General features: G+C 67.9%; 53 protein-coding genes and 5 pseudogenes. 27 read left to right on the forward strand and 31 right to left on the reverse strand.

Going from position 1 to position 56,320, the window contains the following annotated elements:
• Nucleotides 1-826 (forward strand): hypothetical protein (locus tag BIV24_RS34825; protein ID WP_218149317.1); only part of this gene is annotated, 826 nt, incomplete at its 5' end.
• Between the two features lie 412 nt (nt 827-1,238).
• Here BIV24_RS34825 and BIV24_RS16120 read toward each other — a convergent pair.
• Genes BIV24_RS16120 through rfbA form a run of 3 tightly spaced genes read right to left on the reverse strand, consistent with a single transcriptional unit; the run spans nt 1,239 to nt 3,705 of the window.
• Nucleotides 1,239-1,838 carry a dTDP-4-dehydrorhamnose 3,5-epimerase family protein gene (locus tag BIV24_RS16120; protein WP_071367005.1) on the reverse strand — a complete coding sequence of 200 codons (600 nt, stop codon included), beginning with the start codon at nt 1,836-1,838 and terminating at the stop codon, nt 1,239-1,241.
• A 53-nt stretch (nt 1,839-1,891) separates the two neighbouring features.
• The gene (locus BIV24_RS16125) at nt 1,892-2,734 is read right to left on the reverse strand and encodes a CgeB family protein (RefSeq protein ID WP_071367006.1); all 843 of its coding nucleotides are present in this window, start codon (nt 2,732-2,734) and stop codon (nt 1,892-1,894) included.
• Nucleotides 2,735-2,766: 32 nt separating this feature from the next.
• A complete protein-coding gene (rfbA, locus tag BIV24_RS16130) occupies nt 2,767-3,705 on the reverse strand; it encodes a glucose-1-phosphate thymidylyltransferase RfbA (RefSeq protein ID WP_071367007.1) in 939 nt (312 codons plus the stop codon).
• A 244-nt stretch (nt 3,706-3,949) separates the two neighbouring features.
• Between rfbA and BIV24_RS16135 the strand changes: the two genes are divergently transcribed.
• The gene (locus BIV24_RS16135) at nt 3,950-5,404 is read left to right on the forward strand and encodes a DUF2079 domain-containing protein (RefSeq protein ID WP_245766834.1); all 1,455 of its coding nucleotides are present in this window, start codon (nt 3,950-3,952) and stop codon (nt 5,402-5,404) included.
• A gap of 535 nt (nt 5,405-5,939) precedes the next feature.
• Here the strand turns inward: BIV24_RS16135 and BIV24_RS16140 are convergent.
• Entirely contained in the window at nt 5,940-7,772 is a 1,833-nt protein-coding gene (locus BIV24_RS16140) for a phosphoenolpyruvate carboxykinase (GTP) (protein ID WP_071367008.1), read from the reverse strand.
• 308 nt (nt 7,773-8,080) lie between these two features.
• On the opposite strand from BIV24_RS16140, the gene trhA reads away from it, so the two are divergent.
• From trhA to BIV24_RS16160, 5 genes are all read left to right on the forward strand, one after another.
• Nucleotides 8,081-8,794: a PAQR family membrane homeostasis protein TrhA gene (gene trhA / locus BIV24_RS16145; RefSeq protein ID WP_071367009.1), complete on the forward strand. Its 714-nt coding sequence runs from the start codon at nt 8,081-8,083 to the stop codon at nt 8,792-8,794.
• Between the two features lie 175 nt (nt 8,795-8,969).
• Nucleotides 8,970-9,149: a hypothetical protein gene (locus BIV24_RS16150; RefSeq protein WP_071367010.1), complete on the forward strand. Its 180-nt coding sequence runs from the start codon at nt 8,970-8,972 to the stop codon at nt 9,147-9,149.
• A complete protein-coding gene (locus tag BIV24_RS34440) occupies nt 9,146-9,292 on the forward strand; it encodes a hypothetical protein (RefSeq protein WP_177198735.1) in 147 nt (48 codons plus the stop codon). The genes BIV24_RS16150 and BIV24_RS34440 overlap by 4 nt, the downstream gene beginning before the upstream one ends.
• Nucleotides 9,289-9,948: a TetR/AcrR family transcriptional regulator gene (locus BIV24_RS16155; RefSeq protein ID WP_071367011.1), complete on the forward strand. Its 660-nt coding sequence runs from the start codon at nt 9,289-9,291 to the stop codon at nt 9,946-9,948. The genes BIV24_RS34440 and BIV24_RS16155 overlap by 4 nt, the downstream gene beginning before the upstream one ends.
• A 25-nt stretch (nt 9,949-9,973) precedes the next feature.
• Nucleotides 9,974-10,705: a Mut7-C RNAse domain-containing protein gene (locus BIV24_RS16160; protein ID WP_071367012.1), complete on the forward strand. Its 732-nt coding sequence runs from the start codon at nt 9,974-9,976 to the stop codon at nt 10,703-10,705.
• 34 nt (nt 10,706-10,739) lie between these two features.
• Here BIV24_RS16160 and BIV24_RS16165 read toward each other — a convergent pair whose 3' ends face one another.
• Together BIV24_RS16165 and BIV24_RS16170 are read right to left on the reverse strand one after the other, a co-directional pair.
• Nucleotides 10,740-12,848 carry a thioredoxin domain-containing protein gene (locus BIV24_RS16165; protein ID WP_071367013.1) on the reverse strand — a complete coding sequence of 703 codons (2,109 nt, stop codon included), beginning with the start codon at nt 12,846-12,848 and terminating at the stop codon, nt 10,740-10,742.
• Nucleotides 12,829-13,413 carry an ArsR/SmtB family transcription factor gene (locus BIV24_RS16170; RefSeq protein ID WP_143064615.1) on the reverse strand — a complete coding sequence of 195 codons (585 nt, stop codon included), beginning with the start codon at nt 13,411-13,413 and terminating at the stop codon, nt 12,829-12,831. Before BIV24_RS16170 ends, BIV24_RS16165 begins: the two co-directional genes overlap by 20 nt.
• Before the next feature lie 92 nt (nt 13,414-13,505).
• On the opposite strand from BIV24_RS16170, the gene BIV24_RS33340 reads away from it, so the two are divergent.
• Complete coding sequence (locus BIV24_RS33340; RefSeq protein WP_107459507.1) at nt 13,506-13,925, forward strand: hypothetical protein; 420 nt, start codon at nt 13,506-13,508, stop codon at nt 13,923-13,925.
• A 95-nt stretch (nt 13,926-14,020) separates the two neighbouring features.
• Entirely contained in the window at nt 14,021-17,221 is a 3,201-nt protein-coding gene (locus BIV24_RS16180; RefSeq protein WP_071367015.1) for a tetratricopeptide repeat protein, read from the forward strand.
• A 144-nt stretch (nt 17,222-17,365) separates the two neighbouring features.
• Here the strand turns inward: BIV24_RS16180 and BIV24_RS16185 are convergent, their stop codons facing one another.
• Both BIV24_RS16185 and mca read right to left on the reverse strand, forming a co-directional pair.
• The gene (locus BIV24_RS16185) at nt 17,366-17,614 is read right to left on the reverse strand and encodes a hypothetical protein (protein ID WP_079168299.1); all 249 of its coding nucleotides are present in this window, start codon (nt 17,612-17,614) and stop codon (nt 17,366-17,368) included.
• Between the two features lie 6 nt (nt 17,615-17,620).
• Nucleotides 17,621-18,499: a mycothiol conjugate amidase Mca gene (gene mca, locus BIV24_RS16190; protein ID WP_071367016.1), complete on the reverse strand. Its 879-nt coding sequence runs from the start codon at nt 18,497-18,499 to the stop codon at nt 17,621-17,623.
• Nucleotides 18,500-18,655: 156 nt separating this feature from the next.
• Between mca and BIV24_RS16195 the strand changes: the two genes are divergently transcribed.
• Entirely contained in the window at nt 18,656-19,054 is a 399-nt protein-coding gene (locus BIV24_RS16195) for a DUF4307 domain-containing protein (protein ID WP_071367017.1), read from the forward strand.
• A 167-nt stretch (nt 19,055-19,221) separates the two neighbouring features.
• Nucleotides 19,222-19,719: a transcription elongation factor GreA gene (greA, locus tag BIV24_RS16200; RefSeq protein WP_071367018.1), complete on the forward strand. Its 498-nt coding sequence runs from the start codon at nt 19,222-19,224 to the stop codon at nt 19,717-19,719.
• Nucleotides 19,720-19,908: 189 nt separating this feature from the next.
• Here the strand turns inward: greA and BIV24_RS16205 are convergent, their stop codons facing one another.
• The 6 genes from BIV24_RS16205 to BIV24_RS16230 form a co-directional block, all read right to left on the reverse strand.
• The gene (locus tag BIV24_RS16205; RefSeq protein ID WP_079168300.1) at nt 19,909-20,646 is read right to left on the reverse strand and encodes an ABC transporter permease; all 738 of its coding nucleotides are present in this window, start codon (nt 20,644-20,646) and stop codon (nt 19,909-19,911) included.
• On the reverse strand, nt 20,640-22,643 hold the full coding sequence (locus tag BIV24_RS16210; protein WP_071367019.1) for a recombinase family protein: 2,004 nt from the start codon (nt 22,641-22,643) through the stop codon (nt 20,640-20,642). Before BIV24_RS16210 ends, BIV24_RS16205 begins: the two co-directional genes overlap by 7 nt.
• A gap of 273 nt (nt 22,644-22,916) precedes the next feature.
• Nucleotides 22,917-24,281 (reverse strand): replication initiator, encoded by a 1,365-nt coding sequence (locus BIV24_RS16215; RefSeq protein WP_079168321.1) that lies wholly within the window; start codon nt 24,279-24,281, stop codon nt 22,917-22,919.
• Nucleotides 24,282-24,578: 297 nt separating this feature from the next.
• On the reverse strand, nt 24,579-24,776 hold the full coding sequence (locus tag BIV24_RS16220) for a hypothetical protein (protein WP_071367020.1): 198 nt from the start codon (nt 24,774-24,776) through the stop codon (nt 24,579-24,581).
• On the reverse strand, nt 24,773-26,074 hold the full coding sequence (locus BIV24_RS16225) for an FtsK/SpoIIIE domain-containing protein (RefSeq protein WP_071367021.1): 1,302 nt from the start codon (nt 26,072-26,074) through the stop codon (nt 24,773-24,775). Before BIV24_RS16225 ends, BIV24_RS16220 begins: the two co-directional genes overlap by 4 nt.
• The gene (locus tag BIV24_RS16230; protein WP_071367022.1) at nt 26,074-26,421 is read right to left on the reverse strand and encodes an SCO3933 family regulatory protein; all 348 of its coding nucleotides are present in this window, start codon (nt 26,419-26,421) and stop codon (nt 26,074-26,076) included. Before BIV24_RS16230 ends, BIV24_RS16225 begins: the two co-directional genes overlap by 1 nt.
• A 165-nt stretch (nt 26,422-26,586) precedes the next feature.
• On the opposite strand from BIV24_RS16230, the gene BIV24_RS16235 reads away from it, so the two are divergent.
• Nucleotides 26,587-27,366 carry a GntR family transcriptional regulator gene (locus tag BIV24_RS16235; RefSeq protein ID WP_071367023.1) on the forward strand — a complete coding sequence of 260 codons (780 nt, stop codon included), beginning with the start codon at nt 26,587-26,589 and terminating at the stop codon, nt 27,364-27,366.
• 410 nt (nt 27,367-27,776) lie between these two features.
• Here BIV24_RS16235 and BIV24_RS16240 read toward each other — a convergent pair whose 3' ends face one another.
• Complete coding sequence (locus BIV24_RS16240) at nt 27,777-28,076, reverse strand: hypothetical protein (protein WP_071367136.1); 300 nt, start codon at nt 28,074-28,076, stop codon at nt 27,777-27,779.
• 348 nt (nt 28,077-28,424) lie between these two features.
• On the reverse strand, nt 28,425-28,994 hold the full coding sequence (locus BIV24_RS16245; protein ID WP_071367024.1) for an ATP-binding protein: 570 nt from the start codon (nt 28,992-28,994) through the stop codon (nt 28,425-28,427).
• Between the two features lie 208 nt (nt 28,995-29,202).
• Here BIV24_RS16245 and BIV24_RS16250 point away from each other — a divergent pair, with 208 nt between their 5' ends.
• Nucleotides 29,203-30,579 (forward strand): NsdA family TPR-like regulatory protein, encoded by a 1,377-nt coding sequence (locus BIV24_RS16250; RefSeq protein WP_071367025.1) that lies wholly within the window; start codon nt 29,203-29,205, stop codon nt 30,577-30,579.
• Nucleotides 30,580-30,582: 3 nt separating this feature from the next.
• Here BIV24_RS16250 and BIV24_RS16255 read toward each other — a convergent pair whose 3' ends face one another.
• Together BIV24_RS16255 and BIV24_RS35430 are read right to left on the reverse strand one after the other, a co-directional pair.
• The gene (locus BIV24_RS16255) at nt 30,583-31,497 is read right to left on the reverse strand and encodes an aminoglycoside phosphotransferase family protein (protein ID WP_071367026.1); all 915 of its coding nucleotides are present in this window, start codon (nt 31,495-31,497) and stop codon (nt 30,583-30,585) included.
• An 883-nt stretch (nt 31,498-32,380) separates the two neighbouring features.
• On the reverse strand, nt 32,381-32,527 hold the full coding sequence (locus tag BIV24_RS35430) for a hypothetical protein (RefSeq protein ID WP_245766835.1): 147 nt from the start codon (nt 32,525-32,527) through the stop codon (nt 32,381-32,383).
• Here BIV24_RS35430 and BIV24_RS36465 point away from each other — a divergent pair.
• Entirely contained in the window at nt 32,510-32,713 is a 204-nt protein-coding gene (locus BIV24_RS36465; protein ID WP_425442570.1) for an HNH endonuclease, read from the forward strand. The genes BIV24_RS35430 and BIV24_RS36465 overlap by 18 nt on opposite strands.
• Before the next feature lie 55 nt (nt 32,714-32,768).
• Here the strand turns inward: BIV24_RS36465 and BIV24_RS33345 are convergent, their stop codons facing one another.
• The 4 genes from BIV24_RS33345 to ilvA all read right to left on the reverse strand — a co-directional run bounded on the left by BIV24_RS33345 (nt 32,769) and on the right by ilvA (nt 37,595).
• Complete coding sequence (locus tag BIV24_RS33345) at nt 32,769-33,911, reverse strand: AlbA family DNA-binding domain-containing protein (protein ID WP_107459509.1); 1,143 nt, start codon at nt 33,909-33,911, stop codon at nt 32,769-32,771.
• Nucleotides 33,912-34,223: 312 nt separating this feature from the next.
• Nucleotides 34,224-35,015 carry an ABC transporter permease gene (locus tag BIV24_RS16260; protein WP_079168322.1) on the reverse strand — a complete coding sequence of 264 codons (792 nt, stop codon included), beginning with the start codon at nt 35,013-35,015 and terminating at the stop codon, nt 34,224-34,226.
• A gap of 214 nt (nt 35,016-35,229) precedes the next feature.
• Nucleotides 35,230-36,240 (reverse strand): ATP-binding cassette domain-containing protein, encoded by a 1,011-nt coding sequence (locus tag BIV24_RS16270; RefSeq protein ID WP_071367029.1) that lies wholly within the window; start codon nt 36,238-36,240, stop codon nt 35,230-35,232.
• 125 nt (nt 36,241-36,365) lie between these two features.
• The gene (ilvA, locus tag BIV24_RS16275) at nt 36,366-37,595 is read right to left on the reverse strand and encodes a threonine ammonia-lyase (RefSeq protein WP_071367030.1); all 1,230 of its coding nucleotides are present in this window, start codon (nt 37,593-37,595) and stop codon (nt 36,366-36,368) included.
• Nucleotides 37,596-37,761: 166 nt separating this feature from the next.
• Here ilvA and BIV24_RS16280 point away from each other — a divergent pair, with 166 nt between their 5' ends.
• The 3 genes from BIV24_RS16280 (at nt 37,762) to BIV24_RS16290 (ending at nt 39,361) form a co-directional block, all read left to right on the forward strand.
• Nucleotides 37,762-38,268 (forward strand): MarR family winged helix-turn-helix transcriptional regulator, encoded by a 507-nt coding sequence (locus tag BIV24_RS16280; RefSeq protein ID WP_177198744.1) that lies wholly within the window; start codon nt 37,762-37,764, stop codon nt 38,266-38,268.
• Between the two features lie 222 nt (nt 38,269-38,490).
• Nucleotides 38,491-38,994: a sigma factor-like helix-turn-helix DNA-binding protein gene (locus tag BIV24_RS16285; RefSeq protein WP_071367031.1), complete on the forward strand. Its 504-nt coding sequence runs from the start codon at nt 38,491-38,493 to the stop codon at nt 38,992-38,994.
• A gap of 118 nt (nt 38,995-39,112) precedes the next feature.
• Nucleotides 39,113-39,361 (forward strand): hypothetical protein, encoded by a 249-nt coding sequence (locus BIV24_RS16290; protein WP_107459512.1) that lies wholly within the window; start codon nt 39,113-39,115, stop codon nt 39,359-39,361.
• Nucleotides 39,362-39,384: 23 nt separating this feature from the next.
• Here BIV24_RS16290 and BIV24_RS16295 read toward each other — a convergent pair whose 3' ends face one another.
• Nucleotides 39,385-40,545, reverse strand: a complete 1,161-nt coding sequence (locus BIV24_RS16295; protein ID WP_071367139.1) for a cystathionine gamma-synthase — start codon at nt 40,543-40,545, stop codon at nt 39,385-39,387.
• 157 nt (nt 40,546-40,702) lie between these two features.
• Between BIV24_RS16295 and BIV24_RS16300 the strand changes: the two genes are divergently transcribed.
• The 9 genes and pseudogenes from BIV24_RS16300 (at nt 40,703) to BIV24_RS16335 (ending at nt 47,496) form a co-directional block, all read left to right on the forward strand.
• Nucleotides 40,703-41,821, forward strand: a complete 1,119-nt coding sequence (locus tag BIV24_RS16300) for a hypothetical protein (RefSeq protein ID WP_071367032.1) — start codon at nt 40,703-40,705, stop codon at nt 41,819-41,821.
• 187 nt (nt 41,822-42,008) lie between these two features.
• A complete protein-coding gene (gene msrA / locus BIV24_RS16305; protein ID WP_071367033.1) occupies nt 42,009-42,722 on the forward strand; it encodes a peptide-methionine (S)-S-oxide reductase MsrA in 714 nt (237 codons plus the stop codon).
• A gap of 242 nt (nt 42,723-42,964) precedes the next feature.
• Nucleotides 42,965-43,104, forward strand: a pseudogene (locus BIV24_RS35440) (DUF4291 family protein); the annotation flags it as partial.
• A gap of 461 nt (nt 43,105-43,565) precedes the next feature.
• A pseudogene (locus tag BIV24_RS16310) lies at nt 43,566-43,856 on the forward strand (alpha/beta fold hydrolase); the annotation flags it as partial.
• A gap of 3 nt (nt 43,857-43,859) precedes the next feature.
• A pseudogene (locus BIV24_RS16315) lies at nt 43,860-44,392 on the forward strand (DUF4291 domain-containing protein).
• 167 nt (nt 44,393-44,559) lie between these two features.
• Nucleotides 44,560-45,717 carry a hypothetical protein gene (locus BIV24_RS16320; protein WP_071367034.1) on the forward strand — a complete coding sequence of 386 codons (1,158 nt, stop codon included), beginning with the start codon at nt 44,560-44,562 and terminating at the stop codon, nt 45,715-45,717.
• A 390-nt stretch (nt 45,718-46,107) separates the two neighbouring features.
• Nucleotides 46,108-46,269: pseudogene (locus BIV24_RS33350) on the forward strand (DUF4291 family protein); the annotation flags it as partial.
• 315 nt (nt 46,270-46,584) lie between these two features.
• Entirely contained in the window at nt 46,585-46,764 is a 180-nt protein-coding gene (locus BIV24_RS16330; RefSeq protein ID WP_071367035.1) for a hypothetical protein, read from the forward strand.
• A gap of 24 nt (nt 46,765-46,788) precedes the next feature.
• Nucleotides 46,789-47,496 carry a DUF2637 domain-containing protein gene (locus BIV24_RS16335; RefSeq protein WP_079168304.1) on the forward strand — a complete coding sequence of 236 codons (708 nt, stop codon included), beginning with the start codon at nt 46,789-46,791 and terminating at the stop codon, nt 47,494-47,496.
• A gap of 246 nt (nt 47,497-47,742) precedes the next feature.
• Here BIV24_RS16335 and BIV24_RS16340 read toward each other — a convergent pair whose 3' ends face one another.
• From BIV24_RS16340 to BIV24_RS16380, 8 genes and pseudogenes are all read right to left on the reverse strand, one after another.
• Complete coding sequence (locus BIV24_RS16340; RefSeq protein WP_245766837.1) at nt 47,743-49,512, reverse strand: S8 family serine peptidase; 1,770 nt, start codon at nt 49,510-49,512, stop codon at nt 47,743-47,745.
• 98 nt (nt 49,513-49,610) lie between these two features.
• Nucleotides 49,611-50,057 carry a hypothetical protein gene (locus BIV24_RS16345; RefSeq protein WP_071367036.1) on the reverse strand — a complete coding sequence of 149 codons (447 nt, stop codon included), beginning with the start codon at nt 50,055-50,057 and terminating at the stop codon, nt 49,611-49,613.
• A gap of 464 nt (nt 50,058-50,521) precedes the next feature.
• Complete coding sequence (locus tag BIV24_RS16355) at nt 50,522-50,908, reverse strand: VOC family protein (protein WP_071367038.1); 387 nt, start codon at nt 50,906-50,908, stop codon at nt 50,522-50,524.
• A gap of 183 nt (nt 50,909-51,091) precedes the next feature.
• Nucleotides 51,092-51,580, reverse strand: a pseudogene (locus BIV24_RS16360) (peptidase S8); the annotation flags it as partial.
• 41 nt (nt 51,581-51,621) lie between these two features.
• Nucleotides 51,622-52,317, reverse strand: coding sequence for an ABC transporter ATP-binding protein (locus BIV24_RS16365; protein WP_071367040.1), 696 nt, complete (start codon nt 52,315-52,317; stop codon nt 51,622-51,624).
• Between the two features lie 83 nt (nt 52,318-52,400).
• On the reverse strand, nt 52,401-53,846 hold the full coding sequence (locus BIV24_RS16370) for an ABC transporter permease (protein ID WP_071367041.1): 1,446 nt from the start codon (nt 53,844-53,846) through the stop codon (nt 52,401-52,403).
• Between the two features lie 170 nt (nt 53,847-54,016).
• A complete protein-coding gene (locus tag BIV24_RS16375) occupies nt 54,017-55,279 on the reverse strand; it encodes a L,D-transpeptidase (RefSeq protein ID WP_177198737.1) in 1,263 nt (420 codons plus the stop codon).
• A gap of 221 nt (nt 55,280-55,500) precedes the next feature.
• Nucleotides 55,501-55,860: a hypothetical protein gene (locus tag BIV24_RS16380; RefSeq protein WP_071367143.1), complete on the reverse strand. Its 360-nt coding sequence runs from the start codon at nt 55,858-55,860 to the stop codon at nt 55,501-55,503.
• 120 nt (nt 55,861-55,980) lie between these two features.
• Between BIV24_RS16380 and BIV24_RS16385 the strand changes: the two genes are divergently transcribed.
• Nucleotides 55,981-56,289: an LAETG motif-containing sortase-dependent surface protein gene (locus BIV24_RS16385; protein WP_079168305.1), complete on the forward strand. Its 309-nt coding sequence runs from the start codon at nt 55,981-55,983 to the stop codon at nt 56,287-56,289.
• Nucleotides 56,290-56,320: the final 31 nt, after the last annotated feature.

Consider the following 56,320-nt stretch of genomic DNA (forward strand, 5'->3'; position numbering starts at 1 on the left):
GGTTGCCCTGGTTGCCCTGGTTGCCCTGGTTGCCCTGCGGGCCCTGCGGACCCTGCGGACCCTGCGGACCCTGCGGACCCTGAGCGCCCTGCCGCCCCTGGTTGCCCTGCGGACCCTGCGGACCCTGCCGCCCCTGGTTGCCCTGCGGGCCCTGCGGACCCTGCCGCCCCTGGTTGCCCTGGTTGCCCTGCGGACCCTGCGGACCCTGCGGACCCTGAGCGCCCTGCGCCCCCTGGTTGCCCTGGTTGCCCTGTTGACCCTGGTTACCCTGCGGACCCTGCGGACCCTGGTTGCCCTGGTTGCCCTGGTTGCCCTGCGGGCCCTGCGGACCCTGAGCGCCCTGCCTCCCCTGGTTGCCCTGCGGACCCTGCGGACCCTGCCTCCCCTGCGGACCCTGCGGACCCTGCGGACCCTGCCTCCCCTGCGGACCCTGCGGACCCTGCCTCCCCTGGTTGCCCTGCGGACCCTGCCTCCCCTGGTTGCCCTGCGGACCCTGCGGACCCTGCGGACCCTGAACGCCCTGCGCACCCTGGTTACCCTGCGGACCCCGCTTACCCTGGGGACCCTGCGGACCCTGCGGACCCTGCGGACCCTGCCTGCCCTGGGGACCCTGGGGACCCTGCGGACCCTGCCTGCCCTTTTCATGCTTCTTGCCATGGTCATGACCATGGCCGCCACTCACGGCGCCTTCCGGACCAGGCAGCGCCACAGCACGGTCACCGCCCGACCTGTGGATCGCGTCGGCGATGGCCGTCGTGCTCGGGGCAATATTGAGCGCTACGGCAAGTGCGCCGACCGACACCAGAGTGGCGGACCTGACGCGTGAACTTCGCATCGTTCTACGGCTCACAGAGAACCTTCCTCACGGACTTTGAGAGATCAGACCGCAGACGCGCGCACTCGGTGCGCATCCCGCACGCATGTCACGTCGCCCTCGGCTACGGACAACGCCAGTCTTAGCTCTCATCGATTGAATGATTACGATTCGGTCCGTGTCATAGGCGAACATCACCCGGGCGGCCTCAGTGCACTTTCTCTGCAGCTTCATCGCTGGTGCCTTTACAAGGCGGACAGGCTTTCATTCTGGCGCAGTAACGACTTTCTTGACGCCATGTCATAGATGTCCGACGTGCCGAAAGAGCACCACTGCCGCTGTCCGGCCGACGGTTCTTCCGCGGTAGCCGCGGACGGCGTGAGGCCGCGTTGCCAGAGCGTGGCTCCGTCGCAGGCCGCCCATCTCAGACGCTACTCACGAGACTTCTGCGATACGCGGCACAGTCCTTGAAGGAAGGCAGCAGGCCCTGCCGCTCGGCTTCCTCCAGCGTGGGCGCCGCCGCGTCCTTGTCGGAAAGGCGCGGCGCGAGATCCCGGGGCCAGGCAATGGCCAGTCCGGGGTCGAGCGGATTGACCCCGAACTCGCGCTGCGGCGCGTATCCCTGCGAACACAGGTAGACAACGGTGGAGTTGTCCTCCAACGCCATGAAGGCGTGACCCAGCCCTTCCGAGAGATAGACGCAGCGATGGGTCCTGTCGTCGAGCTGAACCGCCTCCCATTTCCCGAAGGTTGGGGAGCCGGTGCGGATGTCGACCACCACGTCGAGAACGGCGCCGCTTACGCATGTGACGTATTTGGCCTGGCCCGGCGGTACCGACGCGAAATGAATACCGCGGAGGGTGCCGCGGACGGAGTGGGAGCAGTTCGCCTGCTCGAGCTGGAAGCCCTGGCCGATGGAGTCGTGGAAACTGGCTCCTTTGAACCACTCGTGAAATCTTCCCCTGCCGTCCGTGAACACCTTGGGCGTGTCCACCCAGGCCCCTTCGATGTCAAGTGGTTGCACGTGACTGCTTCCTTCCACCACACGGCTCATTCTGTCGGTCACTATGCGGTCCCTCACCCGCGCAAGGCAGCGACCGCCGAACGCAGGATGCTCGTCGCGCAACGCCCGCGCATGATCGACTGCCCTACTCCGGCTCGAACCCGACGCTCATGGTCACGGTCAACGTAGTACCGGCAGACGTCGGCGATTTCGCCGTATTCACCGAAGATCAGCCCCGGGGCGAACGGGGCTTCCTCTTCGGGACTGCAACCCCGTTCGGACACGACGAACCTGCCGTTGGCCAGAAGGTAGGACACCCTCACGACCTCGAACACCTTCGCCTGGTAGAAGTGGATGTTCAGCACGATCTTCGCCCTGGCGATCAGGGTGTCGCGTTCCTCGCCGTAGACGCCGAAGCGTGCCACAGCATTGAGGCCGATTGAGTCGAGCTGCCGGATCAACTCGAGACGGCGCTCATTCAGTGAGCCGACGAACAGAACGTCGATGTCCTCTTCAGCTGACCGATGAATCCCTTCCAGTTCCGGAACGTAACCGATTGGGACGTGACAGACGCCATCCACGCCCATGCGCCGGAGTTCGAGAATATTGCGAGCGCTGTAGTCCCAAACCGTGTATCTCCGGAACAGGTTCAGCAGATCCCTGCTGAACCATGCTGAATCGTCCGACACTTGCTCGAGGTTGTACAGAATAGCGTCGTCCGGGACGCCGGCCGGGTGCGACGGAAGCAAGTTGCAGCCGAAGATGATGTGCCTGCGTCCGGCCAGTCGGGTTTCATGCGTCAGTACACTGTCATGACCGAGGCGCAGCAGTGCGAGGTGTACGGTCGTGGCGACCTCCCTGAACGCCTCCCAGTGCTGATACCCGGGAGGGCGAAGGATGGTGACCGCGAATCGCATGAAACATCCCTCCAGTACTCGGGTTGATGCCCCTATACACGAGCGCCCGGCGCGGTACGCAACAGTTTTTCGCGACACGGTCCGCTGCCCCTCTGAGGCATGACGAGGGAATCCTCAAGCAGCCCCAGCAGATAGTGGCCGTATCCGCTCTTGATCAGCGGCCGGGCCAGTTCACGGAGATGGTCGTCGTCGATCAGGCCCGCCCGCCACACCGCCTCCTCGATGCAACCCACCTTGAGACCTTGACGCTCCTCGATCACCCGGACGAATTCCGAGGCCTGAACCATGGAGGTGAAGGTTCCGGTGTCCAGCCACGCGGTACCCCGGTCCAGCTGGGTGACGTGCAGCGCTCCGGCGTCCAAATAGACGCGGTTGAGGTCGGTGATCTCCAACTCGCCTCTGACGCTGGGCTGTAGGCCGCTAGCGATATCCACGACGTGGTTGTCGTAGAAGTAAAGTCCGGGCACAGCGTACGGGGACCTGGGGTGGGCCGGTTTCTCCTCGATGGACAGCGCCCGGCCCAGCTCGTCGAACTCCACCACGCCATAGGCCGACGGATTGGCGACCTGGTAGGCGAACACCTCGCCGCCCTTTGGATCTTCGTGAAGGGCCAGCCGTGTCCCCAGGCCGCTTCCGTGGAAGATATTGTCGCCCAGGATCAGGGCAACCGACTCGTCGCCGATGAAGTCGGCCCCCAGCACGAAGGCCTGAGCGATACCCTCCGGTCGCTCTTGTGCCATGTAGTCGAGTCGCAAGCCCAGTTGACTACCGTCACCGAGCAAAAGACGGAACTGGTACTGGTCTTCGGTGGTGGTGATGATCAGAATATCCCGGACACCGGCCATCACCAATGTGGAAAGCGGGTAATAGATCATGGGTTTGTCAAAGACCGGCAGCAGCTGCTTCGACACCGAACGGGTCAACGGCCACAGTCGCGAGCCGGTACCCCCGGCCAACAGGATTCCGCGCATGGCAGCACCATAGGTGGATTGTCCTTGAACGCTGCATTTTCGTGTGCTCACGGCGTGTGCGGAACAGACGTGCGGCCATTCGGTGGAATCTGCCCACACAGGAGTTTGATCGCGGTCGAATACGGCACGTTGCTGGCATCTTTATGGCCGCAAGTCCCGGTTTCCCGAAGGGCTCCCGATGCAAGCACTGCCCACCAAAAGCACAACAGTACCGGCACAACATTCGGTTTCCGAAAAGGAGGCGGTGACGGCACCGCCGCACAAAGGCCGCTTCGAGGGCACATGGTGGATCTGGGCCATGGCGGGAGCGCTGTTCGTGATGTACGCGGTGGTGTCGCTGCGTCTCCACCAACGGATGCTCACGAGCAGCTACGACCTGGGAATCTTCGAACAGGTCGTCCGCTCCTACGCGGAAGGACACCTTCCGGTCTCCGAAGTGAAGGGCCAGGACTTTCCCGTCCTGGGGGATCACTTCTCTCCCATCCTGGCGCTCGTGGCGCCTTTTTACTGGGTGTGGCAAGGAGCGGAAACACTCCTCGTCGTGCAGGCCGCGCTCCTCGCCGTGAGCGTCGTCCCGCTGACTCTCTGGGCGCGCCGAGCCCTGAGCGCTCCGGCCGGTGCGATCATCGGTGCCTGCTACGGGCTCTCCTGGGGAATCGCGAGTGGCGTCGGCTACGACTTCCACGAAGTGGCGTTCGCCGTTCCGCTCCTGGCGTTCTCGCTGGCCGCCCTCGGGAGCGGCCGGCTGGCCGCCGCGGCATGCTGGGCTCTGCCCCTGCTGTGCGTGAAGGAAGACCTCGGACTCACGGTTCTCGTCATCGGTCTCGTCATCGCGTGGCGAGGTGACCGTACGCTCGGAATGCTGACGGCTGCGGCTGGCCTCGTCGGGACCGCGTTGACGGTGTTCATGATTCTGCCGGCCTTCAGCCCGAGTGGGTCCTTCGCCTATTGGTTCCTGGTGGAGAAGGCTTCGGGAGCGCCTCGAGTCCCGGGTGACCCGGGAACGACCGGAGGCAGTGCGGGCAGTCTGCTGGACGTACTCCAACGAGTCACGATCGGTCTTGTCACCCCCCAGACCAAAGTGACGACCTTCGCACTCACGCTGGCCCCCACCGTGTTCCTGGCGCTGCGCTCCCCCCTGCTGTGGGTTGCCCTGCCGACTCTGGTGTGGCGCTTCGCGTCGAACAACGGCCTGCACTGGGGGACCGCCTATCACTACTCGCTCGTCCTGATGCCGATCGTCTTCGCGGCTTTCATCGACGCCCTGGTACGACGTGAGACGAGCGGGCGCAGTCTGCGCCGTTACCTCGCGGGCAGCGCGGCGATCGCCCTCGTGATCCTTCCGAGCTTTCCTTTGTACCAACTGGTCCAGCCGGACACCTGGCAGACCGATCCCCGCGTCACCGTCGCCCGTCGTCTGATGGACAAGATCCCCGACGGCGCCACGGTCCAGGCGTCCAACGCGCTGGTGCCCCAGCTCACCGGCCGTGACAGCGTCAGCCTCTACGGAGCGCCCAGCAGCCGTCCCGACCCCCAGTGGGTCATCGTGGACACGTGGGTGCCGGACAACCAGCGATGGTGGCCGGGCGAGCCGCTGAGCGCCGGCGGGGAACAGCAGCGCTTGACGGAAGACCGCAGCAAGGGGTACGAGCTGGTGGCGGATCAGGACGGCTTCGTGCTGCTGCACCGCCAGAGGTGACGGCGCCCGGGGGCGATCGGAGACAACGAAGAGCCGGGGCCCGCACCGTACGTCCTCGTAACGGTGCGGGCCCCGGCCTGCTTCGACTTCCGAAACTCTGGAACCTTCCATTCCCGTTGCATACCGGGGTGGGTCCGTTGCCCGGTGTTCACCCAGCGCCAGGGGAACATTCGGCGGAGTTGTGACAGCCGTCGTCGCGAGTCGCAGGTCGCCTCGCTGCTCGCCGAACAGCACGGCGTGGACGACCTCGTGGCCCTCTGCCTGGGCACCACAAGTCAACGGCGATCACACAGTCGTACCGCTCTCTGAGAACGGCCGCGCCCTCGGTGAAGTCCTCGCCACGGACTCGACGTTGCACAAGCTCGCCGTCCGGCGAGGACCTCTCGCCGTCCTCTTCGTCGGGGCGGACGGGTGGACGGCGACAGGCCCGCGGCCCCGCAGGCCGTTGTGCGGGGCCGCGCCGGTGTGCACCGCGGCCGGCCGTGACGATCGCAGGTCAGGGCAAGTCGAACCGGCCGCGGAGTTCATAGGGTGCTCAGCCCAGGCGCTGCACCAGCGCGCGGTACTGGTCCCACAGCTCCTTCGGCGTGTGGTCGCCGAAGGTGTTGAGGTGCTCGGGGACCAGCGCGGCCTCCTCGCGCCACACGTCCTTGTCGACGGTGAGCAGGAAGTCCAGGTCCGACTCCGACAGCTCCAGGCCATCGGTGTCCAGGGCCTGCTTGGTCGGCAGGATGCCGATCGGGGACTCGACACCCTCGGCCTTGCCGTCCAGACGCTCGACGATCCACTTCAGGACACGGCTGTTCTCGCCGAAGCCGGGCCAGACGAACTTGCCCTCGTCGTTCTTGCGGAACCAGTTGACGTAGTAGATCTTCGGCAGCTTGGACTGGTCCTTGTCCTTGGCTACCTCGATCCAGTGCGCCATGTAGTCGCCCATGTTGTAGCCGCAGAACGGCAGCATGGCGAACGGGTCGCGGCGCAGCTCGCCGACCTTGCCCTCGGCCGCGGCGGTCTTCTCGCTCGCCACGTTCGCGCCGAGGAAGACACCGTGGTTCCAGTCAAAAGACTCCGTCACCAGCGGGACCGCGCTGGCGCGGCGGCCACCGAAGAGGATCGCCGAGATCGGCACGCCCTTCGGGTCCTCCCATTCGGGGGCGATGATCGGGCACTGCGAGGCCGGGACGGTGAAGCGGGCGTTCGGGTGGGCGGCCGGAGTCGCGGACTCGGGCGTCCAGTCGTTGCCCTTCCAGTCGATGAGGTGGGCCGGGGCCTCCTTGGTCATGCCCTCCCACCAGACGTCGTTGTCGTCGGTGAGCGCGACGTTGGTGAAGACGGAGTTGCCCCACAGCGTCTTCATCGCGTTGGCGTTGGTGTGCTCTCCGGTGCCGGGCGCGACGCCGAAGAAGCCGGCCTCGGGGTTGATCGCGTACAGGCGGCCGTCCTCGCCGAACCGCATCCATGCGATGTCGTCGCCGATCGTCTCGACCGTCCAGCCAGAGATCGTCGGCTCCAGCATGGCGAGGTTGGTCTTGCCGCAGGCGCTCGGGAAGGCCGCGGCGACGTACTTCGCCTCGCCCTGCGGAGGCGTGAGCTTGAGGATCAGCATGTGCTCGGCGAGCCAGCCCTCGTCGCGCGCCATGACGGAGGCGATGCGCAGGGCGTAGCACTTCTTGCCGAGCAGCGCGTTGCCGCCGTAGCCGGAGCCGTACGACCAGATCTCGCGGGCCTCGGGGAAGTGCGAGATGTACTTGGTCTGGCTGCACGGCCAGGGAACGTCCTCCTGGCCCTCCTCCAGCGGGGCACCCACCGTGTGGACGGCCTTCACGAAGAAGCCGTCGTCACCGAGCTCGTCCAGGACGGCCTGACCCATGCGCGTCATCGTGCGCATGGACACCGCGACGTAGGCGGAGTCGGTGATCTCGACGCCGAGCGCGGAGAGCGGCGAACCCAGCGGGCCCATGCAGAACGGGACGACGTACATCGTGCGGCCCTTCATGGAGCCGCGGAAGAGGCCGTCCTGCCCGTCCTTGCCCTGGAAGATCTCCCGCATCTCGGCGGGAGCCTTCCAGTGGTTGGTCGGGCCCGCGTCCTCCTCCTTCTCGGAGCAGATGAACGTCCGGTCCTCGACCCGGGCGACGTCACTCGGGTCGGAGGCGGCGTAGTAGGAGTTGGGGCGCTTGACCGGGTCGAGCTTCTTGAAGGTGCCCTTGCGGACGAGCTCCTCGCACAGGCGCTCGTATTCGGCCTCGGATCCGTCACACCAGACCACGTTGTCCGGCTGCGTCAGTTCTGCGATCTCGTTGACCCACGAGATCAGTTCCTTGTGCTGGGTGAGGACGGTCGAGGGAGCCGCGATGTCGCGCGCCACGATTGCTCCTAGATGAGGGGTCTTTTGACGATTGCCCCGTGGGGGCCGCGACCCGGATGCTTCGTAGCCGCTCATCCGGTGCCGACTGCACTCATTTGATCATCCGCCGTATTTGCCCATCTGTCCAGGGGAGCTCACACCTGAGCGGAGTGAGGATCGCCACGCACTCCCGCTCTTCTTTGCGTACAGGCGGGGTTCGACTGAAGATTCTTTTGCGTTTCCGCCGGCACCGCATACAGGGAGCGTCAGGCCATTACTAGCCGCCCCCCTGATCCGCAACTTACGGTCCCGTAGGTACCATGCCCCGCATGACTGCGTCCGTCCCCGACGCGCCCACGGACTCGCCGGCAGCCGGCCGCGGTCCCGTCGCGCCCTCGCTGCCCCATCCGGTCAAGCCGAAGCTCCGCGGCTGGCTGCACCTCGGGATGTTCCCCGCGGTACTCGTCGCGGGCCTGGTGCTGACCGCCCTCGCCAACTCCACCCGCGGGCGCATCGCCTGCGGCATCTACGTCCTGACGGCCTGTCTTCTCTTCGGCGTCAGTGCGCTCTACCACCGGGGCAACTGGAGCCCGCGCATGGGCGGCCTGCTGCGCCGACTCGACCACGCGAACATCTTCCTCATCATCGCAGGCACCTACACGCCCCTGACACTCCTGCTCCTGCCGAGCGCGAAGGGGCAGTGGCTCCTGTGGGGCATCTGGGGCGCGGCGGCGGCCGGCATCATCTTCCGGGTCTTCTGGGTCGGCGCCCCGCGCTGGCTCTACACGCCCTGCTACATCGCGATGGGCTGGGCGGCCGTCTTCTTCCTCCCCGACTTCATGCGCGCGGGCGGCATCGCCGTCCTCGTGCTCGTCATCGCCGGAGGCCTGCTCTACAGCGCGGGCGGTGTCATCTACGGAATCAAGCGACCCAACCCGTCACCGCGCTGGTTCGGCTTCCACGAGGTCTTCCACTCCTTCACGCTCGCGGCGTTCGTCGTGCACTACGTAGGGATCTTCCTGGTGGCGTACCAGCACGCATAGCCCCGCCCCCACTCCCTCCCGGCCACGGCTGAAGTCGTGGCCATTTTTCTTGCCCGAGAACCACTCGCCATTGACAGTCATATTCTTTTGACAGTTGCTCTCAATTCATGGTCAGTACGGCGATGCGCGGCGGGACCCCCGCCGTTGGTGGGCCTTAGGTGCCCTGGTCGCGAGCATGCTCGTGCTCGGCTTCGACTCGACGATCCTCGACGTGGCACTGCCGACGATGGCCCGGGAGCTGGGCACGTCCACCGGGCAGCAGCAGTGGATGGCGAACGCGTACGTCGTCGTGTTCGCCTCGCTGATGCTTCCGGCCGGGCCTCGTCCGCAGACGCCGCGTTCGTCCACGGTATGAACCTGCTCCTGCTGGTCAGCGGCATCGCGGCGCTGGCCACGGCGCTGCTGGCAGCGGCGCTCCTGCCGGACCGGGACCGCGCACGGACCCGTCTCGAGGAGAATCCCGAGATGGCCGTGGCCCCGGAGAATGTCCGACAATGATGACCATGGCCGCCACCGCACACCGCTCGACGCCCGCCGCCGAACCCCGTCTGGGGCTGCGCGAGCGGAAGAAGATCAAGACTCGTATGGCGATCCGGAAGGCGACGTACCGGCTGATCCGGGAGCAGGGGTACGACGCCACCACCATCGAGCAGATCGCGGAGGCGGCCGAGGTCTCGCCCTCCACGGTGTTCCGGTACTTCCCCACCAAGGAGGACATCGTCGTCACCGACGAGTACGACCCGCTCTTCGAGGAGCTGCTGCGTGGGCGCCCGGCGGACGAGCCCCTGCTGGAGTCGCTGCGGTACGTGCTGCGCACCGCCGTCGAGCAGAGCATGTCGGGCGAGTACGAGACGCCCGAGGAGATGCGGCTGCGCGGCCGCCTGATGGCCGAGGTACCCGCGGTCCGCTCCCGGATGACCGAGAGCATGTCCGTGACCGGCCAGATACTGTGCCGGGTGGCAGCCGAACGCACTGGGCGCGAACCCGACGACCTGGAGGTGCGGGTGTACTGCATGGGCGTCGTCGGCGCCATCCTGGAGGCCTCCCGGTACTGGGCCGAGCACGACCAGCAAGGCGACCTCGGCGAATACACCCGGCGCGCGCTGGATGTACTGGAGCACGGTCTTGAGCGGCGGAATTCCGAGGCCCCCTGAGCCGCCGCCGTGCCATGCTGACCATGTGAACGGACCCGAGATCCACGTCGAATTCGCCCCCGAGCTGGGGCTCTTCGTCCCGCACGGGCGGCGCGGGCACGCCACGAAGGTCGTCACCGACGGGGCCTCCACGCTCGGCCATGTCGTCGAGTCGCTGGGCGTGCCGCTGACCGAGGTGGGCGCGCTCGTCGTGGACGGCCGCGTGTCGGCCTTCTCCCATGTGCCGGCCGAAGGCGAGTCCGTCGAGGTGCGCGCCGTCGAGCGCCCCCAGCGGGTGCCCGGCGCCCCGCTCCGTTTCCTGCTGGACGTCCACCTCGGCACCCTGGCCCGGCGGCTGCGACTGCTCGGTGTGGACACGTCGTACGAGTCCATGGACATCGGCGACGCGGCGCTCGCCACCCGCTCGGCGGCCGAGCAGCGCGTGATGCTCAGCCGCGACCGCGGACTGCTGCGCCGCCGGGAGCTGTGGGCGGGCGCGTTCGTGTACAGCACCCGGCCGGAGGACCAGCTCCGCGACGTGCTCGACCGGTTCGCGCCCGAGCTGAAGCCGTGGACACGGTGCACCGCCTGCAACGGGCTGCTTCGCGACGCGACCAAGGACGAGGTCGCCGACCAGCTCGAAGGCGGCACGCGCCGCTCCTACGACGTCTTCGCACAGTGCCGTGGGTGCGGTCGCGCGTACTGGAAGGGCGCGCACCACGAAAAGCTGGTGGCGATCGTGGAGCGTGCCCTCGCACGGGGGTCGGGCAGCAGCTGACACTTCTTCACATGCCCTCCCCCGGCACGGCGTCTCAGCCGCTCAACGCCCTGCGGAGCCGCTCCGGATCCGTGGTCGGGGCGTCACAGGTGAAGTGACGGCAGACGTACGCGGCCGGTCCGCCGTCGACCAGCGACCGGTCGGCGAGGAGCGGAAGTTCGCCGCCCTCCGGAGTGCCCACGGCCACGACCGCTCCCGGGGCGGTACCCAGAAGTGCCGTCCGGTGCAGGGCTCGTGTGGAGGGATCGTCCAGGGCCGGTCCGACGATCGCCACCTCGCGCGGCCCGTCGAGGAGCGCCTCGGCGACGGCGAGACCCCAGCCGACGAAGCGTGGCGCGCGCGGCCCGAGCGCTGCGACGACGCCCAACGCCCGCTCTGCGGCGGTGCGATGGGGCTCGGAGCCGGTCTGGGCGGCATACGACAGGAGGGCGCCGGCGGCGGCGGTCCAGCCGGAGGGGGTGGCGTTGTCCGTGGGGTCCTGGGGGCGGCGGATGAGCTTCTCCGCGTCGGCGGCGGTGTCGTACAGCGCCCCACTGCCATCGGTGAACTGCGCGAGCACATGGTCGAGCAGCAATCCGGCGAACTCCAGCCAGACGCCCTCGCCGGTGACCGAGGCGAGCGCGAGGAAGCCCTCGGCCACATCGGCGTAGTCCTCCAGCACGCCCGCGTTGGCGCCCACCCGGCCGTCCTTCGACGTACGGGCGAGGCGGGCGTGCTCGTCCATGTGCAGCCGCACGAGGAGGTCGGCGGCACCGATCGCGGCGTCCACGAGATCGGGGCGGTCGAAGTACGCGCCGGTCTCGGCGAGGGCGGCGATCGCGAGGCCGTTCCAGGCGGCGATCACCTTGTCGTCACGGCCGGGGGCAGGGCGGCGGGAGCGTGCCCCGATCAGGCGGTGCCTGATCGACTCGATCTTCTGCGCGTCGAACATGCCCTCCTGCTGCGGGAGTTGGAGGACGGAGCTGCCGTGCTCGAAGGTGCCTTCTTCGGTGACGCCGAAGTAGCGGGCGGCGAGTTCGGCGTCCTGGTCTCCGAGGACCTCCGTCAGCTGACGGGGCGTCCACACGTAGTAGGCACCCTCGACCTGCCTGCCGGTTCCGCCCTCGGGCCGCCCGTCAACGCCGCCCTGCGGACGCTCCCCCGGACTCCGCCCGGAGGGATCCCCATCACGCGGCGCCTCCTCTTCGCTGTCGGCATCGAGCGCGGAGGCGAACCCGCCTTCGTTCGTGCACAGTTCGCGCACCATGAAGTCGGCGGTTTCGAGCGCCACACGACGGGCGAGTTCGGAGCCGGTGGCCCGCCAGAGGTGGGCGTACACCCGGCACAGCAGCGCGTTGTCGTACAGCATCTTCTCGAAGTGCGGCACAACCCAGTCACGATCGACGGAGTAGCGGGCGAAACCGCCGCCGAGCTGGTCGTAGATGCCGCCGCGCGCCATGCGCTCACAGGTGTCCCGCACCATCTGGAGGGCGCCCTCGGAGCCGGTGCGGGCGTGGTGGCGCAGCAGGAATTCCAGGACCATGGACGGCGGGAACTTGGGGGCTCTGCCGAAGCCGCCGCGCTGCGGGTCGTACTCGCGGGTGAGGCCGAGGAGGGCCTGGGCGAGTTCCTCCTCGCCGGGGGGCCGTGTGCCACCGTCCGTGAGTTCGCGCCCCGTCAGATCGCGGACGATCTTCCCGGCGACCTCCGTCACCTCGTCCCGGCGCTCGGCCCAGGCGCGGTGGACACCTTCGAGCACCTGACGGAAGGAGGGCATGCCGTGCCGGGGGGCAGGGGGGAAGTACGTCCCGAAGTAGAACGGCTCGGCGTCCGGGGTGAGGAACACCGTCATGGGCCAGCCGCCCTGGCCGGTGGCCGCCTGGACGGCCTCCATGTAGACGGCGTCGACGTCGGGGCGCTCCTCGCGGTCGACCTTGACGCTGACGAAGTGCTCATTGAGATAGGTGGCGGTCGCCCCATCCTCGAAGGATTCGTGCGCCATGACATGGCACCAGTGGCAACTGCTGTAGCCGACGCTCAGCAGGACGGGCACGTTCCGCCTGCGCGCCTCGTCGAAGGCCTCGGCCGACCAGGGCCACCAGTCGACGGGGTTGTCGGCGTGCTGGAGCAGGTACGGAGAGGTCTCATGGGCCAGTCGGTTCACCGTTCCACTCTTTCACGGTGTCGGGGACCGCGTAGAACCGGAGTTTGACCGGGCGCGCCCCTTCGGGGGCACCCTCGCGCGGATGGCCGTACCGCTCGAGAAGCGCGCGGTACTCGCGCACGAAGTCCAGCAGCTCCTCCCTGGTCATCCAGGCGCCGGCCCGCATGACCTGGGCCCAGCCGTCGGGGCCCCGGTACTCCTTGTGGGCGCGGCGGAAGAGGTCGGTGTCCACGTCGATCTTGAGGATCGCCAGCTGTTCGGCGGCGGCGTACTCCTCGGGAGCCATCGTCGCCGGGTCCGGAGCCGTGTGCTGGAAAGGCAGCACCCGCCACCAGCGCTCCCGGCCGCCCGACTTCTCGGGGATCTCCTCGATGAGGCGCTGCTCGGCGAGCTTGCGCAGGTGGTAGCTGGTCGTGCCGGAGCTCTCGCCGAGCTCCCGGGCGAGAACGGTCGAGTTCGCCTCGCCGCGCCGGCCCAGGTACTCGAGGATCCGGCGGCGCAACGGATTGCCGAGGGACTTGTAGAGCGCGGTGCGCTCCAGGCTGGTCAGTTCTTGCTCCGGCATGACCACCACGGTACTCGCCACTCATCGGAATCGCAGAGATATTTCTGCAGAATTTACTTTGCAGAAATTCCTCTGCAGTCTAGGGTGGGGTCATGCGAACGATCGAGACTCATGAACGGTCGGGCGCCGCCGCCGCGCGACGCTGGACCCTGGTGATGCTGGGCACGGCGGCCCTGGGCCTCGTGCCCTGGATGGTCCTGCTGGCCCGCACGCTCCCGGCCAGCCCGGAGGTGCGGAACTGGCAGGTGGCGTGGGTGGGCGTGGACATCCTGCTGGCGGCGGGCTGCGCGGCCACCGCCGTACTGGGATCACGCGGCCACGGGTACGCGCGACTGACGGCCTCGGCGACGGCCGCGGTCGCAGTCCTGGACGCCTGGTTCGACATAACCACCTCCCTGCCGGGGGCGGACCTTCTCCAGGCCTACGTCTGCGCGGCAGCGGAAGCGGCAGTGGCAGGGGCCTGCGTCTTCCTGGCGGTGTCGAAAAGGGCGGGGAGCATGCGGCCCGGGTGACATCGGCAGCTGCGTGATCGGCGGCCCCCTCGCGCTCACGCAGCCCTCGAAGGACACTGAAAGGCAACGAAGTTGACGCCGGAGGGGGACGCGACATGCGCGACGGCCATCGGGTGGAGGCCGAGCAGCTGCTGGCACGGGCCGTGGAGGAGGAGGTGCGCCGCTCGGGCGGCCGCACCGACGGGACCGCGCTCCTTTCGCGGGCACGCGGAGCGCTCGACGCCATGGCGCAGACAGCCGCGGAGGAGTACGAGGCATACACCCGCGCCCTCGACGAGACGGAGGCCGGCCGGCTGACCTTCGGGCAGCGGTATGCGCGGGAGGGGGCCGGAACTCCCTTGTTGGTGGCGGTCGTTGCCGCCGCCACCACCTGCGTGGCGGACCTCGCGCTGGGCACGGGCACGGGGACGGCACTCGGCGCGGGCGCCACAGTCGGGGTCGTGGGCGCCGCGGCCACGGTGGCGAAGGTGACCGCCTCCCATCTGCCGGCGGCCAGCCGGCGGGCCGGCGCCCTCGGCCAGCCCGGCGGCCCCGAGCAACTGCGCCTGCAGTGGCTGACCGCCCTGGAAGTACGCGGCATCCGGCCCTTCCTCGACCAGCAGCGAGTGATCGTCTCCTCCACGGCTCAGAAGAGGACTCCGCCCCGGCTGCGCCGCACCGACAAGAGCGCGGCGGCCCGCAGGCGCACCGTGCTCGAGCAGTCGTTCGATCAACTTCCCGATCCCGCCGGCCCGTTCGCGGGAAGGCGGCAGGAGCTGGGGCGGATCCGGCAGTGGGTCCAGGCGGCCCGCGCGAGCACGGAGACCGAACCGACCGTGGTCGTCCTCCACGGCGCACCGGGCTCGGGGCGCACGGCACTCGCAATCCGGGCCGCACACGAACTCAAGGACCAGTTCCGCGGGGCGTGCGTCGTGGACCTGCGCGGCAGCAGCGCCGGAGAGCCTCCGCTGTCCACGCGTGACGCCCTGCTCCATCTACTCAACCGGCTCGGCGCGCCCCGCGAGCAGCTCCTGTTCCGCGAGCGCTCGGCACCGGACCAGCAGGTCAAGCGGCTGAGCGAGCTGTACCACCAGCATCTGACGGGCCTGCCCGTCACGATCGTGCTCGATGACGCCTCGGACCCCGAGCAGGTCCGCAGCCTTGTGCCCGAGCGCTCCGAGAGCCTCGTCCTCGTGACCACCCGGGAGCCCCTCGACCTGCCCCAGGGCCTGCCGGCGCGGGTGCACCAGCTTCCGGTCGACGCACTGGACGCGGCGGGCGCGGAGGACGTACTCAGGGCGGCGGCCCAGGACGACTCCGGACCGTACGACGGGGATTCCGCCGACCGCACCCGCCAGTTGTGCGGCGGCCTGCCGCTGGCCCTGCGCGTGGCCGGCTCGTCCCTCGGTCCGCGCACCCCGCTCCAACTGGCCACGGACCTCGGTGCGTACGGCCCGGTGGAGCCGGTGGAGCGCGCCCTGTGGCTGCGCTACACGGACATGCCCGAAGCAGCCCGGCGCCTGCTGCGCCGGCTCGCGCTGGCTGGGCGGGCGTCACTGGGCGCGGCCGCGGCGGCAGCCCTGCTGGCCACCGGCGAACAGGAAGCGACCCAGCATCTGCAGACGCTGGCCCGCGCGGGCCTGATCGACCATGTGCGCGGCAGCCGCTACCGTCTGCACGATCTCGTCCGTGCCTTCGCCCAGGCCCGGCTGGCGGACGAGGAGGACCCGGCCGCACGTACGGCAGCGCAGGAACGCCTGATCGTGAACTACGCGGAACTGGCGGACTCGGTACTGCGCCTGGTGGACGGCAACGTGTCGACGCGCTCGGACCGCTTCGGCTCGCACGGCTTCACCTCGCTGGATGCGGCGCTGCGCTGGCTGGACGACGAGTCCAGTTTCATCACCGCCGCGCTGCGGCACACGGAGGGCGTCGACCAGTCCGCGGTGCTGAACCTCCTGGGCGCCCTGTGCGACTACTGCCTCCTGCGCGGCGACCTCTACCGCCTGGGCGAGATCAGCGAGCTGACTCAGGCCGTCGACCAGGGCCTGCTGATGCGGTCGGTGCAGTGGCGCACGGGCATCGCGGCCCGCCAGCTGGGCGAGCTGGACAAGGCGCGGACGACCCTGGCCTCGGTGGTGGACCTCTACCTCGAGGCGCACCAGGACGCGGGCGCGGCCAGAGCGCTGTGTTCCCTCGGCATCACCCTGCACCACCAGGGCAACCTCACCGAGGCGGCGGCCAGGCTCCAGGAGGCGATGGACCTCCAGGCCTCCCCCGAACTAGCGGCGGACCGCGCCTGGACGATGCACGCACTGGCGGCGGTGGAACGCGACCGTGCACGGCTGACCCAGGCGCTGGACCTGCTCACCCGCGCCCTGGCCGTGCACCGGGAGAACGAGTCGGTGCACGGCGAGGCCTGGGCACATTTCCAGCTGGGCCAGCTGGCCCTGCGCATGGGCGACGTACCCCGGGCGGAGACCGATCTGCGTACGGCACTGGACCTGTACACCCGCACTCGCGACGCCCGTGGCGAAGCCTGGGCGCTGACCCAGCTTGCGCGCACCCGCCTGGTCGCCGGTGACGCGCCCGCGGCGGTCGACGCCCTGCGCCAGGCGGCCGGGCGCCACCGCGACAACGAGGACGCACGGGGCGAGGGCTGGACGGTCTACTACCTGGGCCAGGCTCTGGAGGACACCGGCGACCTGGATCAGGCGGTACGCGAACTGGAACGCTCACGCACGATGTTCTCCCGGATGCGGGACGTCTACGGCCTGGCCTGCGCCCGCCATCACGCGGGGCGTGTGACCCGGGACCAACGAGCCGCCCGTACGGGCTCGTTACGCAACTCCGGTTTCGCCCGCCAGCTCCTGGCGGACGCGAAGACGGACTTCCAGCGGATCGGCGTGGCACACGGCGAGGCGTGGACGTGCCTGGAGCTGGCGGTGGTGGACGCGGGAAACGCCCGCACCCAGCAGGCGCTGGCCCTGTGCGACGAGGCGGTGGGCCTGTTCACGTCCTACGGCGACCGCAGGGGCGAGGAGTGGGCCCGCTTCCTGCGCTGCACCCTCCTCCCCTACGCCTCCCCGGGCGGCACGGAGGTGGGCATGGCGGTGGCCCAGGAGGAACTGGCCCAGCTGTCCCGCACGAGCCATCCGGTGAGGGACGAGAAGCTGGACGACTACGTGCGGGCGTACCGGCTACTGCTGGAGCGGGGCGTGAGCCTGGAAGGCGGCTGGCAGGCCTGGCAGCTGGGGATGGTGCCGGGACGGCACGCCCGGGAGGTGATGGGGGTGACGGTGGCAGCCGCGAGCTGACGGTCGCCACCGCCCAGGGCGCCCGGCGTGCCCGCACACCCGGGCCGCGACCCATCACGGGTCGGCGTCGCTCCATGCGCCGCGGGGGCGGTACGCCACAGTGGGACTGCACCCGTCATGGGTCGCAGCCCCGCGGGGCGGCCCTCAGCCGCGCTGGGGCCTGGGCGCGCCCGACCCCTTCTTGCCGGCCTCCTCGTCGGAGCCGGCGTCCTCCTGGAAGTCGACCTTCCGCATGTGCTTGCTCATGGACTTCATCAGGCCCCACACCGCCAGGGCCATCACCGCGAAGATGATGAAGCCGAGGACACCGGGGGTGACCTTGTCCTGGTCCACCTCGGCGAGGGGGACCAGATGCGTCACTGCCAGGCTCATGCTTGCGCTCATGTCAGGCATTGTCCCTCAGGAGTGGTGGATGCCTGCAAACAGGTCGTCCTCCGGCAGCGAGGTGGCCACGAGCGACTTCGCCAGCTCGTACTCCTCGGTCGGCCAGACCTCCTTCTGCAGCTCCATCGGGACGCGGAACCAGCCGCCGTCGGGGTCGATCTGCGTGGCATGCGCGATCAGCGCCTTGTCACGGATCTCGAAGAAGTCAGCGCACGGGACGTGGGTGGTCAGCGTGCGCTCGACACGCTCGAACTCGTCCCACCGCTTCAGCCAGTCCCCGTACGGCGACTCCAGACCGCGCTCGAGCATCGCGTTGTGCAGCGCCTCGGTGCGCGGCCGGTTGAAGCCCTGGTTGTAGTAGAGCTTCATCGGCTGCCACGCCGGGCCGAACTCCGCCTCCGGGTACTTCTCCGTGTCCGCCGCACCCTCGAACGCCACCATCGAGATCTTGTGGGTCATGATGTGGTCGGGGTGCGGATAGCCGCCGTTCTCGTCGTAGGTGGTGATCGCCTGGGGGCGGAACGCGCGGATCTTGCGGACCAGCTCGCCGGCCGCCTTGTCGACGTCCTCCAGCGCGAAGCAGCCCTCAGGGAGCGGGGGCAGCGGATCGCCCTCCGGCAGACCCGAGTCGACGAAGCCCAGCCACTCCTGCTTGACGCCCAGGATCTCCCGGGCCTCGTCCATCTCCTTCTTGCGCACCTCGTGGATGTGTTCCTCGACGTACTTGTCGCCCTGAAGCTTGGGATTGAGGATGGAGCCGCGTTCTCCGCCCGTGCAGGTCACCACCAGCACGTCCACCCCCTCGGAAACGTACTTCGCCATGGTGGCCGCGCCCTTGCTCGACTCATCGTCGGGGTGAGCGTGCACGGCCATCAGTCGCAGTTGGTCAGTCAAGACTCGATCCTCAGTAAGTCGGCAAGTCGGCGCCCGGTGTGATTCGGCACGATGGGCGGCTTCTATAGTGACCGAATCGGGGGGCGAAAAATTCCGGGTCCGGCCCGTGGACGCCCCTTTCGGGACATCCGCCCCGCCCCTGCCGAGAGGACGATCATGACGACGGCGAGCACGCAGCTGCCCGAGGGTCGCTACGGGCGCTCCGCGGACGCGCGCGCCGACCGCAAGCTCAAGATCGTCGGCGGTGTGCTGGGGGCGGCCCTGATCGCCCTCGTCGGCTGGTTCGCATACCACTATGTCGGGCAGAGCAAGATCAGCGCCGAGGTCATCGCCTTCGAGACCTCGCCCACCGCGGTCAAGGCCCATCTGGAGGTACGCAAGGACGCGGACACCTCCGGCTACTGCACCCTGCGCTCCCAGGCGGCGGACGGCGCCGAGGTGGGCCGCGCGGACTTCCGGTTCGGCGGGAACACCACGCGCATCGACAAGGTCGTCACACTGCGCACGACGGCCCCGGGCACGACGGCAGAGCTGCTCGGCTGCCACGCGGACTGACGTCGCTCTTGTCACACAGTCAGTGACCTGCGTTGACGTAATTCTCGTGGCTTATGTCCTCCCCCTTCTGCGTCTGAATTGTTAGGCTCGTGGTTTCGCCCACCCATGAAGGAACATTCTTCTGGGTAGGGCGATGCTTTGTATCCAAGTACCGACGAGGAGCACCTGTGACCCAGACCAGCGAGAACGTCACCTGGCTGACCCAGGAGGCGTACAACCAGCTCAAGGCCGAGCTGGAGTACCTTTCTGGTCCTGCGCGCACGGAGATCGCCGCCAAGATCGCGGCTGCGCGCGAGGAGGGCGACCTGCGTGAGAACGGCGGGTACCACGCGGCCAAGGAGGAGCAGGGCAAGCAGGAGCTCCGTGTGCGCCAGCTGACCCAGCTCTTGGAGAACGCCAAGGTGGGCGAAGCTCCGGCGGCCGACGGCGCGGTGGCGCCCGGCATGATCGTCACCATCGCCTTCGACGGTGACGAGGACGACACCCTGTCCTTCCTGCTCGCGTCCCGCGAGTACGCGAGCTCGGACATCGAGACCTACTCGCCGCAGTCCCCCCTGGGCACGGGCGTGAACGGCAAGAAGGTCGGCGAGGACGCCGAGTACGAGCTGCCGAACGGCAAGACGGCCATGGTGAGGGTCCTGAAGGCCGAGCCCTACCAGGGCTGAGCCGCCACAACGCCTTCGACGAGCCCTCGGCGCCCTCACCACGCCGAGGGTTTCGTCATGCCCGGGCCGGCATCGCTACTACAGGCCGACGGATGACCCGGGCGACCGGCTCGATCGACGGCTCGACGGGCGGCGGCCCGGAAGGCCGCCGCCCGTCGGAGCGTCACACCGACACATCACACCGACGCGTCACGCAGTCGCCGAGCGGTACTTGCGCACCGCCAGCGTCCGGAATACCGCGATGACCAGGATCGAGTAGAGCAGCGAGGCCCAGACCGGGTGGGCCATCGGCCAGGCGTCCGACCGCGACACCCCGGGATTGCCGAACAGAGTGCGGCAGGCCTGCACGGTGGCGCTGAACGGGTTCCACTCGGCGATATGTCGCAGCCAGGGCGTCATCTTGCTGGAGTCGACGAACGCGTTCGATACGAACGTGACCGGGAACAGCCAGATCAGCCCGCCGGAGGTGGCCGCCTCCGGTGTACGCACCGAGAGGCCGATCAGCGCGCCGATCCAGGTGAACGCGTACCCGCACAGCAGGAGCAGACCGAAGGCGGCGAGCACCTTGCCGACGTTGGTGTCCGCGTTCGAGCCCACGCGCCAGCCGACCAGCAGGGCCACGATCGCGAGGACCAGCACGGTCAGCGCAGTCTGCACGAGGTCCGCGAGCGTACGCCCGGTGAGCACCGCGCCCCGGGCCATGGGCAGGGAGCGAAAGCGGTCGATAAGACCTTTGTGCATGTCGTCGGCGATGCCCGCGCCGGCGCCCGCCGTGGCGAACGTGACGGTCTGGGCGAAGATGCCGGCCATCAGGAAGTTGCGGTAGTCGGCCGGGCTGGTGCTGCCGCCGATCTTCATGGAGCCGCCGAAGACATAGCTGAACAGCACGACGAACATGATCGGCTGGATCAGCCCGAAGATCACCATCTCCGGGAAGCCTGTGCGTGGGTGTGATTCTGATTGCAGCACTCCCCACCTCCCTCGCAGATCTCCAGGGTCTCCAGCTTCAGCGCCGCGAACTTCGGATCGATACTGCCCGTGACCTCCATGGGTGGCAGGACCATGAGCGGGGGAACAGGTACCCCGCCAGCGCCCTTCAGAGCCTCCATTGCGGCCTCCCAAGCGCCCGAGGTGCGCCAGGCATCCGCACGCCGCCTCACGGCGCCCCAGGAGTTCCCGGAGACCGTCACGTCAGTCCACCGGGCAGCGGTACGTAGCTTCCACGTGATCGCGTCGAACATCTCGCGCTTCGGCGTCCTTTTCTGGCGAGAAGCGGGAAGGAGGACATCAACCGTCTCCCACCCCTCATCGCTGATCTTCAGCGGCACCAGCGTGCCCGTCACCCTGTGCCACTCTGCAAGGGGATCGGCAATCCCCTTCCTGTGCGGCTGCCCCTTGCCGACCACCTGTACGCGGATGTCCAACAGCTCAAGCAGGTCCCGACGCTGCACGAGGGTGAAAGAGTCCATCTCGGTCGCCTGCTCTTCCACCAGGGCGATGATCTCGTCCGCCCGTTGCTGCTGGTCTTCAGCTTCTCGGAGCCAGCGAGCCACACGGTCACGCTCGGCGGTCAGCTCGTCTTCCTTCGCCTGGAGGGCTTGTTTCACCTCCCGGATCGTGTCCTCGTCTATCCCGTCTCCAGAACCCTCACCCAACTCATCCTCAAAGAGTTGAGTGAGCTTCTGGAGGAGCTGCCCCTTGCGGCTGGCCTTCTTCTTCTCGATCTGCACGTCCAGCTCAGCGAGACGCACCCGATACGTCTCGGCACGTGCCGGGATCGCCCCCAGCCACTTGGCGGCGAGCTCCCTGAATTTGTCCGCATCCGAGAGGAGGGTCCGAATCTCAGCCCAGATGGCCCTTTCAACGTCGGGTGCGGGAAGATCCGCGCACTCGCAATTCAGTCCCAGCCGCTTGCCCATACAGCGGTAGTAGCCGATGGGAGATTGAGCCGCCTTTCCGCCCGTGTAGTAGCCGCCACACAGCGCGTGAAGTCGACCCGTGAAAAGGTAGTGGTTGAGGTTCTTCTTCTTGAACGACCGCCGGTTGAGAGCCTTCCGGAGAGCCTCCACGCGCTTCGGATCACTGATCGGCCGGGGAACCTCGATCCGGAAGACCTCAAAGGTCTCCTCTTCGTCGTCATCAGTGGTGCGCTCGATGCGGAACTCTACGTATCCGTCAAGGGCTGTGGAGTTGACCCGCCCAGCCAGGTTCGCACCGGTCCACAGCAAGCCCTTACGGGTGCGGATACCGAGGTCGTTCAGGTGCTCGGCAGCCTCATCCCGCGAGTAACCGAGATCCACGATCAGATTCGCGGCGAGGTCGATCACCCGTACCTCGTCCTCACAGAGGACCGGAACCGCCTTGCCACCCTTGCCACTGAGGGTCACACCGTACGGGGGCTGTCCAAGAGGCCAACCGCCAGCAGCCAACTTCTGATCCCGACCGCCCGTAGTTCGCTCGAGGATCAAGGTATGTTCCAGCTCCGCCATGTACGACAGCAGGCTGAGCATGATGCCGAACAGTTCGTCGTCACTGTCCAGTCGGCCATCCGCCGTAGCGACCCTGATCTTGTGGTGCTTGGTAGCGTTGAACACCCAGAGGTGGATGTCCTCCATGGTCCGTCCGATGCGGTCCAACTTGCCGAAGACAACGAGGTCGATGAGACCTCTTTCAATTGCTTCGGTCATCTCGTCGAGGCCAGGCCGTGAGTCCTTCTTTCCGGACTCTCCACCGTCGACGTAAACCTTGTGAATCTCGTACTTGCCGGGGCCGAGCTTGTAGTTCAGCCATGCCTTGCACTGCTTCTCCTGAGTGTCGAGGCCGTACCCCTCGACCTGCTTCGCGGTTGATACGCGAAGGTAGATGGCTACCCGAATCACGCCCCGAGCAGTCCGGCGCCCGCGCATGACGGTACCCTTCCCCATGTCAGTCCCTCCGTGACTGGCAGGCCGGTCCTTGACTGGCCTGGTCCCAGGGGGCGGCAACCCCCTGGGACCTCCATGTGATGTCCCATCAGGGTAGCGGCCCAACTTGCTACTAGGCAGGCGTTCTCCGGTAAGTTCCGGGCCGCTTAGTCCTGTTGGAGAGGCTTCCGAACAAAAGAGCAGCCAAACGCCGCTCTTCACTCTCCCCCCACTCAACAGCGCGCCAGCGAGAAACAACTTCGCCAGGCTGCGGCTGCTTCCTCTTCGGACAGCTCATTCGCCCCACCACTGTTCGTGCTTTGCTTCGCGAGCGAACTCACGGTTTTGGGCGAGGTCTTCCGCAATTCCGGCAGCGAGTTGGGCGGCACCAGGGGTGTAGCCCGAGCCGATATAGCGCCAAGTGGCTTCTGTGACTGTTCCTTCTCCCAACTGCTCACCGTTCGCTCGGTGTGCAGCGCGGTCGGCACGCAAGGCCGCATAGGTGGTGGAGTAGGCACGGGATTTGGTGAGGATGTGGCCGCGATAGCCGAGTGTGTGAGTCCATGTGCGTAGGTGCAGTGGCTCGTACTCGGGGAGTTTGCCAAGGCGCCAGCAGGTACGCATGAGGGTGCGAACGTGCGCATTGACGGGTACGGACTCGATGTCGTCCCGGGTGGTGAGTGGGTGGTCGGTGCCGGCGCCGGTCTCGCTCGCTCCCTTGGTGACGTACTTGGCGACGTACGCGGCGACCGCGTCATCGTCGGGTCCGTCACCGTTGGCGTGCAGGGGCCGGGCGTCGACCTGGGCGCCCCAGCGCAAGGCCAGCTCACCCACGGCCAAGCTGTAGGGCGTGTGAACCAGGACCCGCCGGGCGGAGGCGCGCACGGCGTCGATGAGTAGGTCTGGAGTGCCCCAGGCGGGGGGTTCGTCGTCGGGTCCAGTCGGGCCGTCGAGGCGTACGACGGCGTGGACGTGGACTGCGGCGCGTTTCTGGTATTCGGCGACGCGGGCGAAGGACAGCCGGGCGTGCAGTGCGAAGCGGGACTGTACGAGGCCGACTGAGGAGGCGAGGCGCCGCCGGACGTCGATGACGAAGCGGTCCCACAGTTTGGAGGCGTGTGCGTGCCAGAGCACGTGGCTCGTGTAGTCGTAGCAGTCGGGGCAGAGCGGTTGGCCGACAACCGGCGCATCCGACGCGTGGATGGCGCCGCAGCCAAGGGGCCGTCCGTGTTCGCAGGTTCCGCCGTCGCGGCGGGGGCGGCATCGGTCTCCCGCGCGGTGCACGGGTCCGAAGGAGGGCGCGGTGAGGGTAATGAAGAGCCGGGGCCGGTTGCGAATGGTGCCGGGGACGTTCTTGCCGCCGAGGAGGCCCGCGCGGACGAGGTGGTAGGTGTCCCCGGCGTGTAGGCGAGAGCAGGCGGGGCAGACGGTTACGCGGCGGTTGCGGCAGCGGACGAGGAGGCGTTCGCCGGGTTCGTCGCGGGTGTCGTAGTGACGGATGATCTCGCCGGTCGACGCGTCCAGGGTGGTGGTCGAGCCGGAGAGGTGGATGGGGTGGGAGCAGCCACCGGTTGCGGTGATCTGCTCCAGCCAGCGGGGAAACTTGGGGTCTTGGGCGAGGCGGATGGCGTCGCGGTCTGCTTCGGTGAGCTGACGCAGGCGCGCCGCACGGTCTAGGGCGGCGCGCCGGTCAGCCGGGGTGTACTCCGGGGTGATGGTGGTGCCCTTTCGGGGTGGGCCGCCGGAGCGGCACGGATGAGGGTGGGTGGCGCGGTGTCGTCCATGGGTGGTACTCCTTGCGTGTGTGGCCGGGCGGTGCGGGTTCAGTGGATGGTTCCGGTGCCGCGGCAGATGCGGCAGCGGTGCAGGCGTCCGGTCCAGGTCTTGCGGGCCCCGTCGCCTTTGCAGTGGGGGCACCTCACGCGGCGCATGGTCATGGCCGTGCGTCCTTTCTGTTCAGGTGTGGGAGAAGCCGTTGATGAGCCAGGTGAGGAGTTCGTGGACGGTGAGGAACACGGGGGTCTGGCCGAGGTAGATGCCGAAGAGGCCGACGCAGACCGCTTCCCAGGCGCGCACGTCGCGGGAGCGGACGAGGAGGACGGTGATGATCCCGAAGATCACCGAGAACGTGAACGCCGTACCTTCGCTGATCACTTGTCGTCTCCTTCCAGTGCCGCGAGTGCGCGGTCTATGGCGGGCAGTTGGGGGGTCATGCCGGAGTGCTTCAGCGCCGTCGACACGGCCTCTTCCGTGGGGGTGAGGTGTGAGCGGGCGCGGCTCCAGCCGCCATCCGGGCTGGTGCAGACCGCGACGCCCTGTTCCTCGGCTGTGATCGACTGAGCGACGGTCACGGCGTCCTTGTTGAGGTCTCCGAGAGTCATCTCTGCCGTGCCGGGGTCGTTGACCCGGTGGCAGATCCGGCCGCCCAGTTGGGCACGTAAGGCGGTGACGCCGGGGCCGAGATCGGAGCCGACGCGCTGACCGGCGACCACCAGATGGATGCCGAGCGCCGCACCGAGCTGGGCCAGGCGCAGCAGCAGCGTGGAGCACTGCTCTGCCTCCGCCTTGCTCTCCCGCGTGCCGTCGGACAGGTACAGTTCCGCGATCTCGTCGACGATCACGACTACCGGCACTGGCCGCAACTTCTCGGGCAGCTCCCAGATCGAGCGAACCCCGGCCGACCGGCACGCACTCATCCGGTCCTGCATGTCGACCACGAGGGCGGAGAGCACGGCCACCGCTTCTCTGCGGCAGGTGGCCAGCGCGCTCAACCGCCCGGCGAACAGGCCAAGTTCCATACCGCCCTTGCAGTCGATACCGACCAGGGCAACCGGCTGAGTCGCCAACTGCGTGATCAGCCGGGCCAGCAGAGTGGACTTGCCCGACCGTGTTGCCCCCACGATGAGCCAGTGCGGAACGAGCCGCAGGTTCATCACCCAGGCGCCGCCGGTCTCCAAGGCACCGATGAGAGCGGAGAGCAATGCGGCGGGGGCTGTCGCGAAACCAGGACGCTCCAGCGGGTCCGTGGCCGTCGCCGACAGGAGCACGAGCCCGCGTTCTGGCGAGGTGACCCGCACTGCGTGGACCTTCCACGCATGCACCAGCGCATCCGCCGCCTTCATGTACGTCGCGGGGGTCTGGCCCGCGTGCAGCCGCACGATCACGGTCAGCCCCAGACGCGTGGCGCGCGGGAACGAGACCCGGGGAGCCACCGGGCGCAGCGGATCGCCTTTCACGACCAGGTCGCCGAGCAGGCCGCGCGGGGGCCGGCGGGAGACGGCGAGGTCGTTGAGCATGGCGACCTTGCGCCAGGTGAACACCACCCGGCACGCGGTGACCGGGTAGCCGACGAGGTACCAGTGCCAGGCCGGACGGTGCCGACGCACCAGGTCCCCGACGACCAGCACCCAGGCCAGCGCCGCCAGGGCGAAGGCTAGGAGGATCGGGCTCATCAGGCGTCACCGCCCTTGGTGTTCGCCGGACCGGCGTGCACGGGCGTGATCGCGTCGGCGCGGAAGCTGACGCCGTGCCGGTCACCCATCGACCACATGAACGCCGTCAGCCCGGTGACCTTGACGACCTGCCCTTCCTCGATGCCTTTCGGCTGACCACTGACGGCGATCTCGATGACGGAGATACGTCGCCGGTCCTGCCGCACGGTAACGGCCACGGTCCAGACCGGGTTGCCGTCCCGGTCCCTCTTCACCTCCTGCGTCTCGGGGTTGCTGAACTTCGCTTCAGGCGCGATGGCGCACCGCAGTACGCCCAGTCGCGTCGTGTCCACAGGAATGGACTGCATCTTGTTTGGCCTCCCTGGCCAGTCGAGACGCCAGTGATGTACTGACGTCACTTGTCCTTACGAGTGATGACTATGAGGCTCTGTACGGCGAGAGTGCAAGTACTTATGCTGACGAGTGATGTCGCGCGTGCGACGTGACTACGACACGAACCCGGAGATACCGAGATGTCGGAGATCCAGCGCCCCGGAGCCCTCTACCAGCAAGTGGCCGCAGCGATCCGAGAAGCGATCCTGTCCGGCGAGTTCGCACCCGACTCCCTGCTTCCGTCCGAAGCACAGCTCATGGCCCGCTACGGCGTCTCGCGGCCGACCGTCCGCAACGCGATCGCGGCTCTGCGCGCGGAAGGCCTGATCGACGTCCGCCACGGCAAGGGCAGCTTCGTGCGCTCCAGCGGACAGCCCGTCCTCACCATCGAGCGCCGCATCAGCCGCACCACCGACGGCGCGTTCGTCATGCCGGGTGGCGACATCTGGCAGGAATCCGAGGAGCCGAGCGCCTACCGCACTCGCACCACGAAGATCACCGGCCGGCTGCTCGGACTCGGCGAGGAAGAGGCCCTGTTCGGGTGTGACCGCTTGCTCGTGGACCCCGGAACCGGCACGCGTGCGATGCACCGAACCTTGATCCCCTTCGAGGTGGCCGAAGCCGTACCGCTGCTCGCCGAGGAGCCGTGCTCGCACCCGGCCGAGATCTACCGGCTGCTCACCCAGGACGGCCACAAGCTGACCTGGACCGAGACGGTACGCGCGCACATGCCGCTGCCCGACGAGCGGACCACGCTCCAGCTCCCGGACGCCACCCCGATCCTGCACATTGCCCGCGTCGCGCACGGCACCGACGACCGCCCACTGTTCCTCGAAGAACTGCGCTTTGGCGCGGACCGTGCCGAACTCGCCTACCGGATCACCGCCGACAAGCAGCCCGCACGACGCACCCGCACCTGACCTGCAAAGAGCATCGGTCGAAACAGCCCTTACTTCCTCAAGGGCGCGCCTGCGGCGCGCCGGGGCGCCCGGCCGCCCCGGCCGGGCGTGCGGCGTGGCCGCCGGTCCCGTCCGGGCGCCGAGCGCCCCAGACCGCAGCACGCCCAAGGAGTCGAGGCGTCGACCAGCCGTCGCAGGCCGGGGCAACCGGGGCTGGGGGTCGACGGCCTCCGAGACTTTAGGCAGCCACCATGGGGCGAGCCTCGAAGAACAGGGGGCCCATCGGGCACAAACGCGGGCAGGACCAGTGCCTGCCCGATTCGCCGGGCCAGCGTAAGGCCCCCTGTTCACTCGCCCCATGGCAGCTCCAGCCCAAAGTCTCTCCGGCCGGCGACGTGCCCACCCGCACCGCTCACCAGCGAAAAGACCCCTCACGCTGCACCACCATGGCCGTCCGCGCACACCTCCAGGAGCTGAGCAAGCCGGTCCACGGCACCCGGCCACCCCGCCAGGCGCACGACCCCACTCCCGTCCCCGTTCGTCGAGGCGACGGCCCGCACGGCGGACAACTCGAAGCCCACACTCAAGAGCGCGCGGTTCAGTCGGTCCGCAACCTCCCGCGCTTCCCTCCAGCCCGCCATGTAGTCGACGCCAGGCACCCACAGGCCAGAATCCGCGCCCGCGATGTCGTCCAGGCCCTCGCTGAGCCAGTTCTCACCCTCGCCAGTCACCTTGTCCACCTCAGCCCTGCTCCAGATATCGGACCATCAACTTCCTTGGATCCAGAGCCAGATGCGACGCAGCGCAACGACCCCGGTACCATCAGGCACCGGGGACCGCTGCGTCCCCTGCCGGGCCACCCTTCGCTTTCCAGGGCTGATGGGGTGGCCCGGTCTCGGTATTCGGTTGTGGAGCGCGGCTCCCCTTACGGGCGGGGAGCCCCGGGTGCGAGCAGAGAGCCCCTGCCGGTCACAGAGGAGCCGCGCCCCGTTGGCCAGAGAGGTCAGACTCCGGCCCAGGCCCGGCCCATCGCCCTCTCCCGATCGCGAGGGAGCAGCACAGGGGCGACGGCCCGGAGATCAGGAGAGCAGTTCGCCCTCGCTTCCGCCGTCGAAGTCGAAGCGGCACCACACCGTTTTTCCGCCCTTGTCTTCCGGGGTCCACCAGACCGAAGTGGCGAGCCGCTGAACGATCAGCAGTCCGCGACCACTGTCGGGCAACACTGCCTCCGACAGCTCTCCCACTAGCTGCGGGGCGAAGGGCTCGCCGACCGGGAGCATGGGAGGCGTCGAGTCCTCATCAGCAACGCCGATGAACAGCCACTTCGGCCACAGCTTGAACGTCACATCGATGCGCCGACCGCCACCAGGAAGCGCCAAGCAGCGGTCCGGCACAACGTGATTCACCACGTTGCCGACAAGCTCCGACACTACGAGCCGGGCGTCATCGACGATCTGGTCAGCACCTGCGCTCCGCAGGAAGGCGGCCGTCATGTCTCGTGCCGTACGCACGGTGTCGGAGAACTCGGCGAAGAGGGTGAGCGCCAGGAAGCACCCGCCCGAGGACGGGTCCGGCGCGGTGAACCAGTGCGCGTACGCATCCAGTTCGCTCGCCAAGTACTTGCGCTGCTCGACATTCCTCGCACCCATCACGTCCCCTTTCGAACCTCAGATGGCCTCTGCACACGGCTTGCCGTGGCCAAGCCAGTACACGGCGCGGGGCGCGTCGCCGGGAGCGTTCACCGGAGGGTTCACGTGAACACTGGCAAACGCGAGGGGGGTTCACGAATGAACCCCCAAGCCGGTATCCCTGTGACAGGATGGATACTCGCCGTAATTCTCGGGTTGGCAGGGGAGCATGAGCCGAGAGCCAAATGTGCAGCTGATCGCTGTCATGGACGAAGCGACGGTCTCGAACAAGGGCCTTGCGAAACGCATGACGGACGAGGCCGCCCGGCGTGGCATGGACCTGGGTACAACGCACATCGCGGTGAAGCGGTGGCGAGACGGCGCGGGCATCAGGCCACAGACAGCGGCGATCATGGCAGACGTGCTCTCGGCCAAGCTCGGGCGCCGCATCACGCCGGGTGATCTCGGCTTCTTCGACCACACCAAGGCGACGGCTCCTGAGCCCATCGGCTACCCGAGCACTGTCCCCGAGGTCCTGTCCATGCTTGACGGGCTCGCCCAGGAGCGCGCCGGCACCCCCGCTTCGGATCAACTGATCATCGCCGAGGGCGATCTCAGCGCCGCCGTCCTGTCATGGATGATCGCGCGCCCCGACGGCATCCAAGCCGACAAACCCGCTCACCAACGAGTCGGCATGCGCGACGTCCGCGCGATCAGGGATGCCGCCGGGACATTCATGGCGCTCGACTTCAAGTACGGCGGAGGTCACGGCCACAAGGCTCTACGCCACTACTTCCGGCACGAGGTGCTACCCCTGCTGGACGCGAGCTACAGCGAGAAGGTGGGGACCGCCTTATTCGGCGCCGCCGCTGAGGTCTCCCAGTTACTCGCGTGGACCGCGTACGACGCCGGAAATCACCGCCTGGCCCACCGCTACCTCACATCCACGCTGCGCCTGTCCCAGGTCATCGACGACCGCATGTTCGGCGCCCGCATCCTCGGCAACCTCAGCCACCAGGCCAACTACCTCGGCAACCACGCCCAGGCCATCCAGCTAGCCCGCGCCGCCGTCGAAGGCGCCAAGGGACAAGCCACACCGCGCGCTATGGCGAACTACGCGGCGATGGAGGCCCGCGCCTTGTCCAACGCAGGCGACGGCATCGCGGCGAGCCGAGCCATGATGGAGGCGGAACACCACTTCCAGCGTGCCGATACCGCCGAAGACCCGGCGTGGCTGAGCTACTTCGACGAAGCGGAACTCATGGGCGAACTCTGCCACTGCTTCCGCGACCTCAAGATGCGCCGCGAAGCCGTCGAACAGGCCCAACGCGCCGTGGACAGCACCGACCTGAAGTACGCCCGCACCCTCGGCTTCTGCCGCATGGTGCTCGCCCAGAGCCAGCTACTGAACGGCGAACTGGAAGCCGCCGTCACCGCTGCAAGCCTCGCAGTCGACGGCGGCGACTCCCTCCAGTCCACCCGCTTCCAGCGCTACGTAACCGACTTCCAGAGCGAAGTCAGCGTGCACGCGACGAACCCCACCGTGGCCGCCTTCAACGAGAAGGTGCACGACGCGCTAGCCCGCCTGGACGAGGACGACGAGTAGCAGCTACCAGGGCCGCCAGTCCCGAGGCGCATCGTCATCGCGCAGGCCAGCGATGCGCCGGCGGTACTCAGCCGCGGTTTCCTCGTCTTCCTGCACGTTCTGCATGAGCCACGTCGTCATGCCGAACTCTTGGATACCGCGCAGTGTCTCGTACCCGTGCCAGTCGTACAGATCGCGCCCGTACGCGGCCACGAAGTCGGCATACTGCTCGTCGGTCTGCCACCCAAGGCTGTGGTGCTCGACCGATGTAACCATGAGATCCCACTCAGGGTGGTCGTAGCAGAAGCACTCGAAGTCGATCAGGACCACGCGCCCCTGATCGTCCACCATGAGGTTCTGCACGTGGGCATCCCCATGTACCGGCCCCTTCGGCGACTCGAACCTCAAGTCGGCGTACTTGTCTTGCAGTTCACGCCAGCGCTTTTGCAAGAAGACCTTGTCGTCGTCCGGGATCACCGCACGGTCGAGCCGTAGCTGTTGCTTGCCGAAGGGCTCGAACGACGGCAGCACAAGATTGTCCGGCACGGTCAGCGAGTGCAGGTCCCGCAGAACCCCACCCAGCTCCCCATACGTCGCCTTACGGCCGCCCTCGACGATCAGATGCCAGAAGGTCACCGGGTGGTCATCGATCAAGAACGGCTGCTCCATGTCCTCAACGATCCGAGCCGCCGGGAACCCTTCCTCCGCCAGCCACCGCGATACGGCCACTTCGGTGCGGGCTTTGGATAGCCACTCTTCCCCCCGAGCCACGCGCACGATCACTGGCACGGATGCCAGCCGAAACAACGCGTTTTCCCCGAGACGGATCAACTCCGCGCCTCTGCCGTCGAGCCCTGCAGCCCGGCACGCGGCGGCCATCACCCGCGCAGCCCCCGCCGACGTGAACCCTTCTTGCGTTCGAGCAGCGTCAACCGCCATGCCCGCACCAGCTCCCCTAATCGCGCGCGATCAACCAGCGCACGCCTACGGGTGACCAACCCGACGTGCGCCGGACTCGACGTCGACGGTACCGAGGTCTCTCGCGGAGGCGCGAGACCACCCCGACAGCCAACCCAATAGCAGCATCTCCATCCAGCACCCAATTGCCGTTGCTCCACAGTAATATTGACGAATGATCAAGGTGGGAGATGAGTTCGGCTTCTGGGCAGTCCAGGCACACAGCGGGGGAGCTCGCTACCGAGTGCAGTGCCGGTGCGGAACCGAGCGCGAGGTATACGCCTCTTCACTACTCCACGGAAAGACAATCTCCTGCGGATGCATGCGCAGAATGCACAGAACGAAGGTCGGCGACAAAGTAGGGGAATGGGAGATTGTCTCTTATGAAGGTCCTCCCAGCCGTCGAGCAGTGGCCAAGTGTTCCTGTGGCAGCATCAAAGAGATAGACGTCTACTCGGCCGGTCGCTCTAGTAGCTCCTGTGGCCACGACCGACGCAAGACTGCCACACCGGAAGCTGGTACTAAGCGGTGTACCGTCTGCGGCGAGGTGAAATCTTTAGACGATTTCCACAAGGACAGCGGATCATCGGACGGTCGGCGTCCCCGTTGCAAGCCGTGTGTGAAGGAATACGACGACACTCGCCGGGATGAGCGGAATCGGCGCGGGCGCGAGGCGTATCTGAAGAATCCATCGGCAAAGATCGAAAAGACGAGAGCATACCACCTTACCCACCCTGATTGGAGCAGCCAAAAGGCCCGCGAGAGTCATCTGAGACATGCCGAGGAAAGAGCACAAAGGCATCGCGAGCGAGGCAAGGACCCAGCAGTGCGTGAATCTCGGCGCGCGGCTGGCAGACGGGCCGAGTCACGCCGTCGCGCTATCAAACGGCTCGCCGAGGCTGAGCACATAACGCAAGATCAGCTTCAGAATCTCGTGGACCAGTTCGGCGGCGCCTGCTGGATTTGTGGTCACCTGTTTGACGAAGAGACAGTCGTGCTTCAGATCGATCACTACAAGCCTTTGTCCAAGGGTGGGGCACACACTCTGGCCAACCTTCGTCCCGCGTGCGCCGACTGCAATCTCCGCAAAAGCGGAAGATGGCCGTTTACCGCCCAAATGAGGGTCGAGGTCGCCGAGGCTGTACGACAGATGAGGCGGCTAGTTAAGGGCAACCCTGGAGGAGAAATGAAGGAGTGAGTGTTCTGCCAGGGTTCCATCACCGGAGCACCGGAGCAGTAATTAGATGACGCCCTCACGATCCCTTAGCATTATCGCCGTTGTCGACATTCCCCCGCCGCAAGAGAGCTCTTCCTGCGGCCAGCGTGGCATGGATCGCAGGTGCCGTGATAGGGATCGAACTCTCGCCGCGCCGTCGGATAATGCTAATGAAAGCCCCCTCGACTGATCCTTCAACTATGGCCCCATGCACCAAGAATGGCTTCAATTCTTCTGGCTGCGGAGGTACATGGATGAGAACGAGCATGCCACCGTCGATCTCAACTGATTCAATATCTAGGTAATCAGGCGGCGGGTAGAGGTGATGCTCGACGGCATACTGATATGCACGGAGAACTCCCTTATCCAAGGGCACAGGACAAATGCCTCTGATCTCCTCTCCGCCCGGCACTTTTTTGCCCCTCATGCCAACGACTACGATTCCGCCATGTTCCGCGTTCGCGAAACGAGCAACAGCCTGGGCAAGCGAGATCTTCCCCGATGCGGATTTAAGATTATAGTGATCCGACTTGACATCCAACCACGGACCCTCAGGCTGTCCAATCAGGACGCTTGCGTTTCCCGCACGCAGCAAATTGAGGGTCGTTTCACGAGTCAGAGTGGCACCTTGAAGCGCAGCAAGAAGAGCAATAGCGCCCTCTCCGATGCCGTAGATCTCCTTGAGCGTCTTCCCGCGAGTCGGTGGACGGAGATTGATCTTGATCAGGAATGGGGATGCCGGGTAGTCATGACTGCGCTCCCAACCCAAAAATTCCGTCTTGGCACGCTTCAGGTAAGGCCCTAATGCACGAATATAAGCGTCCACAACTTCAGGCTCTTCGTCCTCATCAAGGTACTCCATGGACCAGAATTCTAACTCTAGGATGAGATCGTCTTGTCTGAGACTGAAGCGGATGCCTCCGGGAGGGGCTTCGTCGTCGAAATACTCGTCATTAATATTCGTTACTGCAAGATCCATACTCCCTTCAGCATCTTCACCCCACATATATTTCCTGTATGACCGCAGGGCAGCTTTAAGGTCTACAGCTTTGACGTGGACTAGGTCTCTCTCATGCCCGATGAAGCCATCCACCGTTTCCATGATCGGCCAGTCGCGAACTGTTGTAGCCAGGAATTCGCCTTGAGGTCGAAAGACTACTGTCTTCTTCTTAGTCGACATGCGTACCTCGTGGATTATCGACGTGCAATGTTGTGGTACATGGAATTAGCAGGCAGTCTGGGTGTGCTGCGACCTCCAAAACGGGCCCGCCCTTACAAGAAGGAGCTAAGCACCAAACATCGAAGTCAAACCAGCGGTTTCGCCAAGGGTACCGACATCCCGTAGCGGAGGAACGCAGTTTTAAACACAAGAAAGTCCCCTCCTTCTCGCTTGGAGGGGACTTCGCGCATATCGTTGTCTCTGGTCAGAGGCCTACTCAGACCACCTGCAACCCAGCCAACTTGGGCGAACAGCATCGGGAAGGCGGGGCCGTCAACCGTGTGCCCGGCGGTACTTGCGGACCGCGAGCGTGCGGAAGAGCAGGATGATCACGGCCGACCAGATCAGCGAGGCCCACACGGGGTGCTGCATGGGCCAGGCATCGGGCGTCCGGAAGCCCGGGGGAAGGTTGCCGAACAGCTCACGGCACGCCTGCACGGTGGCACTGAACGGGTTCCACTCCGCGATGTGCCGCAGGAAGGCCGGCATCTGGTTCGCGTCCACGAACGCGTTCGAGATGAAGGTCAGCGGAAACAGCCAGATCAGACCGCCCGAGGTCGCCGCTTCAGGAGTGCGCACGGACAGGCCGATGAGCGCGCCGATCCACGAGAACGCGTAACCGAAGAGCAGGAGCAGGCCGAATCCGGCGAGCACCTTGCCGAAATTCTCGTGCGTGCGCCAGCCGACGATCACAGCGACTATCGCCAGGACGATCAGGGTGAGCGCCGTCTGCACCAGGTCGGCGAGGGTACGCCCGGTCAGCACCGCACCACGTGCCATCGGCAGGGAGCGGAAGCGGTCGATGAGGCCCTTGTGCATGTCGTCGGCGATGCCCGCACCCGCGCCCGCCGTGGCGAACGTGACGGTCTGGGCGAAGATGCCGGCCATCAGGAACTCGCGGTAGGCCTGGGGAGAGATGGACGAGCCGACCCGGATCGAGCCGCCGAACACATAGGTGAACAGCACCACGAACATGATCGGCTGAAGAAGCCCAAAAACGAGCATTTCGGGAATCCGGCCCATGCGGATCAAGTTCCTGTGGGCGATGACCAGGGAGTCGTTCATGGCGCTCACTTCGCCTGCTCCTTCCAAGCTTCAAGCCCGCTCACGTCCAGGTCTCGGGTGCGCGGCGAGATGAAACCTGGCCGACACGAGCGAACAAGATCCGGAATCCGGGTCATGCGAATCAGGTTCCGCTTGGCGACGACCAGGGAGTCATGGACGAGCTGACTGACGGGGTTCGTGCGTGCCGCGACGGGCACGGCGTCGTGGACGGCACTCACTGGGCTGGCTCCTTCGTGTGCTTGCGGGCCTTGGGACCCTCGGCCTCGCTGCTCTCTCCGGGCTTCTCCTCGGCGAGATGACCGGTCAGGGACAGGAAGACGTCGTCCAGAGTGGGGCGGCGCAGTCCGACGTCGTCCATCTCGATGTCGCGGCTGTCCAGCTCGCGGATGACCTCGGCGAGGAGCTTGGCACCGCCGCTGACGGGGACGGTGAGCTTGCGGGTGTGCTCCTCGACAGTTGTCTCGCCCTTGCCGAAGCCGCTCAGGACCTCGACGGCGGCCGTGATGTGCCCGCGATCCCGCACCACGACCTCGACGCGCTCTCCGCCCGTCTGCGCCTTGAGCTGGTCGGAGGTGCCGCGGGCGATGACCCGGCCGTGGTCGACGACGCAGATGTCGTGCGCCAGGTGGTCGGCCTCTTCGAGGTACTGGGTGGTCAGCAGCAGCGTCGTACCGCCGGAGACCAGCTGTTTGATGACGTCCCACAACTGCTGGCGGTTGCGAGGGTCGAGGCCGGTCGTCGGCTCGTCCATGAACATCACAGGGGGCCGGACCACCAGAGCGGCCGCGAGGTCGAGCCGGCGGCGCATACCGCCGGAGTACGTCTTCGTGGGGCGGTCGGCGGCGTCCGTGAGGTGGAACTGCTCCAGCAGCTCGGCCGCCCGCTGCTTCGCCGCCTTCGCCCTCATCTGGTAGAGCTGCCCCACCATCTGGAGGTTCTCGCGGCCGGTCAGATACTCGTCGACCGCGGCGAACTGCCCGGACAGGCCGACCGAGCGGCGCACCGCGTCAGGGTGCTTGAGGACGTCGATCCCGGCCACGATCGCCGTGCCGCGGTCGGGGCGCAGCAGGGTCGTAAGACAGCGGACCGTCGTGGTCTTGCCCGCGCCGTTCGGCCCGAGGAGGCCCAGCACGGTGCCCTCGGGGACATCGAGGTCGACGCCGTCCAGGGCTTTTACGTCACCGAAGTGCTTCACCAGGCCTTCGGCGTAGATGGCGCCCGGCATATGAGTTCTCCACGTCTTTGGGGATCGGGCAGAGCAGGTTCTTCTTCGTGGCGCAACAACACCATAACGCGATGTATCGCGTCTCTCAATGGATTTCCCAAACGGCTACGCGCCCGGCTCCGGACTCAGTCGATGACCGTGTAGCCCGCCTCCCGCAGCACCTGCCCGACCTCCGCGCAGTGCTCCGGGCCCTTCGTTTCCAGGTGCAGTTCGACCTCCGCCTCCGTGAGCCCCAGCCGCGGATCCGTCCGCACGTGGCTCACATCGAGGACGTTAGCGTCGGCCACCGACAACGCCCCGAGAAGCGTCGCGAGGGCGCCCGGGCGGTCGGTGAGCCTCAGCCGGACCGCGAGATAGCGGCCCGCCGCGGCCATGCCGTGCCGCAGTACGCGCTGCAGCAGCACGGGGTCCACGTTGCCGCCGGACAGCACCGCCACGACCGGGCCCTCGAAGGCGTCCGGCTCGCGCAACAGCGCCGCGACGGAACTCGCGCCCGCCGGCTCGACCACCAGTTTGGCTCGCTCCAGGCAGAGCAGCAGCGCGCTGGAGAGGTTGTCCTCGGAGACCGTTCGGACCTCGTCGACCAGGTCGCGGACGATCCCGAACGGCACATCGCCGGGCTGCCCCACCCTGATGCCGTCGGCCATGGTCGCCGGATGCCTGACCGGCACCGGGCGCCCGGCCGCCAGCGAGGGCGGATACGCGGCCGCGCCCTCCGCCTGCACGCCCACCACCCGTACGTCCGGGCGCAGCGCCTTCACCGCGGTGGCGATGCCGGCGACCAGTCCGCCGCCGCCGACGCCGACGATGATCGTCCGCACCTCGGGGCACTGCTCCAGGATCTCCAGGCCGACCGTGCCCTGGCCCGCAATGATGTCCGGGTGGTCGAACGGGTGGATGAACACCGCGCCCGTCCCGGCCGCGTACTCCTGCGCGGCGGCCAGCGTCTCGTCCACCACCTGGCCGTGCAGCCGCACCTCGGCGCCGTACTCGCGGGTAGCGCTGATCTTCGGCAGCGGGGCGCTCGTCGGCATGAAGACCGTCGCGTGCACGCCGAGCAGGGAGGAGGCCAGGGCCACGCCCTGCGCATGGTTGCCCGCACTCGCCGCGACGACGCCCGCGGCGCGCTCCTCGGGCAGCAGCCCCGCGATGCGCACGTATGCGCCGCGCAGCTTGAACGACCCGGTCCGCTGGAGGTTCTCGCACTTGAAGTGCACCGGCGCGCCGACCAGCCGGGACAGGTACCTGCTGCCCTCCATGGCGGTGACCCGCGCGACCCCTGACAGCATCTTCTGGGCGCCTCGTACGTCGTCCAGTGTCACTGCCGCCACGGAGTCGGCCGTGCTGTAGCTCATGACCACCAGTTTCGCAGGTCACGCCCGTCCGCATCAGGTATGACCCAAGGCCTGGTACGGGTTTTGCGCAGCACCGGTACGACCTGTGCCCCGGCCGCGTACTCTGTCCCCCACACTCAGCTCCCACGCATGAAGTGAGCCCCCGGCCATGCCCACAACACCTGACATGTCGATGGACATGACGATCGCCGGTGACACCGGTCTCCTGGACGTGCTGCAACACGAGGTCGCGGTGTTCGCGCGGCGCGCTGAACAGACGCGGCTCGGCGGGGTCGGGCAGGTGCGCAACTCCATGGACCGCGCCGCATACCTGCTGCTCAACCGCCTCGACCTGGAGGGGCCGATGGGCGTCAAGGCGCTCGCTGCGAGCATGGGCATCGACTCGTCGACGGTCACCCGGCAGGTGGCCCCGCTGGTCGACACCGGTCTCGTCAAGCGCACCTCCCACCCGGAGGACGGACGCGCGGTGGTGCTCCAGCTCTCCCCCCGCGGGCTGTCGCGCCTGGGCGAAGTGCGCTGCTCCAGGCGGCAGCTCGTGGCCGAACTGACGACCGATTGGACACCGGAGGAGCGGCAGGCGTTCTGCACCCTGCTCACGCGGTTCAATGTCGCGCTGTCCGCCCGGCAGAACACCCAGGGGGTTCCGGCGTCGGAGGCACGGCCGGAGTCCTGAGCCCCAGGCCCGTCGTCCGTCGTCATCCCCGCACGCGCGCGTGCGGACACTGCCCGGCTCTTGACCGGGAGGGTACGACCGGTCTCATATGAATCATATGAATCCGGGATCCCTGTCGTCGGCGGTCCGGCATGCCGTGGGTGCTCCCACCGTGCGCACGCGGCCGTCACCGCACGAGGCAGGGTCTTGTCCTTTCAGGATCGCCCTCAGGCGGGAGGAGCGGTGCGAGAACGGCATGCGTCCCAAGTCGGCCGTCGGGCCCGGGAGTTCGAGGCGTTCGTCGCGGGCGCGGCCGGGCGGCTGCTGCACGCCGCCACGCTGCTCACCGCAGAGGCCCCCGCCGACAACCCGCGTGCGCGGCGTCTGCTGACGCTGGCCCTCGCCCAGACGTACGCGTCCTGGGACAGGCTGCGCGGTGAGGATCCGTACGCCCGCGCACGCCAGCATCTGGCCGCCCGCTTCGCGCACGGGGCGTGGCACCGGTACGGGCTGCTCGGCCGGCACCACCCGGACTCGGGCAGCGTTCTCGCGCGCCTGTCGCCCCAGGAGCGGCTGATCCTGGTCCTCAGGCTGTACGAGGGCGTCGCGGAGGAACAGACAGCGGCGCTACTGGGTCTGCCCTCCGAGCGGGTACAGGGGATCTACGCGCGCGCGATGGCGACGCTGCTGCATCCGCCACGGAGTGCGGCACCGGCAGTGCCCGGAGCCAGAACGGTGCCGTCGTGAACGGGCCGTACAGGTGGGCGAGAGGCACCCCCGCCAAACCCTGCCCGAGAGCGAGCAGCGCCCTCCCGAAGCCCTGCCCGGGCGCGCTCCCGAAGCCGTACAGGAACGGAGGCGCCCGGTGAAACCGCACGAGCGGGAGGCGGCCGTGCGCCGGATGCTGGAGCGGACACCACCCCAGGTGCCCCCGGGCCTCCACACGGAGGTGGTGCGGCGCGGCGGCCGTATGCTGCGCCGCCGCACGGTGGCGCGCCGCCTGATGTGGCTGGCGCTGCTCGCCGCGACCCTCGCCTTCGTGATCTGGGCGTGGACGGCACGCCCCTGGGTGGAGCCGCCGTCGACGACGACTCCACCGGTCAGCAAGTGGTGACCGAACGCAGCGCGACCGGGCACTCAGGCCCAGGCCAGGGCCTGCTGCAGGTCCTCCAGAAGGTCGTCGACGTTCTCGATGCCCACGGAGAGGCGGACGAGGTCGGAGGGGACCTCCAGGGCGGACCCGGCCGCGGACGCGTGCGTCATGCGCCCGGGGTGCTCGATCAGGGACTCCACACCCCCCAGGGACTCGCCGAGCGTGAACACCTTGGCGCGGTTGCAGACCTCGACGGCCGCCTCCTCGCCGCCCTCGACCCGGAAGGACACCATGCCGCCGAACGTCTTCATCTGCTTGGCGGCGATCTCGTGACCGGGGTGCTCCGGCAGGCCCGGGTACAGAACGCGCGTCACGCGCGCGTGCCGGGTGAGCATGTCGGCGACCTTGGCGGCGTTCTCGCTGTGCCGGTCCATACGGACGGACAGCGTCTTGGTGCCGCGCAGCACCAGCCATGAGTCGAAGGGGCCGGCGACCGCACCCATCGCGTTCTGGTGGTACGCCAGCTGCTCGCCCAGCTCCTGGTCGTTCACGATCAGCGCGCCGCCGACGACGTCCGAGTGGCCGCCCATGTACTTGGTCAGGGAGTGCACGACGACGTCGGCGCCCAGGGCGAGCGGCTGCTGGAGGTAGGGGGTCGCGAAGGTGTTGTCGACGACGAGCCTGATGCCCGCGTCCCGGGCGATCTGGGCGACGACAGCGATGTCGGTGATGCCGAGCAGGGGGTTGGAGGGGGTCTCCACCCACACGGCCTTGGTCTTCGGGGTGAGCGCGGCTTGTACGGAGGAGGGGTCGCTGGTGTCGGCGACCGACCATTCCACGCCCCACCGCGAGACGACCTTGGCGAAGAGGCGGAACGTACCGCCGTACGCGTCGTTCGGGATGACCACGTGGTCGCCGGGGCTGAGCAGCGTACGCAACAGGCAGTCCTCGGCCGCCAGTCCGGATGCGAACGCGAGGCCGCGGCGGCCGCCCTCCAGGGCGGCGAGGTTCTCCTCCAGCGCGGTCCTGGTGGGGTTGGCGCTGCGGCTGTACTCATAGCCGCCACGCAGCCCGCCGACACCGTCCTGCTTGTAGGTGGAGACCTGGTAGATCGGCGGGACGACCGCGCCGGTGAGGGGGTCGGCGGTGTTGCCCGCGTGAATCGCGAGGGTCTCGAAGTGCTGACTGATATGCCTGTCACTCATGAGCACTGAGGGTAGTGCGCTCGCGGCGCCGATGACGGCGCGCGATGCCGGGCGCCGGGCGGAGCGAGCAGATGGGCGAAGTGCGGCGGTGGGGGGTTTTCCACAGGCTCGCGGACCGGGTTGGCCAAGTGTCGGATCCGTCTGGTTCGCTTGAGGCATGGAGATTCTCTGGGTCCTGACGGCGCTGGCCCTGCTCAGCATGATTCTGCTTCCTGTCCTCTTGCGCAGGCGCGCGGGCATCCAGCGGGTCGCGCCGGGCACCCCGGACGCCGCGGACCCGGCGAACTACGGCTTCGTGCGCCAGGAGGAGCTGGACATCCGGATGCCCGGCCCCGACCAGGACCTGCTGGACGTCCTGAACCTGGTGCAGCGCACGCAGGACTACCGCGCGGCGGCGCAGCTCCTGGCCGGGACGGAGAAGGAGAGCGAGGAGCGCTGGCAGCGCGTGCAGGCCTTCGCGGGTGCCGCTTCCCTGGAGCTCCAGCAGCGGCCGGGCGGGGTGAGCGAGACGCCGGGCGGCCAGTGGCTGCGGGTGTGGCGGGCCGAGGCCCCCAAGGACCCGGGCGGCGCGGCCGTGCAGGCGGAGTTCCTGGTGCAGCAGGCGTGGCGCACCTCGACGCCGGGAACGGACGACTTCCGGATCATCATGGAGGAGGCGAAGGCGGCGTGCGCGCAGGCGGCGCTGCTGGCCCCCGGCGACCCGATCCCCTACATCATCGAGCTCTCGGTGGCCCGCGGACTCGCCTACCCGCAGCCGGAGTTCGAACAGCTGTGGCTGAAGATCCTGGACCGCGCACCGGCCCACATGGGGGCGCACCTGGCGGCGCTGCACTACTGGTGCGAGAAGTGGCACGGCTCGCGGGTGCTGGCGTATTCCTTCGCGGAAGCCGCCGCGGCCCGCGCCCCGCAGGGCTCGCTGCTGGCCGCGATGCCCCTGTTCGCGGTCTTCGAGCACCTCCCCGAGGTGAATCTGGTCAGGAGCTTCTACCAGAGCGAGGTCGTGACGAAGGCGGTCCACGGCGCGCTCTTCGCGGTCCAGGCAGCCCGCCCCGACGACCCGATGCTGGCGCATGTCCGCCACCTCCTGGTGTTCTTCCTCGTCCGCAGCGAGCGCTGGGCGGAGGCGATGGCCCAGCTGATCCACATCGACGGCCATGTGGGCGCGCTGCCGTGGACCCTGTCCCCGGACCCGGCGGCGGAGTTCGCCGTCTACCGGGCTCTGGCCGTGGCGGGCTACGAGGCGAACGGCGGAAGCCCGGCGACACTGCTCCACTGAGGAGCCCCACGCGTCCGGCCCCGGCCCGGGGCCGGAATTGCCCCTCGGCACACACCGGTGCACCGGAATGCGGGCGGCACCAGGATCGTTGTCCTTGATGCCGTCGCCCGCATACCGCAAGAGCGGCGGAACCGACGGGCCCGTTGTGACGGGCGGGCCCGCCCCTCAGATCGACAGGGAGACCCCCATGCTCTTCGGCCGGACGCCGCAGCTGCCCACGCCCGAGCAGGCGCTCAAGGGCCGGGACACACCCGCGTTCGAGGTCCCCGACCGCCACACCGTCCTCGGCAACCCGCTCATCGGCCCGTACCCCGACGGCCTGGAGATCGCCGACTTCGGCCTGGGCTGCTTCTGGGGCGCCGAGCGCAAGTTCTGGCAGCTCCAGACGGGTGTGTGGACGACCCTCGTGGGCTACCAGGGCGGCCACACCGAGAACCCCACCTACGAGGAGGTCTGCTCGGGCCTGACAGGCCACACGGAGGCGGTCCGCGTGGTCTACGACCCGAAGAAGCTCTCGTACGAGCGCCTCCTCCAGGTCTTCTGGGAGTCCCACGACCCCACACAGGGCTTCCGCCAGGGCAACGACGTCGGCACCCAGTACCGCTCGGCGATCTACACCCACTCCCCTGCCCAGGCGACCGCCGCGGAAGCCTCCCGTGAGGCGTACCAGAAGGTCCTCACGGCGTCGGGCCACGGCCGGATCACCACGGAACTACTCCCTGCCGAGGGCCGCGAGTTCTATCCGGCGGAGGCATATCACCAGCAGTACCTCGACAAGAATCCGGCGGGCTACTGCGGCCTGGGCGGGACGGGGGTCAAGCTGAGTACCCCGTTCGAAACGAACTGGGGAGCGTCTTGCCCGACTGGCATCGCTCCGGCGCCGGAGGTATCCGAGAAGTAGCCGAACCAGCCTGAGTCCGGCCCGACTGGCCGTGGCATCGATCGCCGTTGGCGCGGTGCCACGGCGGAGTCGTCTTGCTGAGGCGCTGAGCCACCTACGCGGGACAGCGGCCGCAAAGACTATGGCCGTGCTGTCAGTGACATGCCTGCCCGGTGTCGCGGTCGCGGAGATGTGAGGGCGCGGCCTTGGAGCGTTCGAAAATCGATGGCAGGCGGGAAACGACCGGCACCACCCTGTACGCCATGGAAGAACCGCAACGCAGGATCCGCGCGCTCCACACAACATCCACCATCACCGTCTACCAGGCGTACCCCCGGAGATCGGCACGCCTGCGGTTCGCGAGGGCCGCTTCCCCGCCGCGTGGAAACGGGATCGAATGACGTGAGTCATCATGCCGGGTTTACAACTTCAAGCTGTGTGGTGACGCCCGAGGATGTTTCCAGCGCCAGCGAAGTTGGACTCTACGACCGTACGGGGCCGGCGTGGCCTCATCCGGGGTCTACTACGGACTGCAACCTGCCGACGCGAGCCTCGATGAGGTTCGCGGGCTGCTCACCGTTCACGTAGCAGGGGCCTCGGCGCGACCAGCACCCCGGTTGCGCTCGCGTCGACTCGTCAAGACAGTTCGCGGGCCAGTCGTCTGAGCGCAACGATCTGACTGCCCGCAAAGCCAGCGACATCTATCGCGACTGCCGCAAGAGTGAGCAGCACAAGCGCACTTGCCGCAGTCATAGACACCGCAGCAAGCACGCATGCCGCAAGTAGATTCGCCACAAGTACGAGACGTAGGCTCCCGGACGAAGGACGAAAACTGAGCCGCCACACGACGCCGGCCCACAGCACGTGCCGCAGCTGCGCGCGATGATCAGAGCGGGCGTCCGCGCCTACCGCATTCGCCGCCCGGCTCCGCTGCCCCTGTCCGAAGAGGAACTGTCGACCATCCGCACCCCGCTCTATCTGGTGCTCGGCAAGCGAAGCCTCCTTGTGCATCCGGCGCGGCAAGTGGAGCGCGTTCCGCGGCTGATACGGGGCGCCCGGGCCGAGATTGTCTCGAACACCGGTCACGGACCGCAGATCGACCATGCGGACGAGGTCAACCGCCGGATGTTGGATTTCATGGACTCGATCGGCTGACGGGTGCGGACCCGGGCGGGTCTCAGCCGCGATCTCCGGTCCAGTGACCGTCTCCCGTCAAAGGGTTGTGAACGCGGCTTGACATGGATCAAGCCGTCGTTCCTGTGGATGATGTACCGCTGCGGCTGGGGCACGAAGACAGGACAAGAGACCGTTCTCGCTGTCGAGATCGCTCGCGACGGCTTCGAGTGGGCGCTGCGCAACGCATGCCTGTCCAGTTACGTGCAGGGGCTGCACCCCGACCGCAGCGCCTGGCAACGCCAGTTGAAGCGTGCACCGGCCCGCGTCCAGTGGGGCCCCGAGCGTGATCTGCACCTCCAGCCGCTGCCGTACCGCTCGCTGCAACTCGGCCTCTCCGGTGAGGCCGTACGACGCTACGCGGACGAGTGGACGGTCTCCATCAGCGACGTGACGCCGCTCGCCCACGAGATCCACGCACTCGTCAGCAGCGGGACTTGGACTCCGCGACCCGGCTGCTGCCCGAGGAGCGGCCCTATCCGGCCGAAGGTGAACTCGTGGCGCACCTGAGCTCGTGATCGAGCACGCTCTCCGACGGCCGGTGGAGCGGTGGCGTCGAGCCTGGCGGAGCGCCGCAGTGGGAGCGGCTGGAGCGGGGGTTGCGGCTCGGGCCGCTCGCGCACGGCTGGGACAGGGAGTTTTCAGACCTCGCCCAGGCTTACGATCACCCAAAGGGGGTGGTCGCATGGCCGAGGGCAGGCGCTCCTGGGCGCGGCTCGGGGGATGGTTCGGAGGGGCGGCGCGGCGGCGGGCGGAGGAGGAGCTCGCCGAGGTCGAGGCGCGGATCACCGCGTTCGGGGGCGCGCTCGACGAGCACGACTTCTCGCCGGGGGAGCCGGGGGCCACCGACGCGATGCGCGCCGACCTGGGGCGGGCCCTCGACGCATACGAGGAGGCCAAGCGGGCCTTCGTCGGGGACCGGGACCGGGAGGATGCCCTCGACGTACTGCGGGCGCTGGACGACGGGTGGCACGCGCTGGCCTGTCTCGACGCCCGGCGGGCGGGCCTGCCGCTGCCCCGTCGGCTGCCGCTGTGCTTCTTCGACGCCCGGCACGGGCGGGCCGTGCGCGAACTGCCCTGGGCTCCGGCGGACGGAACCACCCGCAATGTCGCGGTGTGCGCGGCGTGCGGGGTGCGGCTGGAGGAGCGGCGCGGCGTGGGCGGAGGGGGGCTTCCCGTTCCCCGGCGGGTGGGGTCCGAGGCCGCGCTCCGGCAGCCAGGGCCTGTGCGGGCCGCCGCCCATCCTGAGGCGCACGACGGGGCGAACGAGCGGGCGTACGGGCAGGGCCCTGGATCCGCGCGGGTGCGGTTGCCGGCCGTGGGGCGGCCCGCCGTGCTGGTGGTGCGGAGCGACAGCGCCGAGCAGCTGACCGTCGTGCTACTGCTGCGTGGCAACCAGCGCAAGGGCTACTCGCTGGGCGACGGCTTCGAGCCGGTGCACGCCCGGGTGCCGATGCGGCGCTCGGGCAACCGCGAAGTGGCTCGGTTCCTGGTGGAGTTCCGGGGCGCGGCCCGGGCCGGCTGGGAGGCGTGGGCCGAACCCGTCGACGTCGTACCGAAGTTCACCGAGCGAATCCACGGGAGCGGTGGGGACCTCGTACAGTACGCAGGCCCGGGCGGCCCGGCCGTGCTGCGGCACCGCGGACGCGGCGACGTACGGCTGCTGGCCCTGGACGACAACCTCGCCGAGTGGGCCGAGGCGAGGCGCGGCAAGGGCGACGCCGACCTGCCGTTCCGCCTGCCGGGGCCCGGCGCCTACCAGGTGCAGGCCCGAGGCAGCTGGGTCATCGAGACCGAGGCGGCGGACGGGGACTCGGAGGCGGGAGAGGGGCGCGGGGCGTGAGGGAGGGTGCGCCCCTGTCTCCCAGTCCAGGGCCCCGTGGAACCCGTGTCGCGTCCTGCGTGTATACGCCCTGACACAGAAAGCCGGTCCTCCAGGAGTCGCAGGCCGACGAGCGACTTCCGACGCCATTCCGCCGGAGGAGCGCCGTCGAAAGGTCTGTGAACACGGCTTGACGTGTGTGACCGAGCCGCCTTCACAGTCCTATGGCATGTGGTCCCGACCGGTCCCCTGGCCCCTGCCCGTGGCGGGAAAACATGGTGATGGACGAAGACGAGAGCCTTCGCCGCTACGGACTGTGTCCTGCCGAGGCGAGCCTCGACGAGATTCGCGGGTTGCTCGCCACGCGAACCCGGCTGGAGAAGGGGACTCAGGGTGACGGTGACACGGAGCCGCGTCCAGTGGGACCCGGAGCGCGATCTGCACCTCCAGCCGCTGCCGTACCGCTCGCTGCAACTCGGCCTCTGTGGTGAGGCCGTACGACGCCACGCGGACGAGTGGACGGTCTTCATCAACGACGTGACCCCGCTCGCCCACCAGGTCCACGCACGCGTCGGCTGCCCGGCAGGCCCCTCTGGGCTGGTCCACGGCCTTGCCGGTACGGCCCGGTCCGGTCGGTGTCCGGCGGACGAGGTGGTCTTCTTCTGCGGTTTCCCGCGCAGGCCTGCGGTCTCCCGCACAGGCCGCGTTCTCCGTTATCGCGAAGGCTTCCGCCTCGCATCACAGAGAGTGAAATGCTACTGATCTGAAAAGATTTGCAAGCATATTCCAAATCAGCCATTCAAGTACGGTCATCCAACCGAAGAAACGATTCTTCATTGAATTATTCCCCCGAATGCCGGATACCCCTCACCCCATGATGCTCGTTAGGTGATCGTGACTTGGAACGAACCAGAAGATCAGATCCCCGCCGGTGGCGGCACCCTTTGGTGCGACCCGGTCGGCGGCGACACGCGCCTCAAGGGCTGTTCGGATCTTCTTGACGATTTCTTCAAGAAGATCGGCGAGATGGAAAGCGAATACCTGCGCACTCTGGACGGAGCGCCCTGAGCAAGGGCACGGAGGGGCTGGAGAATGGACAGGAATCAAGGTGAACCAAGTCTCTACGACTTTCAGTTTGCCCTGAGAACCGACTACGACACACTGGGGCAGCAGTCTTACAACGCGGGCCCCTTCGAGACACAGCACGTCTGGGGGACGCCTGGACCGGACATCGCGCCGAACGGCTGGGACCCGGACGAGGAACTGGCTCAGATGCTGTCCAGCGTGACCAGCGCGGATCCCGCTCCGGTCACCGTGGACGGACAGCATCGCCGCAGGGTCGACCGGCGGCGCCCCCGGCCGGGATCCCACACCCTCGACGCTGGTCAGAAAGTCACCCCTGCCACGATCCTGATCGCGACCATCGCCGCGTGCGCGGTGGCCATGCTGGGTTGGTCCATCGCCTATTCGTACAACCAGTTGTGCACCATCGCCTCGACCGTACTGCCCGCGCCACTGGCGCAGTGGTGGCCGCTGACCGTGTACGGACCGTGGTTCGTCGCCGCGCTGTCCATCCTGCGCGCGTCCTTTCAGCACCGGACCGCCCGGCGCTCCTGGAGCGTCATCCTGGTCGCCTCCGCCACGGCGGTGGCCCTCTGCGTCAGCCACTCGTCACATTCCATGCTTTCGATGGTGATCGTCGGCATTCCGCCGATCACCGCCCTGGTCTGCTTCCGGGAGCTCGTCGGCCAGGTCTCGTACAAGCACCGCCCTCGGCATGCCGCGCCCAGCAAGGAGTAGTCCGGCGGCTGAAACGTCTTGGCACCCCCGACCGAGCGCGCAGACCGAACGGCACCCGCCCTCAAGGCGGGTGCCGTTTCGTGAATTCGCCGCGGGGACGGCCTCGCACAAAACGTACGTGGGGTACCAGTGCCGCGGCAGGCGACGTTCGCCCCGTCGCGACGCCCGCCACGCTCCCCCAAGCTCTTCGAGCAGGGGGAGCACCGGACGCCGCTCCTTGACGGGCAAACGTTGCCTGCCATGGCACTAGCCGACCCCGGAGGAGGCGTAGAGCGACAGCGACGGGGTGAGCTGGACTGCGGGGGCCAGGCTGAGGGCGACAAGGGCGTCGGGCAGGCCGCGCCCCACCCGGGCCGCTTCCACGGTGCCCGGGGCGGTCAGTTGGCGACAACTGGCCGCGATGATCTCGAACAGGCGCCGTACCCGGCCAGGTCCGCGGGGCAGCAACTGACCATGGAAGTCGTCGTGGTGGGCGAGGACGAGGGCGGCGAGGCCCGCGATGTGCGCCGAGGCCGCGCCGGTGCCGTCCAAGACCATGTACCCGCCCTGCGGCGCGCACGACAGGACCGCCACGCCGGGAGCAGCCGCGTCGACCCCGGGGCCGTAGCAGCCGAACGGCGCGGCGAACAGCCCGTCCGGCGTCAACTGCCGCCCCACGTGGGTGCCTTGGGAGGTGCCCTGCGGGTACGAGCCCGAGACTCCCAGCGCGCCCACGGTGAACACGGTGGGCAGCGAGCCGGGGAAGGCGACCGGCCCGCCCGTGTCGCCCGCCGGCGCGATGCAGGCGATGCCCATCGCGTGGACATCGGCGAGTTTGCGTGCGACCAGCGACGACGGGTAGGGCGTCGCCACCGCGATGTGGGCGATGTCGACCTCGCGCTCGATGCAGTGGTCCAGGGCGTCGATCAGATCACTGAAATGCCCGTCGGGCATGACCTGGCAGACCTCGATCTCGGCGTCGACCGCGATACCGATGATGCCCTTGCCGGTGTCCGCCCCGGCGACGATGCCCGCCGTGTGCGTACCGGTGCCCGTCGGGTCGTGACCCCAGCCGTCGTCCGTGCCGTGCACGAGGTCCGCCCCGGAGCGCACCCGCTGCTTCAGATCGGCGTGGTCGGTGCTGACGCCCGAGCCGATAAGGGCGATCTTGACACCGAATGCGCGGAACGTGGGGGGCAACCGGTCCAGCCGCATGGCCTGCTGGCCCCAGCCGTACTGCTGCCGCTCCTCCAGTTCGGGGTACACCTTGGCCAGCGGAGTGAGGGTGACGAGGTTCTCCCGGGTCGCCGACAGGTCGGGGCCGTGGATCCAGCGGTCCAGGTAGTCGGCCGCGGGCCGGACGTACAGCGACCGAACGGTCTTCGCGGTCTCCGTCGACAGCGTGACGGTGACCGTCCCGTCGGCCCCGGTGACGCCCTGGCTCGGCCAGGTGGACCCGATCAGGAACACCCCCGCACCGGCCAGCGGTTCACCGTCCGGGCCGCAGACGCGCAACGAGATGTCCACCGATTGCTGCAGCGGCGCGATCAGCCCCGGATCGGGGAGCGGCAGACCCCCCGGGACCGGCATGGCGGCGGGTCCGGTGCCGGACAGCGGCAGGTCCGGCTCGATGTGCACGTGCAGCGCCCGCATCGCCGGTACCTGGGACTCGGCCGCCTCGACGACCGCGACTTCCGGGCAGGAGGGCGACAGCCCCGCCGATTGCAGCTTCTGCGACGGCTGAAGCCTGCGCCGCACCCTGACCTCGGGCATCCGCGCGAGCCGGTCGCACACCGCGTCCATGCTCGGTTCGGGCACTCCCAAGGGGAGCAGATGCCGCGGCAGCGGTGTCACCAGGTACCGCCCCCGGCGCGGCTGCACCGCGACCGGTGAGTGCGCGCCCTTCTCGCGTGGGCCCGCCTGCGCACCCTTGGGTGCCGGCCCACCCTCCACCTCGCCCTCGGAACCGCTCTCGCGGTTGTTCACGGGCCCGTCCTTGACCATTACGTCCACCTTCACCACGCCTACGTCGTCCAAGTGCTCGTGATCCGGCGATCGGCGGCTCGCACTTCCACGGTGATGCGGTGTGCCCGGGAACCGCTCCCGGGCACACCGCATCGCGCGCCGCCCTGGGGTCAGCCGATACCGAAGGGCTGGCCCATCTGGCCGTAACCGAAGCCCGGCTGCTGGTACTGCGGGAACTGCTGGACCTGCGGGAACTGCTGGACCTGCGGGATCTGCTGGCTCTGCTGGAGCAGCGTCACGACCGCGACCGGCAGCGCCTGCTGCACGGACTGCTCCACCGCGCTCCGGATGCCCTCGTGCAGCGTGTGGTGCAGCGCGACAGCGAGGTACGGGTGCGCCTGCTGGGCCACACCCTGCTGCTGGAGCTGCTGCTGGACCTGCTGGATCTGCTGCAGCGTGTGCTGCATGCGCTGCGCGACCTGCTGGCCGGCCTGCTGACACGCCTGCTGGATCGCCTGCTGGACCACTTGCGCGATCTGCTGCTGCGACCCGCCGATCTGCTGGCCGAACTGCTGGCCGAACTGCTGCATGGGCTGGGTACCGGTCATCACCGACATGAATGCTCCATTCGATGCCACCATGAGAAAGCCGACATAACTGTCTATGTGGGCTTTGTCGGGAGAATCCGACGCCCTGAAGCTAAGGTGGCGCCGCGTCGGCCGCAATCGGATGACCGCCTCCGGCGAGCGGCGATCACGGTCGGATCGGCGACTCGGGCGGCACACCGGCGCACCGGACAGGACCGCTGTCGGGCCAGGTGACAGCCCGAAAACCGGGGGTCGCACCTACGAGGGCGGCCCCGCCGACCGAGTGAATGTCCTCGGCAGCCGCCGTCAGCGGGATCTGCCGGGCCGCGGCGGCGGCCTCCGCGGCGCGAAGGCGGGACTCCGGGGAGAACTCCGCGACCGGTGGGCAGAGTTCGGTTCCGCGGAAGCACAGCCACACGGGGCACGCACCCCTGGCAGGGCGGCGCGATCGGGGCGCGCCGCCCCGGCTGGTCGGGCCCCGCTGTTCCGGACGGTCAGTCCGTGCCGCTCCCGTACGGCCTTGTCAGGATCTCCAGCTGGTGGCCGTTCGGGTCCTCGAAGTACGTTCCGCGACCCCCGTCCCTGTGGTTGATCTCGCCCGGGCGGCCGTGGTGCGGGTCTGCCCAGTACGTCAGGCCTGCCGAGCGAATACGGCCGAAAATCGCGTCGAAGTCGTCCTCGGAGACCAGGAACGCGTAGTGCTGCGGGGTGATCGTGTCGGCGGTCTCCATGTAGTCCAGCGTCACGCCGTTCGGGACCTGCACCGGAATGAACGGGCCGTACTCGGGTTCCACCTCCAGCCCCAGCACAGTCGCGAGGAACTGCGCCGATGCCTGCTTGTCGTGCGCGGCGACGATCGTGTGGTTGAGTTCGACGGACATGGGTCGGGCCTCCTGTCCCCTGGGTGCCAGAACCACTTTCCACGCTAGGACAGCCGTGCCGGACCGGCACCAGCACAGGTAAGACAAGCCTTACCTCACCGGTTGCGCCCCTCACTGTCACCGAGACCCCGGCACGCGGCGGCCCGCCGGAAGCCGTGCTTCCGGCGGGCCGCCGCCATCGGATCACTTGCCGTAGATCGCGTTGCAGATCGGGATCGCCGACGTGTTGCCCTTCTTGTCGGTGATCTTGGCGCAACAGGAGAGGCTCTGGCCCTTCTTCGGGTCCTGGTAGGCGATCTTGCCGTTCTTGACCGCCGGCTTGGCCCAGGTCCTGCCGTTGTTGTACGACACGTACACCGTCAGGGATTTGAGGCCCTTGCCCGCAGCCGAGCCCTGGACCGTGACCTTCTTGCCGGCCGTGACACGGCTGTCCAGGCCGGTGGTCGCGCCGAAGTGGACCGTCGAGGCGGGCAGCATCGCCCCCTCGACCTCCTTGGACTTGAACGTCCAGGCCGCGTCGACACGGGTGGACGTCGCGGCGACCTTGGCGCTGCGGGTGACCGAGGTCGTCAGCTTGTACGAGGCCTCTCCGGACGGAACCGTGAAGCTCCGACGACCGAACAACGGGTCGTCGCCCGAAGCGATCTTCGTGCCGTTGCGGTACAGCGTCGTCTCATACAGTCGGGAATACCGAGTTGGTACGATCCGCTTGTTCATGGGGAGTTGGGGGACACCGCGTTCTCCTTGACCGTGATCTTTCCCTTCCGGATGGTCGCGAGCCGCGGCGCCTTCTTCGCGATCGCGGAGTCGTGGGTGACCATCACGAAGGTGAGCCCGTGCTCCTTCCACAGGGTCTCCAGTACGTCCATGATCTCGTCACGCGTGGACTCGTCGAGGTTTCCGGTGGGTTCGTCGGCGAGCAGCACCTTCGGTCGCTTCACCAGAGCACGGGCAATGGCGACGCGCTGCTGCTGACCACCCGACAGTTCGGCGGGCAGATGCCAGAGTCGCTCGCCGAGACCGACCGACTCCATGGCCTCGGCAGCCCGTTCGCGGCGCTCCTTCGCCTTCACCCCGAGAGGTACGAGGGCGGTCTCGACGTTCTCCTGGGCGGTGAGCGTCGGGATGAGGTTGAAGCTCTGGAAGACGAAGCCGATGTTCTCGCTGCGCACCTTGGTGAGCCGGGCCTCGGAGAGCCGGGCAAGGTCGGTGCCGTCGAGTTCGACGCTGCCCGAGGTGGGCTTGTCGAGCCCGCCGAGCATCTGCAGCAGCGTGGACTTGCCGCCGCCGGTGGGGCCCTGGATGACGAGCCGGTCGCCGTCGCCGATCGTGAGGTCGACTCCGTCCAGGGCTTGTACGGTCTCCTTGCCCCGGGTGTAACGCTTGGTGACGCCTCTGAGTTCGTACATGGTCCAACTCCTGATGGTGGAACGAGGGTGGGGCGGCCGTCAGGGGCAGGCCCCGTGCCGCGCAAGCTGTGGCGAGACGGGTACTACTCGACGCGGCGGAGGGCGTCCGCGGGCCGCAGACGGGAGGCGCGCCAGCCACCGAAGGCACCGGCGACCAGACCGCCTGCCACCGCGAGGGCGACGGCCAGGCCGACGGTGGTGAGGCTCACCGGCGCGGTGAGCGCGACCTCCAGGGTCTTCGCGGCCTGTCGGCCCGGGCCGTCGAAGCCGCCACCGCCGCCGGGACCACCACCGAAGCCGCCGCCACCACCGCCGAGCTCGGCCTGCAGCGTGGGGCTGATCGCGGTCACGGTGTAGGCCCCCGCGAGGCCGAGCAGGATGCCGAGGGCGCCGCCCACCAGGCCGTTGACCACCGCCTCGCCTATCACCTGCCGGGTCACCCGGCCCGACCTCCAGCCCAGGGCCTTGAGCGTGCCGAACTCGCGCACCCGGCGGGAGACCGCGGAGGAGGTGAGGAGTCCGGCGACCAGGAACGCGGCCACGAGCACCACGACGGACAGCCACTTGCCCACGTTGGTGGCGAGGCCGGCCGCGGTGGACAGGGAGCCGGAAACGGTGCTCGCGAGGTCCGCGGAGGTGGTGACCGTCGTCCCCGGGATGTTCTTCTGGACGGCCTTCTTGACGCTGTCGATCCGCTGCGAGTCCGTCGCCTTGACGTAGATCGTGGTGACCTTGTCCTTGGAGTCGGCGAGCGTCTGGGCCTGCTCGAGCGGCACGTACAGGTTGGCCGCGGAGTCGCCGCTGTCGGCTGTCGCGATGCCGATGACCGTGAACGTGACGCCCTTGATGGTGACGGTGCCGCCGACCTTGAGCTTCTTCTCCTTGGCGTACGCCGAGTCGGCGACGACGACCTTGGCGTCCGTCTCCGACGTCTTGAACGTACGACCGCTGGTGATCTTCGAGGAGGTCAGGGGACCGAGGGCGGACTTGGTAACGTCGGTGCCGTAGACGGAGTAGTTGTTGACGTCGAAGTCGGCGCCGCCGCCCTCGACACGGCCCTGCGGCTCACCGGTGGGCACGCCCGGCCGCCCGCCGTCCGGGTTCTGCCGGAACTGGCCCTGCCGGAACTGGCCGCTGACCTTGATGACCCGCAGGCTCAGCCCGCCGACGGCGTCCGACACACCCTTCTGGGCACGAACCTTGGTGACCGTGCTGCTCGCCAGGGTCTGGAAGCCCTGCACCATCACGCGGTCGCTGTTCTGCGTCTCCGTGGAGTCGTTGCCGCGGGCGCCGAAGCTGAAGCGCGGCCGCTGCGAGTCGCCCGCCGCGGGATCGGCCGCCTTGGTGACGGTCATGTCGGTGCCGAGTCCGTACAGCGACTGCAGAACCTTGTCCTGCGCCTTCCCCATACCGGAGGACACGGAGTTGACCACGATGACCAGAGCGATGCCCAGGGCGAGCCCGGAGGCGACGACGAGGGCCGCCTTTCTCCGGCGGCGCAGTTCGCGCCTCAGGTAGGTGAAAAACATGGCCGCACGCTATGAAGGCACTCTGATGACCCCATAAGCCCGCACTGACAGAACGATGAGAAGCCTGCGTCGCGCCTCGACGTGGCGGTGCGGACACCAAGGCGCCCGCCACCCCTGAGCGGGACGGCGGGCGCCTGGTGAAGTGATCGGGTACCGCGTGGCGTTCGGCGTCAGACGGCCGAACCCGCCTTCCACTGGGCCCAGTCCATGTTCCAGCCGTTGAGGCCGTTGTCCGGGGCGACCGTCTTGTCGCCGGTGTGCTGGACGACCACCACGTCACCGATGAGCGAGTGGTTGAAGAACCATGCACCCGAGGTGTTCGGGTCGCCCGCGCCCTTGGCGTCCGACAGGCCGACGCAGCCGTGGCTGGTGTTCGCCACGCCGAAGATGCCCCTGCCCCAGTAGTTGCCGTGGATGAAGGTGCCGGAGGTGGTCAGGCGCATGGCGTGCGGCACGTCCTTGATGTCGTACTCGCCCTTGCCGTCGCCGTCCTTGAAGCCGACGGTCGCGCCGTTCATCCGGGTCTCCGTGAACTTCTGGGAGATCACCATCTGGCCTTCGTACGTCTTGTTCTGCGGCGAACCCGCGGATATCGGGATGGTCTTGACGACCTTGCCGTCCTGCGTGACCTTCATCTGCTTGGTCCGCGCGTCGACGTACGAGACCTGGTTGCGGCCGATCTTGAAGCTGACCGTCTTCTGCTGCACGCCGTACACACCGCTCGCACCCTCGACGCCGTCGAGGTCGAGCTTGAGCGTGACGGTGGAGCCTTCCTTCCAGTACTGCTCGGGGCGGAAGTCGAGCCGGTTGGGGCTGAACCAGTGCCCGACGACTTCCTGACCGCTGCTGGACGTCACAGTGATCTTCTTCTGGACGGCGGCCTTGTTGGTGATCGCCTTGTCGAAGTTGATCGAGACCGGCATGCCCACACCGACGGTGGAGCCGCCCTCCGGCGTGAAGTTGCCTATGAAGGAGTGGGCCGGGGCGACGGTCGTGAAGGAGGCGTTCTCATGGGCTTCGCGGCCCGCGGAGTCCTGAGCCGTCACGGCAACCTTGTATGTCGTCGCCCGCTCCAGCCGGCCGCTGGGCGCCCAGCTCTTCTTGTCGGCGGATATCTGCCCGGCAACAGGCGTGCCGGAGGCGGTGGTCATGGTGACGTCGGTCAGCGTCCCCTTGGCGACCGTGACCTTGGCGGCGTTGTTGATGGAGGCGTTGTCGGAACCGTCCGCCGGCGTGATCTTGACTTGCGCCTCGGATGCCTTCTGAGCCGCCGCCTCATCGACGTTGGCCTGCGCGGTGGCCCCGCCACCGCTGCCACCGGCCTCTTTACTGCCTCCACTGCACGCGGTGAGCACGAGCATCCCGCCGAGCAGAGCGGACGCGGCCGTCAGGCACTTACGCCGCTTACTGTCCGTCATCACACGCTTCTCCATTGTTGCCGAATTCCCCAAAATGCCATGGGTCCCCCGTAGAACCCTCAACGCCCCGACCGGTTCGCCCCGTTCCACATCCCATGGATATGTGGGGCATACCACGTCGACCCGATGGGTGCGCAAGGGCCTCCGCGTCACGCGGAGCGACAGGGGACACACCGTGAAACGACGGAGCCCCGGGCTCCGATGGCCACCCGGGGGCACCGCATCCCTACGGCACGTCAGCCGAGCCCGACCTCCTCGTCGTTCTCGTCCCCCTCATCATCGACCTCATCATCCTCACCGAAGGTCCATTCCGGCGAATCAGGGTCGTAGTCGATCTGCTCACTGCTCCAGGAGGCCTGGACGAGTTCGACCCCCGGCACCTCGCTGACCAGGTCGGCCGGATCGACGATATAGGCGAGGGCCTCCGCAGTGTCTTCCGTCACGGCGCTCTCGGTGTACGTGCGCTCGCCCTCGGGCATGTCCGGGTCGCCCGCGACACGGCGCAGGGCGGCCTTGGTGAGAGTGTCCGCGTCGTCGACCCGAACGACCAATTCAACGCAAAGTCGGACATACTGTGATGTCTCAGGAGTGCTCATGGCGGGCAGCGTACGGCCCGGAGCGGATATGAAGAGGGGCGACTTCCCCGCGACCCGCACCTTTCACTAACATCGACCTATTCGGCCAATTCACAAGCGCCACAGGGGGATCGGTATTTCGTGTCCGCCGCACGTCGATCATCGTCCACCGCACGCCGGACGTTGCTGACCGCCACCGTCGCGGGAACCCTGCTGGGTGCCCTGTGGTTCGTCCCGTCCGCGGGCGCGGCACCGGACACGTCCGGGCTGCGGACACAGGCGTCCACGGACGCGAACGCCACCGCGGACCCGGCGGCCACAGACACCCAACTCGCCGACACGGGAGCCGTGGACACAACACCGTACGTGGTGGGCGGCGCCCTCTTCCTGTGCGTGGGCGCGGGCTTCGTGACGTACTCGGTGCGCAGGGAGCGCGCAGAAGCGTACTGAGGGCCGCCGTCGCGCCGGCGACAGCGGCCCC

It is taken from the genome of Streptomyces colonosanans, from assembly GCF_001866645.1.
GTDB classification, from domain to species: domain Bacteria; phylum Actinomycetota; class Actinomycetes; order Streptomycetales; family Streptomycetaceae; genus Streptomyces; species Streptomyces colonosanans.

Excerpts from the sequence above, each read along its gene's own strand:
- BIV24_RS16345 (WP_071367036.1), bottom strand. The coding sequence starts at position 50,057 with ATGTCGGTGATGACCGGTACCCAGCCCATGCAGCAGTTCGGCCAGCAG.
- BIV24_RS16150 (WP_071367010.1), top strand. The coding sequence starts at position 8,970 with ATGCTCGTGCTCGGCTTCGACTCGACGATCCTCGACGTGGCACTGCCG.
- BIV24_RS16300 (WP_071367032.1), top strand. The coding sequence starts at position 40,703 with ATGGAGATTCTCTGGGTCCTGACGGCGCTGGCCCTGCTCAGCATGATT.
- BIV24_RS16205 (WP_079168300.1), bottom strand. The coding sequence starts at position 20,646 with ATGGTGATCTTCGGGCTGATCCAGCCGATCATGTTCGTCGTGCTGTTC.
- BIV24_RS16375 (WP_177198737.1), bottom strand. The coding sequence starts at position 55,279 with ATGGAGAAGCGTGTGATGACGGACAGTAAGCGGCGTAAGTGCCTGACG.
- BIV24_RS16365 (WP_071367040.1), bottom strand. The coding sequence starts at position 52,317 with ATGTACGAACTCAGAGGCGTCACCAAGCGTTACACCCGGGGCAAGGAG.
- BIV24_RS16255 (WP_071367026.1), bottom strand. The coding sequence starts at position 31,497 with ATGGCGGTTGACGCTGCTCGAACGCAAGAAGGGTTCACGTCGGCGGGG.
- BIV24_RS16155 (WP_071367011.1), top strand. The coding sequence starts at position 9,289 with ATGATGACCATGGCCGCCACCGCACACCGCTCGACGCCCGCCGCCGAA.
- ilvA (WP_071367030.1), bottom strand. The coding sequence starts at position 37,595 with ATGAGCTACAGCACGGCCGACTCCGTGGCGGCAGTGACACTGGACGAC.
- BIV24_RS16335 (WP_079168304.1), top strand. The coding sequence starts at position 46,789 with ATGGACAGGAATCAAGGTGAACCAAGTCTCTACGACTTTCAGTTTGCC.
- BIV24_RS16280 (WP_177198744.1), top strand. The coding sequence starts at position 37,762 with ATGTCGATGGACATGACGATCGCCGGTGACACCGGTCTCCTGGACGTG.
- BIV24_RS16170 (WP_143064615.1), bottom strand. The coding sequence starts at position 13,413 with ATGCCGGAGCAAGAACTGACCAGCCTGGAGCGCACCGCGCTCTACAAG.
- BIV24_RS16125 (WP_071367006.1), bottom strand. The coding sequence starts at position 2,734 with ATGCGATTCGCGGTCACCATCCTTCGCCCTCCCGGGTATCAGCACTGG.
- trhA (WP_071367009.1), top strand. The coding sequence starts at position 8,081 with ATGACTGCGTCCGTCCCCGACGCGCCCACGGACTCGCCGGCAGCCGGC.
- BIV24_RS16320 (WP_071367034.1), top strand. The coding sequence starts at position 44,560 with ATGGCCGAGGGCAGGCGCTCCTGGGCGCGGCTCGGGGGATGGTTCGGA.
- msrA (WP_071367033.1), top strand. The coding sequence starts at position 42,009 with ATGCTCTTCGGCCGGACGCCGCAGCTGCCCACGCCCGAGCAGGCGCTC.
- BIV24_RS16180 (WP_071367015.1), top strand. The coding sequence starts at position 14,021 with ATGCGCGACGGCCATCGGGTGGAGGCCGAGCAGCTGCTGGCACGGGCC.
- BIV24_RS33345 (WP_107459509.1), bottom strand. The coding sequence starts at position 33,911 with ATGTCGACTAAGAAGAAGACAGTAGTCTTTCGACCTCAAGGCGAATTC.
- BIV24_RS16355 (WP_071367038.1), bottom strand. The coding sequence starts at position 50,908 with ATGTCCGTCGAACTCAACCACACGATCGTCGCCGCGCACGACAAGCAG.
- BIV24_RS16230 (WP_071367022.1), bottom strand. The coding sequence starts at position 26,421 with ATGCAGTCCATTCCTGTGGACACGACGCGACTGGGCGTACTGCGGTGC.
- BIV24_RS16185 (WP_079168299.1), bottom strand. The coding sequence starts at position 17,614 with ATGCCTGACATGAGCGCAAGCATGAGCCTGGCAGTGACGCATCTGGTC.
- BIV24_RS34440 (WP_177198735.1), top strand. The coding sequence starts at position 9,146 with ATGAACCTGCTCCTGCTGGTCAGCGGCATCGCGGCGCTGGCCACGGCG.
- rfbA (WP_071367007.1), bottom strand. The coding sequence starts at position 3,705 with ATGCGCGGAATCCTGTTGGCCGGGGGTACCGGCTCGCGACTGTGGCCG.
- BIV24_RS16380 (WP_071367143.1), bottom strand. The coding sequence starts at position 55,860 with ATGAGCACTCCTGAGACATCACAGTATGTCCGACTTTGCGTTGAATTG.
- BIV24_RS16370 (WP_071367041.1), bottom strand. The coding sequence starts at position 53,846 with ATGTTTTTCACCTACCTGAGGCGCGAACTGCGCCGCCGGAGAAAGGCG.
- BIV24_RS16245 (WP_071367024.1), bottom strand. The coding sequence starts at position 28,994 with ATGGGTGCGAGGAATGTCGAGCAGCGCAAGTACTTGGCGAGCGAACTG.
- BIV24_RS16235 (WP_071367023.1), top strand. The coding sequence starts at position 26,587 with ATGTCGGAGATCCAGCGCCCCGGAGCCCTCTACCAGCAAGTGGCCGCA.
- BIV24_RS16195 (WP_071367017.1), top strand. The coding sequence starts at position 18,656 with ATGACGACGGCGAGCACGCAGCTGCCCGAGGGTCGCTACGGGCGCTCC.
- BIV24_RS33340 (WP_107459507.1), top strand. The coding sequence starts at position 13,506 with ATGCGAACGATCGAGACTCATGAACGGTCGGGCGCCGCCGCCGCGCGA.
- BIV24_RS16210 (WP_071367019.1), bottom strand. The coding sequence starts at position 22,643 with ATGGGGAAGGGTACCGTCATGCGCGGGCGCCGGACTGCTCGGGGCGTG.
- BIV24_RS16225 (WP_071367021.1), bottom strand. The coding sequence starts at position 26,074 with ATGAGCCCGATCCTCCTAGCCTTCGCCCTGGCGGCGCTGGCCTGGGTG.
- BIV24_RS16260 (WP_079168322.1), bottom strand. The coding sequence starts at position 35,015 with ATGAACGACTCCCTGGTCATCGCCCACAGGAACTTGATCCGCATGGGC.
- BIV24_RS16250 (WP_071367025.1), top strand. The coding sequence starts at position 29,203 with ATGAGCCGAGAGCCAAATGTGCAGCTGATCGCTGTCATGGACGAAGCG.
- BIV24_RS16295 (WP_071367139.1), bottom strand. The coding sequence starts at position 40,545 with ATGAGTGACAGGCATATCAGTCAGCACTTCGAGACCCTCGCGATTCAC.
- BIV24_RS16270 (WP_071367029.1), bottom strand. The coding sequence starts at position 36,240 with ATGCCGGGCGCCATCTACGCCGAAGGCCTGGTGAAGCACTTCGGTGAC.